Source organism: Noviherbaspirillum massiliense JC206, from assembly GCF_000312045.1.
GTDB lineage: Bacteria > Pseudomonadota > Gammaproteobacteria > Burkholderiales > Burkholderiaceae_D > Noviherbaspirillum > Noviherbaspirillum massiliense.
On the sequence record NZ_HE978634.1, the window covers coordinates 112,772 to 153,465 of the forward strand.

The 40,694-nt window shown below is 58.8% G+C and carries 37 protein-coding genes (1 of these 37 cut by a window edge); 11 read left to right on the forward strand and 26 right to left on the reverse strand.

The annotated features are described in order from the left end of the window. The 3 genes from HGHM_RS00565 to tyrS form a co-directional block, all read right to left on the reverse strand. A protein-coding gene (locus HGHM_RS00565; protein ID WP_026075570.1) for a YbhB/YbcL family Raf kinase inhibitor-like protein crosses the window boundary here: on the reverse strand, positions 1-523 show its 5' portion. It extends 140 nt beyond the left edge of the window; the window shows 523 of its 663 coding nt (coding positions 1-523); the start codon lies at positions 521-523; its stop codon lies beyond the left edge, outside the window. 72 nt (positions 524-595) lie between these two features. Next, positions 596-1,045: a D-aminoacyl-tRNA deacylase gene (dtd, locus tag HGHM_RS00570; protein WP_019139555.1), complete on the reverse strand. Its 450-nt coding sequence runs from the start codon at positions 1,043-1,045 to the stop codon at positions 596-598. Continuing rightward, positions 1,045-2,316 (reverse strand): tyrosine--tRNA ligase, encoded by a 1,272-nt coding sequence (gene tyrS, locus HGHM_RS00575; protein WP_026075571.1) that lies wholly within the window; start codon positions 2,314-2,316, stop codon positions 1,045-1,047. The genes dtd and tyrS overlap by 1 nt, the downstream gene beginning before the upstream one ends. A 290-nt stretch (positions 2,317-2,606) precedes the next feature. Here tyrS and HGHM_RS00580 point away from each other — a divergent pair, with 290 nt between their 5' ends. Together HGHM_RS00580 and HGHM_RS00585 are read left to right on the forward strand one after the other, a co-directional pair. Further along, the gene (locus HGHM_RS00580) at positions 2,607-3,965 is read left to right on the forward strand and encodes a M23 family metallopeptidase (protein ID WP_019139557.1); all 1,359 of its coding nucleotides are present in this window, start codon (positions 2,607-2,609) and stop codon (positions 3,963-3,965) included. A gap of 65 nt (positions 3,966-4,030) precedes the next feature. Next, positions 4,031-5,167: an anhydro-N-acetylmuramic acid kinase gene (locus tag HGHM_RS00585; protein ID WP_019139558.1), complete on the forward strand. Its 1,137-nt coding sequence runs from the start codon at positions 4,031-4,033 to the stop codon at positions 5,165-5,167. 72 nt (positions 5,168-5,239) lie between these two features. Here HGHM_RS00585 and erpA read toward each other — a convergent pair whose 3' ends face one another. The 6 genes from erpA to rplM form a co-directional block, all read right to left on the reverse strand. Continuing rightward, the gene (gene erpA / locus HGHM_RS00590; protein WP_019139559.1) at positions 5,240-5,590 is read right to left on the reverse strand and encodes an iron-sulfur cluster insertion protein ErpA; all 351 of its coding nucleotides are present in this window, start codon (positions 5,588-5,590) and stop codon (positions 5,240-5,242) included. A gap of 54 nt (positions 5,591-5,644) precedes the next feature. Next, the gene (locus HGHM_RS00595; protein ID WP_019139560.1) at positions 5,645-6,034 is read right to left on the reverse strand and encodes a bactofilin family protein; all 390 of its coding nucleotides are present in this window, start codon (positions 6,032-6,034) and stop codon (positions 5,645-5,647) included. A 12-nt stretch (positions 6,035-6,046) separates the two neighbouring features. Continuing rightward, positions 6,047-6,790: a DUF6776 family protein gene (locus tag HGHM_RS00600; protein WP_407635401.1), complete on the reverse strand. Its 744-nt coding sequence runs from the start codon at positions 6,788-6,790 to the stop codon at positions 6,047-6,049. Positions 6,791-6,836: 46 nt separating this feature from the next. After that, positions 6,837-7,880, reverse strand: coding sequence for an N-acetyl-gamma-glutamyl-phosphate reductase (gene argC, locus HGHM_RS00605; RefSeq protein ID WP_019139562.1), 1,044 nt, complete (start codon positions 7,878-7,880; stop codon positions 6,837-6,839). A gap of 175 nt (positions 7,881-8,055) precedes the next feature. After that, the gene (rpsI, locus tag HGHM_RS00610) at positions 8,056-8,448 is read right to left on the reverse strand and encodes a 30S ribosomal protein S9 (RefSeq protein ID WP_019139563.1); all 393 of its coding nucleotides are present in this window, start codon (positions 8,446-8,448) and stop codon (positions 8,056-8,058) included. Positions 8,449-8,457: 9 nt separating this feature from the next. Continuing rightward, positions 8,458-8,886 carry a 50S ribosomal protein L13 gene (gene rplM / locus HGHM_RS00615; RefSeq protein WP_019139564.1) on the reverse strand — a complete coding sequence of 143 codons (429 nt, stop codon included), beginning with the start codon at positions 8,884-8,886 and terminating at the stop codon, positions 8,458-8,460. 529 nt (positions 8,887-9,415) lie between these two features. Here rplM and HGHM_RS00620 point away from each other — a divergent pair. Next, positions 9,416-9,859, forward strand: a complete 444-nt coding sequence (locus HGHM_RS00620; protein WP_019139565.1) for an OsmC family protein — start codon at positions 9,416-9,418, stop codon at positions 9,857-9,859. A 189-nt stretch (positions 9,860-10,048) separates the two neighbouring features. On the opposite strand, the gene coq7 is transcribed toward HGHM_RS00620, so the two are convergent. Further along, entirely contained in the window at positions 10,049-10,672 is a 624-nt protein-coding gene (gene coq7 / locus HGHM_RS00625) for a 2-polyprenyl-3-methyl-6-methoxy-1,4-benzoquinone monooxygenase (protein WP_019139566.1), read from the reverse strand. A 371-nt stretch (positions 10,673-11,043) separates the two neighbouring features. Here coq7 and HGHM_RS20310 point away from each other — a divergent pair, with 371 nt between their 5' ends. The 3 genes from HGHM_RS20310 to HGHM_RS00640 all read left to right on the forward strand — a co-directional run bounded on the left by HGHM_RS20310 (position 11,044) and on the right by HGHM_RS00640 (position 14,909). After that, the gene (locus tag HGHM_RS20310; RefSeq protein ID WP_019139567.1) at positions 11,044-12,183 is read left to right on the forward strand and encodes a porin; all 1,140 of its coding nucleotides are present in this window, start codon (positions 11,044-11,046) and stop codon (positions 12,181-12,183) included. Positions 12,184-12,585: 402 nt separating this feature from the next. Further along, on the forward strand, positions 12,586-13,716 hold the full coding sequence (locus HGHM_RS00635) for a porin (protein ID WP_019139568.1): 1,131 nt from the start codon (positions 12,586-12,588) through the stop codon (positions 13,714-13,716). Between the two features lie 182 nt (positions 13,717-13,898). Then, positions 13,899-14,909 (forward strand): porin, encoded by a 1,011-nt coding sequence (locus tag HGHM_RS00640; RefSeq protein WP_019139569.1) that lies wholly within the window; start codon positions 13,899-13,901, stop codon positions 14,907-14,909. A 110-nt stretch (positions 14,910-15,019) separates the two neighbouring features. Here HGHM_RS00640 and HGHM_RS00645 read toward each other — a convergent pair whose 3' ends face one another. From HGHM_RS00645 to HGHM_RS00685, 9 genes are all read right to left on the reverse strand, one after another. Continuing rightward, positions 15,020-15,826 (reverse strand): DUF3025 domain-containing protein, encoded by an 807-nt coding sequence (locus tag HGHM_RS00645; protein ID WP_026075573.1) that lies wholly within the window; start codon positions 15,824-15,826, stop codon positions 15,020-15,022. Between the two features lie 59 nt (positions 15,827-15,885). Further along, entirely contained in the window at positions 15,886-16,944 is a 1,059-nt protein-coding gene (gene pyrC / locus HGHM_RS00650) for a dihydroorotase (RefSeq protein WP_019139571.1), read from the reverse strand. A gap of 132 nt (positions 16,945-17,076) precedes the next feature. Then, complete coding sequence (locus HGHM_RS00655; protein ID WP_019139572.1) at positions 17,077-17,802, reverse strand: amino acid ABC transporter ATP-binding protein; 726 nt, start codon at positions 17,800-17,802, stop codon at positions 17,077-17,079. Between the two features lie 10 nt (positions 17,803-17,812). Then, complete coding sequence (locus HGHM_RS00660; protein WP_020693793.1) at positions 17,813-18,502, reverse strand: amino acid ABC transporter permease; 690 nt, start codon at positions 18,500-18,502, stop codon at positions 17,813-17,815. Then, positions 18,499-19,224 carry an amino acid ABC transporter permease gene (locus HGHM_RS00665; RefSeq protein ID WP_019139574.1) on the reverse strand — a complete coding sequence of 242 codons (726 nt, stop codon included), beginning with the start codon at positions 19,222-19,224 and terminating at the stop codon, positions 18,499-18,501. Before HGHM_RS00665 ends, HGHM_RS00660 begins: the two co-directional genes overlap by 4 nt. Positions 19,225-19,453: 229 nt before the next feature. After that, positions 19,454-20,347 (reverse strand): transporter substrate-binding domain-containing protein, encoded by an 894-nt coding sequence (locus HGHM_RS00670; RefSeq protein ID WP_034348345.1) that lies wholly within the window; start codon positions 20,345-20,347, stop codon positions 19,454-19,456. A 175-nt stretch (positions 20,348-20,522) separates the two neighbouring features. Next, positions 20,523-21,809: a Glu/Leu/Phe/Val family dehydrogenase gene (locus HGHM_RS00675; RefSeq protein ID WP_019139576.1), complete on the reverse strand. Its 1,287-nt coding sequence runs from the start codon at positions 21,807-21,809 to the stop codon at positions 20,523-20,525. 144 nt (positions 21,810-21,953) lie between these two features. Next, positions 21,954-22,931: a LysR family transcriptional regulator gene (locus HGHM_RS00680; protein WP_019139577.1), complete on the reverse strand. Its 978-nt coding sequence runs from the start codon at positions 22,929-22,931 to the stop codon at positions 21,954-21,956. Positions 22,932-22,937: 6 nt separating this feature from the next. Continuing rightward, positions 22,938-24,788 carry an ABCB family ABC transporter ATP-binding protein/permease gene (locus tag HGHM_RS00685; protein ID WP_019139578.1) on the reverse strand — a complete coding sequence of 617 codons (1,851 nt, stop codon included), beginning with the start codon at positions 24,786-24,788 and terminating at the stop codon, positions 22,938-22,940. Positions 24,789-24,914: 126 nt separating this feature from the next. On the opposite strand from HGHM_RS00685, the gene HGHM_RS00690 reads away from it, so the two are divergent. Together HGHM_RS00690 and HGHM_RS00695 are read left to right on the forward strand one after the other, a co-directional pair. After that, complete coding sequence (locus HGHM_RS00690) at positions 24,915-25,349, forward strand: acyl-CoA thioesterase (RefSeq protein WP_019139580.1); 435 nt, start codon at positions 24,915-24,917, stop codon at positions 25,347-25,349. A gap of 133 nt (positions 25,350-25,482) precedes the next feature. Next, positions 25,483-27,069 carry an alkaline phosphatase D family protein gene (locus tag HGHM_RS00695; protein WP_019139581.1) on the forward strand — a complete coding sequence of 529 codons (1,587 nt, stop codon included), beginning with the start codon at positions 25,483-25,485 and terminating at the stop codon, positions 27,067-27,069. Between the two features lie 89 nt (positions 27,070-27,158). Here HGHM_RS00695 and HGHM_RS00700 read toward each other — a convergent pair whose 3' ends face one another. The 3 genes from HGHM_RS00700 to HGHM_RS00710 all read right to left on the reverse strand — a co-directional run bounded on the left by HGHM_RS00700 (position 27,159) and on the right by HGHM_RS00710 (position 32,490). Then, positions 27,159-28,853 carry a long-chain fatty acid--CoA ligase gene (locus tag HGHM_RS00700; protein ID WP_019139582.1) on the reverse strand — a complete coding sequence of 565 codons (1,695 nt, stop codon included), beginning with the start codon at positions 28,851-28,853 and terminating at the stop codon, positions 27,159-27,161. 376 nt (positions 28,854-29,229) lie between these two features. Then, a complete protein-coding gene (locus HGHM_RS00705; RefSeq protein WP_148415284.1) occupies positions 29,230-30,321 on the reverse strand; it encodes an aminopeptidase in 1,092 nt (363 codons plus the stop codon). 90 nt (positions 30,322-30,411) lie between these two features. Next, positions 30,412-32,490 carry a molybdopterin-containing oxidoreductase family protein gene (locus HGHM_RS00710; protein ID WP_026075574.1) on the reverse strand — a complete coding sequence of 693 codons (2,079 nt, stop codon included), beginning with the start codon at positions 32,488-32,490 and terminating at the stop codon, positions 30,412-30,414. A gap of 360 nt (positions 32,491-32,850) precedes the next feature. Here HGHM_RS00710 and HGHM_RS00715 point away from each other — a divergent pair, with 360 nt between their 5' ends. After that, on the forward strand, positions 32,851-34,044 hold the full coding sequence (locus HGHM_RS00715) for a M20 aminoacylase family protein (RefSeq protein ID WP_026075575.1): 1,194 nt from the start codon (positions 32,851-32,853) through the stop codon (positions 34,042-34,044). On the opposite strand, the gene HGHM_RS00720 is transcribed toward HGHM_RS00715, so the two are convergent. The 4 genes from HGHM_RS00720 to HGHM_RS00735 form a co-directional block, all read right to left on the reverse strand. Continuing rightward, positions 34,002-34,862 (reverse strand): DUF3047 domain-containing protein, encoded by an 861-nt coding sequence (locus tag HGHM_RS00720; protein WP_019139586.1) that lies wholly within the window; start codon positions 34,860-34,862, stop codon positions 34,002-34,004. The two genes, HGHM_RS00715 and HGHM_RS00720, sit on opposite strands and share 43 nt — an antisense overlap. A gap of 109 nt (positions 34,863-34,971) precedes the next feature. Beyond that, positions 34,972-36,744 carry an ABC transporter ATP-binding protein/permease gene (locus HGHM_RS00725; RefSeq protein ID WP_019139587.1) on the reverse strand — a complete coding sequence of 591 codons (1,773 nt, stop codon included), beginning with the start codon at positions 36,742-36,744 and terminating at the stop codon, positions 34,972-34,974. A 132-nt stretch (positions 36,745-36,876) separates the two neighbouring features. Continuing rightward, positions 36,877-37,869 (reverse strand): tripartite tricarboxylate transporter substrate binding protein, encoded by a 993-nt coding sequence (locus HGHM_RS00730; RefSeq protein WP_019139588.1) that lies wholly within the window; start codon positions 37,867-37,869, stop codon positions 36,877-36,879. Between the two features lie 24 nt (positions 37,870-37,893). Beyond that, positions 37,894-38,805: an NAD(P)-dependent oxidoreductase gene (locus tag HGHM_RS00735; protein WP_075111674.1), complete on the reverse strand. Its 912-nt coding sequence runs from the start codon at positions 38,803-38,805 to the stop codon at positions 37,894-37,896. Positions 38,806-38,871: 66 nt separating this feature from the next. On the opposite strand from HGHM_RS00735, the gene HGHM_RS00740 reads away from it, so the two are divergent. Beyond that, a complete protein-coding gene (locus tag HGHM_RS00740) occupies positions 38,872-39,762 on the forward strand; it encodes an SMP-30/gluconolactonase/LRE family protein (RefSeq protein WP_019139590.1) in 891 nt (296 codons plus the stop codon). A 238-nt stretch (positions 39,763-40,000) separates the two neighbouring features. After that, positions 40,001-40,552: an acyloxyacyl hydrolase gene (locus tag HGHM_RS00745; RefSeq protein ID WP_034348346.1), complete on the forward strand. Its 552-nt coding sequence runs from the start codon at positions 40,001-40,003 to the stop codon at positions 40,550-40,552. The last annotated feature ends 142 nt before the right edge of the window (positions 40,553-40,694 follow it).

Here is a 40,694-nt window from a genome sequence, read left to right on the forward strand (position 1 = left end):
GCATGCGCTCGATATCCAGCGCATACAGCGTGAATACATAGTGGTGAACGATGGAATCGTTCCACGGCGGGCACGGGCCGTCATAGCCGAAATAGTCGCCCGCCATGTCCTTGTCGCCGGCGAACCAGCCAGTGTAGTCATTCAAGCCATGGCGCTCGCCGCTGCCGCTGCTGATGTCCGGCCCCGGCTTGCCGCGCGGCGTGACTTGGTTGCTGTACTGGCCGGCGGCGATTTCGGACACGCTGGGCTTTAGGTCCACCAGTACCCAGTGGAAGAAATCCACGCGCGGCAGGTCGGCCGGCACTTCGCGGCCTTCCTTGTTCACGTCGTCGCCGCGCGAAGGCACGTCATAGTCGTGACAGATCAAGGCCAACGACTTGGTGCCGGCAGGAAGCCCGCTCCAGGCCAGGTGCGGATTCTTGTTGGCGGACAGTGCGACATGCGAAGCCGGATCGCTTACGCAAAACGCGAATTCACCGGGAATGGTCTCGCCATCCTTGAATGAGTTGCTACGAAGCTCCATCATCATCTCCTTGGTATTGATGTTCGCAGATTGTGATGTCAAAAAAACAGTGATGTTCAGACAAATCGCAAGTCAGTCCCGGGGCCGCATCTGCAGCCAGAACGTGACCGGCCCATCATTGGTCAGCCAGACTTTCATGTCTGCACCGAACTCGCCGGTCTGAACGATGGAATGCCGCTCTTGCGCCCTAGATACGAAATAGTCGAACAGCCTGCGACCGTCTTCGGGCGCGGCCGCCGGGGTAAACGATGGGCGCGTGCCGGATTGGGTATCAGCCGCCAGCGTGAATTGCGGCACCAGCAGCAATCCGCCAGCCACGTCCGTCAGGCTGCGGTTCATCTTGCCGGCCTCATCGGAAAACACGCGGTAGGCAAGCAGCTTGCTCAGCAGCGCATCCGCTTCCTTCTCCGTATCCTTGCGTTCGGCACAGAGCAGGACCAGCAGGCCGGCACCGATGGCGCCGACGGTCCTGCCCTCGACCGCGACGTTCGCCTGCGTCACCCGCTGCAAGAGGGCAATCATTACAGGAGCGTGACGCGCGCAAACTTGCGCTTGCCGACCTGCAGGACGAAGGTGCCGGCATTGACCTTCAGGCCCTTGTCGCTCACCGGCGCGCCATCGATGCGCACGCCGCCCTGCTCCACCATGCGCAGCGCTTCCGACGTCGACGGGCACAGGTTCGCCTGCTTGAGCAATTGGCCGATGCCGAGCGGCGCGCCTGACAAGGTGACTTCCGGAATATCGTCCGGAATGCCGCCGCGCGCGCGATTGTTGAAGTCCGCCAGCGCTTCTTCCGCCGCCTGTGCCGTATGGAAGCGCGCGACGATCTCCTGCGCCAGCAGAACCTTGATGTCGCGCGGATTGCGTCCGGCGTCGACTTCTTTTCTCAATTGTGTAATTTCTGCCAATGAGCGGAACGAGAGAAGATCGTAATAGCGCCACATCATCTCGTCGGAAATGCTCATCAGCTTGCCGAACATGGTGTTGGGCGGCTCGGTGATGCCGACGTAATTGCCCTTGGACTTCGACATCTTTTCGACGCCGTCCAGACCCTCGAGCAGAGGCATGGTCAGGATGCATTGCGGCTCCTGCCCGTAATCCTTCTGCAGTTCGCGCCCCACCAGCAGGTTGAATTTCTGATCGGTGCCGCCGAGCTCCAGGTCCGACTGCAGGGCCACCGAATCGTAACCCTGCATCAGCGGGTACAGCAGCTCGTGCACTGAAATCGGCGTGCCTGCCTTGAAGCGCTTCGTGAAGTCTTCCCGTTCCAGGATGCGCGCCACCGTGTACTTCGCCGCCAGCTGGATCATGCCGCGTGCGCCGAGCGGATCGCACCATTCGGAGTTGTAGCGGATTTCCGTCTTGGATGGGTCGAGCACCAGGCTCGCCTGCGTGAAGTAGGTCTTCGCGTTTTCCTCGATCTGTTCGCGCGTCAGCGGCGGGCGCGTGACATTGCGGCCGGAAGGATCGCCAATCATGGAAGTGAAGTCGCCGATCAGGAAAATCACTTGATGGCCCAGATTTTGCAGTTGGCGCATTTTGTTGAGCACCACTGTATGTCCGAGGTGCAGATCGGGCGCGGTCGGATCCAGGCCGAGCTTGATCCGCAAGGGCTTGCCGGTCTTTTCGGAACGCGCCAGCTTTTGTGCGAATTCGGATTCGATGAGCAATTCATCGATGCCGCGCTTGGCAATGGTCAGCGCTTCCTGGACGGCATCGGACAAGGGAAGAAGGGAGGTTGACGTAGCAGATTGAGTGGCATTGCCATTTTGCAATTGCTGGGAAGTGTCCATTTGATGACGAAAATTAAGAGACGGCTGTAAAAGGTGAATAGGATGTGTTGGTATAATCGCTGCTCATTTTTTTCTTGCGATGCTGCAACAGATTGCAACAGTGGCAGCAAAGGAGAAATTTCAGGGGCTATGATGACACCGCGCGGCACCTTGTCCAGGCGCATTCCGCTGATGGCGCAGCAGGTGGTGCATTGAGCCCGCCTTGCGCGCATGCCGGACCAGCTGCTTGATGTCGCGTATCGAATTCCGTCATCGGCCCTTCGACGAAACAGCAAATTTTAACTGATTGCATGCTCTCCAAAGATAAAATCCTTAACGCAGGCTCCAGTGTCCGGCTACTGTTCGGAGCATCGCGCAAGGCGCGGATCATCTCCGCGTCCGCATTGTTCCTTGCCGCCTGCGCTTTCGGTGCTGCCGGCGTCGCGCCGATGCCGCCCGACCCGTCCGACCTGCCGGTAAAGTCCATCACGGAAGAAATCGCCCTCCCCAGCCTGTCAGAACAGATCGCAAGCCTGCAGACGAAAGAGCAATTGTACTTGCGGGAAGAAACCGTCCGCGCCGGCGATACGCTGGGCACCCTGCTCAACCGTCTCGGCGTGGACGATCCTGCCGCTGCCGCCTTCATCAAGTCTGACCGCACTGCCTACGCCATCCTGCAACTCAGGACCGGCAAGCGGGTGCAGGCACAGATCGACGGCGACGGCCGGCTGAAGCGCCTGACTGCGACCGTTGGCGACGGCGGCAACGCCCTCAAAAACCTGGTGATCTCCCGCCAAGGCGAGCGCTTCACCGCGAGCGAAGCGACTGCGACCATCGAGCGGCGCATCGAAATGCATTCCGGCGAAATCAGGTCTTCCCTGTTTGCCGCCACCGATGCGGCCCAGATCCCGGACAATGTCGCCAGCCAGATCGTCGACATGTTCTCGACCAATATCGACTTCGCCTCCGACCTGCGCCGCGGCGACCGCTTCAACGTCGTGTACGAGACCTTTTGGCAAAACGGCAATTTCATCCGTGCCGGCCGCGTGCTGGCGGGCGAATTCATCAATGCCGGCCGCACCTACCAGTCGGTATGGTTCGAGGAAGCCGGCAAGCAAGGCGGCTATTACACTTTCGACGGCAAATCCCTGAAGAAAGCCTTCCTGAAATCCCCCCTCGAATTTTCCCGGATTTCCTCCGGCTTTTCGATGCGCGTGCATCCGATTTCCGGCCAGTGGAAGCGTCACAAGGGCATTGATTTCGCAGCACCGACCGGCACCGCGATCCGCGCAGCCGGCGAAGGCACGGTCGATTTCGTCGGCCGGCAGAACGGCTATGGCAATGTGGTGATCATCAAGCACTGGAATAACTATTCGACCACCTACGCGCACATGAGCCGCTTCGCTAAGGGCATAAGAAAGGGCATGAAAGTCGCACAGGGCGATGTGATCGGTTATGTCGGCGCGACAGGCTGGGCTACCGGCCCACATCTGCACTATGAATTCCGCGTCAACAACGAGCCGCGCGATCCGATGTCGATCCAGGTTCCGAACGTCCAGCCGCTTGCAGGCGCGGAACTCCAGCGCTTTCACAACGTGGCAGCCGATATCAAGCATCGTTTCGCGTTGCTGAATGCGCGGGACGAGGGCACTAAGCTGGCTTCCAAGTAGTAGCCGCAAAACCTGCCGGAGCCGTTCAGGAGCTGTAAAATCAGCCTCTCCTGAACGGTTTTTTTATGCCCGATACCCAATCCCTTCTTTTCATCGGCCTCATGTCCGGAACCAGCCTTGATGGCGTCGATGGCGTGCTTGCTTCCTTTCCCATGGACGGCAGTGCCGATGCCATTTCGACCTTGTCGGCTGCATATGTGCCCTTTCCTGCCGCACTGCGTAGCGACCTGATGGCCCTGCAGGCGGCTGGCGAGAATGAAATCCACCGCGAAGCATTGGCTGCCAATGCGCTGGTGCGACACTATGCCGATTGCGTGCGGCATTTGCTGGAGCAAGCGAAGCTCGGCCCGGAAGCGGTATGCGCGATCGGCGCGCATGGCCAGACGATTCGCCACCGTCCCGAACTCGGTTATACCAGGCAAACCAATAATCCGGCGCTGCTGGCCGAACTGATCGGCATCGATGTGGTGGCCGATTTGCGCAGTCGCGATATTGCCGCCCAAGGCCAAGGCGCGCCTCTGGTCCCGGCTTTCCATCACGCGATTTTCGGCAAGCCCGGCGAAACGCGCGTCGTGGCAAATATCGGAGGCATCGGCAATATCAGCGTATTGCATGCGGACGGGTCGGTGATCGGCTTCGATACCGGCCCGGGCAATGTGTTGATGGATGCCTGGATCCTGCAGCAGCAAGGCAAGGCTTATGATGAAAACGGCGCGTGGGCGGCAAGCGGCAAGCCTTTTGTGCCGCTTCTGGACGCCTTGCGAGATGAACACTTCTTCGCGCTCCCGGCACCGAAAAGCACTGGCCGAGACTTGTTCCGTCCGGCATGGCTGGCGGAGAAGCTTGCATCGTTTCCAGATCTTGCAGCCGCGGATGTGCAGGCGAGCCTGGCCGCATTGACTGCCTCGACTCTCGCTGATGCCATTACCAACTATGCGCCAGAGGCAAAGGCTGTCTATGTCTGCGGCGGCGGTGCCTACAATGCCTGCCTGATGCGGATGATCGGGCAAGAACTTCACGCGCGCGGCCATGGTGCAGGCGTGGAAACGACGGCCAGCCTTGGCGTGCCGCCCAATCATGTGGAAGCCCTGGCCTTTGCCTGGCTCGCATACCGCTTCACGTGCCGCCAGCCTGGCAATCTGCCAGCGGTCACAGGCGCCAAGGGCCTGCGGATTCTTGGCGCGCTTTATCCGGCAAACTGAGTGATGCACAAAAATGACGCACAAAAACAAAAAGGACGCCGCAGCGTCCTTCTTGTTTAAGCCTGATCCGGATCAAACCGAGAATGAGGAACCGCAGCCGCAAGTTGTCGTTGCGTTCGGATTCTTGATGACGAACTGCGCACCTTCCAGGTCATCCTTGTAATCGATCTCCGCGCCGACCAGATATTGGTAGCTCATTGAGTCGATCAGCAACTGCACGCCGTTCTTGGTCATCGTCGTATCGTCTTCATTGGCGATTTCATCGAAAGTGAAGCCGTACTGGAAACCGGAGCAACCGCCGCCCTGCACGAACACGCGCAGTTTCAGGTCGGGATTGCCTTCCTCCTCGATCAGCTGGGCAACCTTGGCTGCTGCGCTATCGGTAAAAACGATCGGATCAGGCATTTCGGTGACGGCATTCATTTCAAACTCCTGTGGGCAAACATCGATACCCGGATTATAGACTCTTGAGGATTTTCACGTATTGGACATGGCCAGCTTCAGCATTGGCTCGCCGACTTGTTCATGCGTCAATTTTCCGCAAACCAAGGCACCGCCATGCATTTCGAGTGCCTTGTAATGCACATCTCCAGTTATGCGGGCTTTCGGCTGCAATTCAAGCAGTTCGGACGAAAAAACCGGCCCAACGATCTCGCCGTTGACGACCAGATGCGCCACGCGCACTTCGCCTTCGACCTTTGCCTGCTCTGAAATCACCAGCATGCTGTCCTGATCGCTTTCCGCGATGACGTTCCCCTTGACATGCCCGTCTATGCGCAGGCCGCCCTTGAAATTCAAATTGCCTTCGATCGTGGTCGATATGCCGATCAGACTATCGATGGTGCTTTTTGCTTTGCGGCCTAACATGATGCCTCCCCTTTACAAATTGGCAGATTGCTGCGCCCGTATTTGACCTTTTTCAATTACGCGCGCCTGGACTGTCTTGATCGACGCGCCTTCCGGTAGATTTAACACACCTTCGACGCGTTGGTAATGTTTAAAAGCAAGCTTGAACTTATCTGAGTCCGTGGAGTTTCCTTCCGGAAAAGTCATCATGGTAGTCTTGCCGCCTTGCTCAGTCGACATGGCAAGTTGCAGATTTCCGACAAACTCTGGCTTGTTTCTGCCTCCCTGCATGATCAGCAGGCGATAGCGCAACTGGCCTGGCGCGATGAGATCGACCTTCAGGCGGCGGATTGCAACGCCTTGCACGCCTGTTGCATTCGGCAGCAGGCTTTCGAAGAAGGCCAAGTCTTCTTTCAGTCTGGCATTTTCGCTTTCCAGCGACCTAACCTGGTTGGCCAGTTGCTGTTTGGTCGAGCGCTCGATATTCAGCTGGCTTTCAGCCGCATTCACCGTCGTGGAATACTGATCACGCTCGGCGCTGAGCTTTTCGATCCGCTCCTGATATTCAACGAGGCGCTCCTTGATACCCGCAGAGGTCACGCCCGCCAAGCCGCGGCCCAGATCGTAGGTCCACATCGCGATGGCGCCGGCCAGGCCAAGCACGACAGCGAGATACAGAATGCGCAAGGGCCAAGGCAGTTGCGTTTTTATGGTCATCCTTGGCGAAGAAATCGAAAGGTGTCGCAACCATAATTTAAGCTTCAAAGAATTCAACACTGCCTGCCCTCGAACATTCTGCTTCTTTTACCGTCGATGCCTAGCCTTACGGCAGGACCGGGACCTGCTTCAATCCTGCCGTTTCATCCAGCCCGAACATGATGTTCATGCACTGCACCCCTTGGCCGGCAGCGCCCTTGACCAGATTGTCTTCCACCACCAGGATCACCAGCAGGTCGCCGCCTTCCGGGCGGTGTACTGCGATACGCAGCTTGTTGGATGCGCGCACCGAACGGGTTTCCGGATGGCTGCCGGGAGGCATGACATCGACGAAGGGTTCATTCCGGAAATGCTGTTCATACAATGCCTGGAAGTCGGTGTTGCGCGCTTCCGGCAAAATCGTCGCATAGAGTGTGGAATGGATGCCGCGAATCATGGGCACGAGATGCGGTACGAAAGTCAGGCCGATCTTGCGGCCCGCGATCGCCTGCAATCCCTGGGTCGTTTCCGGCAGATGCCGATGCCCCTTCACGCCATAGGCCTTGAAGTTGTCGGAGGCTTCTGCCAGAAGAGTGTGCACTTCTGCTTTGCGCCCTGCGCCGGAAACGCCGGACTTGCAATCCGCGATCAGGGCAGACTCGTTGACCAGAGCCTTGCCTTGCGCAAGCAATGGGGCAAAACCCAGTTGCATCGACGTCGGATAACATCCGGGCAAACCGATCAGGCGCGCATTCCGAATAGCTTCGCGGTTGACTTCCGGCAGTCCATACACCGCCTCGTCCAGCAAATCGGGGCAGGAATGCGGCATGCCATACCATTTTTCAAATACCGCAGTGTCCTTGATGCGAAAGTCGGCAGCCAGGTCGATCACCTTCACACCTGCCGCCAGCAATTCGCGGGCCTGCGCCATCGCCACGCCATGGGGCGTCGCAAAAAAGACGACGTCGCACTCTGTCAACTTTGCCTTTTCCGGAGTAGAAAACGCAAGCGACACATAGCCGCGCAGCGACGGGAACATATCCGCGACCGGCATGCCGTCTTCCTTGCGCGATGTAATCGCTGTCAATTGCACTTGCGGATGTGCGGCGAGCAGGCGCAGCAATTCCACACCTGTATATCCCGTGCCACCAACGATACCAACCTTGATCATTTCTATTCCTTGCTGAAAGCGCCGCCAGCGAATTTTTATTGTAACAGCGGGTGTTTGAATCGCCGCCACTTCCCAATCGGCAAACAACGGCGCAAATGAAAGAAAATGTAATTCGCCAAAAGCAAAAAGCCGCCAGGCACGAACCTGACGGCTTTCGCGGAACCCCGGAAGCGGATTAACGCTTGGAGAACTGCTTGGCGCGGCGTGCCTTGCGCAGGCCGACCTTCTTACGCTCGACTTCACGTGCATCGCGAGTCACGAAGCCGGCTTTTGCCAGTTCCGATTTCAGCGTTGCATCATAATCGATCAATGCACGGGTGATGCCATGGCGTACTGCGCCTGCCTGGCCGGATTCACCGCCGCCATGCACGTTCACCATGATGTCGAAGCGATCGACGTTGTTGGTCAGCTCCAGCGGCTGACGGATTACCATCAGGCCGGTTTCACGCGAAAAATACTCGCCGGCCGGCTTGCCGTTGACCACGATCTGGCCGGTGCCGGATTTGATGAATACGCGAGCCACTGCACTCTTGCGACGGCCGGTTCCGTAATTGTAGTTACCGATCATGTCAATTCCTTAGATGTCGAGCGGCTTGGGTTGCTGAGCAGCGTGCGGATGGGTACCTTCCGCATACACCTTCAGTTTCTTGATCATCGCATAGCCGAGAGGACCTTTGGGCAGCATGCCCTTGACCGCCTTCTCGAGCGCACGACCCGGAAAACGCTGCTGCATTTTCTCGAAATTCGTTTCGTAGATACCGCCTGGGTAACCGGAGTGACGGTAGTACTTCTTGTTCAAGTTCTTGGTGCCGGTCACGCGCAGCTTGCCTGCGTTGATGACGACAATGAAATCGCCCGTGTCGACGTGCGGAGTAAATTCCGGTTTGTGCTTGCCGCGCAGTCGGAGTGCCACTTCGCTGGCGACACGCCCGAGGACCTTGTCCGTCGCGTCAATCACGAACCAGTCACGCTTGACCTCATGGGCTTTCGCGGAAAAGGTTTTCATGATGACTTCCTGAATAAAAAATGACTCGCTCAAACTGGCGGTTCCGCCGCCTCTTCGCCGAGGGCGCCGCGCGCGGACTCATCCTTGTTATCTTTTCCTGAGCGAACGGAAAGCCTGAAATTATAGTCTTTTCAAAGACTTGGCGTCAAACTCTTATGCACCAAAAGGGCAAAAAAAACCCGAAGTGCGTAAACTTCGGGTCAAAATCCACACCATTGGAGGGTGGAGGAGACAATGGTTCGACTGAAACTTTCCAAACTTGCTTTAACAGTCGGCAATAAAGTCTAGGCCGATTTATTGTGCGGCGCAAGAAATCATGTCTCCTTTTTCCTACAATTCTCGCAATTTTTGTCGATCAAAGGGTCTTTAGATTCAAAGGCATAGGCAGGTTTTTTCATCCTTTTTCCCGCCGGGACGGCCTGGCATTTGCCACTGCGCTGGCGCCCCAGATATTCCGCCACTTAGCAGCCTCCTGGCCTCGGAGCAGCTAAAATCATCTCTATTTTTAATTCAAGACACGAGAGATACAATGGAATGCACAGTGCGCTGGACCGGCTTATCCGGCATGACTTTTTTGGCTGAAACTGGCTCCGGACATTTGGTCGCCATGGATGGCGCCCCAGAAGGCGGCGGACGCAACCTTGCGCCGCGCCCTATGGAAGTGGTGCTTGCTGGCACAGGAGGCTGCACCGCCTATGACGTGGTACTTATCCTGCGCAAAAGCGGGCAGGATATCCGTGGCTGTGAAGTCTCACTCAAATCAGAGCGAGCGGAAAAAGATCCCAAGGTGTTCACCAAGATCCACTTCCACTTCACTGTACGGGGCCGCAATCTGAAACCGAATTTGGTTGAACGTGCAATCAAGCTGTCGCATGAAAAATATTGCTCCGCCTCGATCATGCTCGAAAAAACCGCTGAATTGACGCATTCCTTTGAAATCGTCGATGACCTAGCGGAAACCACGAGCACCTAGCCGACCTGATCGCAGTTCGCGCCGCCGTCAGGAAGAAAGGCATAGCAGGTCCAGCACAGACAGCATCTTTGGCCGCGGGACTGCAATTGATTACAGCGGGCCTGCGCCCCCCACGGAAAGCGATTCCTCGCACAGGAGGATCAACCGGTTCGCGCCTTCTCGGGCAGAACGAGCCGGGGAACGCTTCTTTTACAAGTAATACGCGGTGGTCGTCATCACTTTTGCCATGGCCTGCATTGCCTTGCGCGCTAGGAACGGCACTTCAACTGCCCCCTTGGATTTCGCAGCCGCCCCGTGGGCAATTTCGTCCGCACGCATCTGCTCGACAATAGCCCGCGATTTTCCATCCTGAAGAGGCAATTTCTTCAGATGACTGTTGAGATGCGCCTCAACCTGGCGCTCCGTCTCGACCACAAACCCCAGGCTCCGGGGATCGCCCAGACGTGCAGCAACCGCACCCAAGGCATAGGCTCCGGCATACCAAAATGGATTCAGGATGCTTGGCCGCGAACCGAGCTCACGCAAACGTTCCGCCGTCCAGGCCAGATGGTCCTCCTCCTCCCGCCCGGCCTGCGCAAACTGCTGCTTCAGCGCATCGTTTTGCGTAAATCGTCCCTGTGAATCATACAAAGCCTGCGCACAAACCTCCCCTACATGATTTACCCGCATCAGACCGGCGCTATGGCGACGCTCCGCCTCGCTGAGCCCCTCATCCAGAGCCTTTGCCCCCGGATTCGAACGGCCCGCCGAAACAACGCCGCCAATCACACGCAGCACCTTGTCAAAGCCAATAATGAAATCATCCGCTCTCATAGATCTCGCCAAAACCAAAAAATTTCCTAACGACAAACAATATAAAAGTCAACAGTATTGATGTGCATTTCCTTCCACGCCTTTGAAGCAGCAGCATTTTGGGTTTTATATTGCGGCACTGCTTTTCACAAAATAAAACAGCAAAGTCCCTTCGCACGCTCGTTCATTTTTCTGTTGCTCGACCACCACATAAACAATGATACAGCCCAGCAAAACCGAAATTCCCTTTGCTCAACATACCGATATTTGTTGAAATTACCATCAGCTTTTAGGTTCCGGCCGAGAAGTCGCAGCACGGCGGCTCGTTACGGGCATCCCTGCTGGCAACAATAAGTAGCAAGAAAAGCACCATAACCCTTGGAGATATCTTAATGAAAAAAACGCTTCTCGCCCTGGCAGTCATGGGCGCATTCGCAGGCACCGCACAGGCACAGCAGACCGATGGCGTCACGATTTATGGCTCGATCGACGGCGGCGTACGTTACAAGAGCAACGTTAACGCAGCCGGCGACAAACTGTGGAGCGAAGGCGACGTAAGCAGTGGAGTCAAGCTGGGCACCTATAACACCAACCGTCTCGGCTTCAAGGGCGTGGAAGATCTCGGCGGCGGCATGAATGCGCATTTCGTGCTGGAAAATGGCTTCGATGCTGGCACCGGTACGCTCGACAATGGTTCGAATCGCCTCTTCAACCGTACCGCTCTCGTGGGTATCACCACGCCGGTCGGTAACTTCGATTTGGGTCGCCAGTACTCCGTTTCGTTCAAGATGATCGGTCAGTACGATCCGTTCAACTACCACTACATCACTATCATCCCGCTGGCGAGCGCCGCCGCTGGTAGCCCCGGAAGCATTTCTGCCACCGCTCCTACCGGTACTCAGGGTGGCACTCGCTTCAACAACGACCTCCAGTACACCGCCAAGTTCGGCCCGGCATTGGTGATGGCAGAGTACGCCTTTGGCGAAACGGCTGGAGAAACCAGCGGCAACTCGGCTTTTGCAGTTGGTGGCGCGTACACCGCCGGCCCGATTACGGTTGGTGGCGCATATACCCGCAAGAAGCCTAGCGTTCCAGTAGCTGGTGGCGCCACTTCGTTCGAAGACAATAATCAGTGGACTGTTGGTGGCTCGTTCAAGACCGAGGCTTTCCGCGTAGCAGTAGGTTACATTGACGACAAGCAAGAGCGCGGTCTGCCAGGATTTGATGACAACAGAGTCCGGAATGCATGGGCTGGCGTTAGCGTTAACATTACCCCGGCGTTCGAATTGACTGGCGCCTTCTATCAGACAAGAGTGAATTTGGATCAGACGCCCACGGTCTCTGCTGATGGCAAGAGGAACCTGTTCATCGTCGGCGGCACCTATGCGCTGTCGAAACGCACAGTCCTCTATACTGAAGTTGATTATGCAAAACTTCACGGCATTGCACGAGTCAACCCGACGGGTGCAGGCGGTCTGGCGCCCCTCGACAACCAAAAAGGCGTGTCCATCGGTATCAACCACTTGTTCTAAGCAAGCAGTATTTGCTGAAAACGAGCTAAGCGCCCGGGAAAACAAGGCAATTTAGTTACTTTCGGGTGCAAACCGCTAAAACCAGGCTTGCTCATGCAAGCCTGGTTTTTTTATTGGCGACAAGCGCTCTTCCAAATTTCTCCTTGCCAGTTCATTGCCTTGCTTTTGCACAATGCAAAAAGCCAATACCGGGATGGCAATCCTTTCGTTGTACCCCCGCCACAAAATTGCTGATATCAGCAGCAAAAGCCAAATTCCCTTTGTCCTCGCACTCGATATTTGTTGAAATACTTAGTAGCTTCTTAAACAAATCTTCAGGAAGCACTATTCGGCAGCGACGTGTCCACTAGTGGCGTTGCCGAGTCTAATAACTCTTAGTTAACAACCTTTGGGGATTATTCGATGAAAAAATCGCTTCTCGCACTCGCCGTACTGGGTGCTTTCGCAGGCGTTGCTCATGCCCAAACCAACGTGACGGTCTATGGTGTCGTCGACGCGGGCATCAACTATGACGACGGCAAGCAATCTGACAAAGTTTGGGCTTTGCAAAGCGGTCAGCAGAGCGGCAGCCGCATCGGCTTCCGCGGCACCGAAGATCTCGGCGGCGGTCTGTCTGCAGTCTTCACCCTGGAAAACGGCTTCAGCACCGATGATGGCACGCTGGGCAATGGCGGCCGTCTGTTCGGTCGTCAGGCATGGGTTGGCCTGAACGGCGGCTTCGGTTCCGTCAAGCTGGGCCGTCAATACAACGCCATTTATAACGCACTGAACGCAATCGACCCGTTCGGCATCAATCAGGCTGGCGACATGCAGCGCGTGTATGGCTATGGCCTGGGCAAGGTTGATCCGATCTCCCGTTCGGACAACACCATCACCTACACCTCCCCGAACATCGCTGGCTTCACCGGCCAGGTTGGCTACAAGTTCGGCGAGAACGCTGGTGCGTTCAACACCGGCAGCAGCAAATTCGTTGGTCTGGCCTATGTTGCCGGTCCCGTCAATGTGCAAGCCGCTTACTCGAACACCAACGCCCTGTCTCTTGGAACTGCTGCTTCCACGTCGGCAACTGCAACGCTTAACCCCATTGCAGCACAAGCCCTCGCAGCTGGCCTGGCTGGAACTGCTGCCACCGCAGGCGGTGTTACCACCACCACCGTTCGCGCCGATGTGAAAAACGCGCTCATTGGTGCCACCTATGACTTTGGCGTAGTGAAGGCCCACGCCTTGTTCGGTGATTCGAAAGTGGAAAACGCTGGCGCTGACATCAAGATCCGCAACTACATGCTGGGCGTAAGTGCTCCGGTCGGCGCAGTGGGTAGCGTCTATGCTTCCTGGAACCGCAACGACTTCCGCGACTTCGACGACGCGAAATCCAACCAGTATGCGATCGGCTACTCGCACTCCCTGTCCAAGCGCACCAACCTGTACACCTCGTTCGGCTATACCAAGAACGACGACGGCGTGCGTCTGAATGCCTTCGCCGCTGGCGAGTCCGACAAGGAATTCCAGCTTGGCGTTCGCCACACGTTCTAATTCCCTGCAGGCCTAGGTTTGCAGTATTAGAAAGCAGTAGAAAAAGGCACCTTCGGGTGCCTTTTTTGCAGTATGCAGTCCCGTGCGAAGGCGCGATGCTGAAAGATCCTGCGGAGCTTTCATCGGTGGTTCTGCCTGAAGCACTCAATAATCTTTAACAAGAAACCTTAGGGGAATGTCCAATGAAAAAATCGCTTCTCGCATTGGCAGTATTCGGCGCCTTTGCTGGCGCAGCTTCTGCGCAAACCAATGTCACCATTTATGGTCTTGTGGACGCAGGCATCCGGCGCACCGATTCGGATATCAACGGTAAAGCCTGGGAACTGGCGAGCGGCATGCAATCCGGCAGCCGCCTCGGCTTCAAGGGCACGGAAGACCTCGGCGGCGGCTTGTCCGCGATCTTCGCCCTGGAAAACGGTTTTACGGTCGATAACGGCGGCCTGGATCAGGGAGGCCGTCTCTTTGGTCGTCAGGCATGGGTCGGCCTGAACGGGGGCTTCGGCACCGTCAAGCTGGGCCGTCAGTACACGCCAATCTTTACCGTTCTCGATTCGCTCGATCCGTTCAGCACCGGCATTATCGGCGGCGACGCGGGCGCTCTGGCCGTGTTTGAAACCTACGGCATCCGCATGGACAACACGATCAATTATTCGATGCCAAACGTTGGCGGTTTCTCCGGCCAGGTTGCATACGGATTCGGTGAAGTTGCCGGCCGTTTCTCTGATGCCCGCAACATGGGAGCATCCGTAGGTTATGCAAACGGTCCGCTCAATGTAGCTGCTGCTTATCACCGGCAAGACCGTCTCGCCACCTCTTCCGACCCCACGACGGAAGGCAAAACCTGGCTGGTTGGCGCCACCTACGATCTCGGCGTAGTCAAAGGCCACGTTGCCTACGCAGACAACAGGGGTGAAGCCGCTACATCGACCCGCAGCCGTGACGGCATGATTGGTGTCAGCGTCCCGGTTGGCGGCGTCGGTACCGTCCTGGCATCCTATACTCGTCATGACGACAGGGAAGGTTCCGCTGATGCCAGCTTCTGGGGCGTCGGTTACACCCACAGCCTGTCCAAGCGCACCAACCTGTACACTTCGTACTCGCGCGTGAACAACGATGCTGGATCCAACCGCGGCTTCGTTACTGCCGGGGACGACGTGAACTGGTTCAACGTGGGCATCCGCCACATCTTCTGATGATTTGCAGGTTTAAGCCTGCATTGATTTGGAAGCATGAAAGGCACCTTCCGGTGCCTTTTTTCATTTGGCCCGCCTGAACCTGCCCCCCCATGCTAGCCTACCGTTGCTCAAGCCATTCTTTTCGGCCGGAATACGGCTACGTCCTGATAAAACGCTTCGTCCTGAGCATTCCACCATCCCGGTACGCCGAGCACCGGCAAGGGTGTGAAATCGGACGTCGACAAGCCGCCCGACAACTGCCGGGTGACCTCGGAATCCAGCCAGCAACGCTTTTCCTCCACGGACATGGCAAAGAATGCATGGTCCGCCTTGACCTGCCATGCATGGGCCGTGATGGATTTGTAGGGCGTGACCAGTTTTTCCATCAGCGCATGGCCGAACAGCCATACCTCGCACGTGTTGTCGAAGGCAGGGCGCCGCTCCACGAATGCCTCATGCCAGCGGTGCGCACGCAAAGCGTCGAGCAGTTCCGCATCCCGGCAAACCAGCAGGGCGGCGTTCTCGTCGAAAATGGTGGCCGCGTCGCGCAGACGGCCGCGATGCGCAGTGGCGTCGGCATTCGCGCCGCTTGATGCCGCCTTGGCGAGCTGCGCAGCCTGCAGCGCATTGAGTTGTCGCTTGATGTTCGGGAAGGTCAGCCACACCAGCGCATTGAAGAAATCATGCAGGTTTTCCCGGGTCGGCACGCCTCCGGTAGCGCTGATAAAGGCTTCGTAAGCAGTTCCGGCAGGCAGGTCGGATTGCGGCACGAAGCGGAGTGGCAGATCGCGGTGATTGCGCAAGCCGGAGGCAGCAGCCGCTGCATTGATCTCCTGGCGCCAGTCACTCGCCTGCAAGATGCCAGAAGCCGCGGGCAGCAAGTGCCGTAGCCATGGGCGCTGCCAATCGACGCTGTCGAAGAAGCGAGTACTCATTACGGCCTTGTGTCAGCCCGCCCGTCCAACTGCGCATTCAGCTGAACAGTACTGGCGTCTCAAACCAGTTTCCACCCGATGGTTTCGCCGGCGTTCAAAGGTGCGATCACGGTTTCGCCAAACGGCAGTTCCTGAGGCAATGCCCAGCTTTCCCGCACCAGGGTCACCGTACCGGTATTACGCGGCAAATCATAGAAGGCGGGGCCGTTGAAGCTGGCAAAGGCTTCGAGCTTGTCCAGCGCACCTGCCGCATCAAAGGCTTGCGCATAGAGTTCCATGGCGTGCAGCGCGGTGTAGCAGCCGGCGCAGCCGCAGGCATGTTCTTTCAATCCTTTCGCGTGCGGAGCGGAATCGGTACCGAGGAAGAATTTCGGATTTCCGGAAGTCGCGGCACGCACCAGTGCCTGGCGATGCTCTTCGCGCTTCAGGACGGGCAGGCAGTAGTAATGCGGGCGGATGCCGCCCTTGAAAATCTCGTTGCGGTTATACAGCAGGTGGTGCGCGGTAATCGTCGCGGCGGTAGCGCTGCCCGCTTCCGCCACATATTGCGCGGCTTCCCTAGTGGTGATGTGTTCGAACACCACTTTCAATTCCGGCATGTCGCGACGCAGCGGCTGCATTACACGTTCGATGAATACCGCCTCGCGGTCGAAGATGTCGACGGCCGGATCGGTGACCTCGCCATGCACCAAAAATGGCATGCCGAGTTCTTGCATGGTTTCGAGCGTCCTGTAGCACTTTGCCAATGCGGTGACACCGGCATCCGAATTGGTGGTGGCTCCGGCCGGATACAGCTTCACCGCATGCACCAGGCCGCTCTCCTTGGCTCGCCGAATTTCCTCTGACGGTGTATTGTCGGTCAGGTACAGCACCATCAGTGGCTCGAACTGCACCCCGGACGGCAAGGCGGCGAGGATGCGCTCGCGATAGGCAAGCGCCTGCGCGGTCGTCGTCACGGGCGGCTTGAGGTTCGGCATCACGATGGCGCGGGCGAACTGCCGCGCACTGTGGGGCAAGACGCTGGCCATTGCCGCGCCGTCGCGCAAATGCAGGTGCCAGTCGTCGGGACGGGTGATGGTGAGGCTTTGCTGGGGATGGGAAGCAGAAGGGTTTTGCATAGCGGTTTTTCCTGAAACTGCCGCTATTTTACCCGCTTGCCCCGCCCTCCCGGGACAGGCGCTAATATTTCCGCGCACAAAAAAGCCGCCTCCGCACAGGCGGAAACGGCTCTTGCTCCGGCAAACCGGCGATCAGTGAATGATCTTGGCCAGGAAATCGCGAGCGCGATCCGATACCGAGCCGCCAAAGAATTCCTCTTTCGAGCGGTCGTCGACGATATATCCCTTGTCCATGAAAATGACGCGGTCCGCCACTTTCTTGGCGAAGCCCATTTCATGAGTGACCACCATCATCGTCATGCCTTCCTGCGCGAGGCCAACCATCACGTCCAGCACCTCGTTGATCATTTCCGGATCGAGCGCCGAGGTCGGCTCGTCAAACAGCATGGCGATCGGGTCCATCGACAATGCGCGCGCGATCGCCACCCGCTGCTGCTGGCCACCCGACAGCTGGCCGGGGTACTTGTCCTTCTGCGACAGCAGGCCGACCCGATCGAGGTACTTGAGGCCTTTTTCGGTGGCTTCCTCTTCGCTGCGTCCGAGCACCTTGGTCTGGCCGATGGTCAGGTTCTGACGAATCGACAGGTGCGGGAACAGCTCGAAATTCTGGAACACCATGCCGATGCGTGCCCGCAGCTTCGACAGATTGGTTTTCGGATCGCCCACCGAGGTATTGTCGACCAGGATCTCGCCCTGCTGGAAAGGCTCCAGGCCATTCACGGTCTTGATCAGAGTCGACTTGCCGGAGCCGGACGGACCGCAGACGACGACCACGTCGCCCTTGGCAACACTGGTAGTACAGTCGGTCAAGACCTGGAAGTCACCATACCACTTGCTCACGTTTTTCAATTCAATCATGGCGATATCCTTAGCGAATGATGGCAATGCGCTTCTGCAAGCGCTTCACCAGGAATGAGAGTGTGTAGCTCAGCGCGAAATAAACGATCGCAACGAACAGGTACAGCTCGACGATGCGGCTGTCGCGCTGCGCGATCTTGACTGCGGCGCCGACGAAGTCCGTCACGTTCAGCAGCGACACCAGGGACACGTCCTGGAACAGGACGATGGTCTGGGTCAGCAGGATGGGCAGCATGTTGCGGAAGGCCTGCGGCAGGATCACCAGTCGCATCGATTGCCAGTAGGTGAAGCCGAGCGCGTAGCCGGCGTTCACCTGGCCGCGGGTGATGCTCTGGATACCGGCGCGCATGATCTCGCAGAAGTACGCCGCCTCGAACATGATGAAGGTGATGTAGGCCGAACGGTCGGCACCGATCTGGATCGGATATTCCGACTTCGTGATCGACTGGATGATCACCGGCACCAGGAAATAGAACCAGAAGATCACCAGCAGCAGCGGGACGGAACGCATCAGGTTCACATAGCCGGCAGCAAAAAGCGCCAGCGGCTTGAACGACGACAGACGCGCCATTGCAAGCAAGGTGCCGAAAAAGGTGCCGCCGATCGCGGCGATCACCGTCAGCTGCACCGTGTACTGCAAGCCCGTCAGCAGGTACGGCCAGGTGCGGCTGATGACGTTGAAATCAAGATCAAACATCATTTGCCCCCTACGATATAGCCGGGGACGGCAACCCGGCGCTCGATGAAGGCCATGATGCGGTTGGCCAGCATTGCAATCACCACATAGATGACGGTGGCCGCGCCGAATGCTTCAAAGTAGCGGAAGGTCATTTCACCCATTTCGCGAGTGCGGAAGAACAGTTCGACCAGGCCGATCGAGTAGGCGACTGCGGTGTTCTTGATAAGGTTCATCACCTCCGAGGTAAGCGGCGGAATGATGATCCGGTAGGCCATCGGCAGCAGCACGTAACGGTAAGTCTGGATCTGGGTCAGCCCGAGTGCATAGCCGGCATTGCGCTGGCCGCGTGGCAGGGCCTGAATGCCGGAGCGTACCTGTTCGGCAATCCGCGCGGAAGTGAAAAAGCCGAGGCAGACGACGGCCGTAAAGAACTGATGCCGGGTCGGGTCCAGAGTCGTCACCCAGGCCTTGACCGCCGGAATCAGCCCCGGCACAACGAAATACCAGACGAAGAACTGGACGAGCAACGGGATGTTGCGAAACAGTTCGACATAGGCATTGCCAAATCGGACCATCACGGGCCGGTCGGTGGTGCGGATCACGCCGATGATCGATCCCAGCACGAATGCCATGATCCAGGCGAAGAACGCGGTTGCCAGCGTCCAGCCCAAACCCGACAAGAGCATGTCGCCCCAGGTTTCATCGAAATCGGGCACCTGCTCGAAAAATATCCCCAGATTCATTCCTTGACTCCCTCCAGCCTGGTCAGCCGGCCATTCCGACTGCACCACGACTGATCAAACACGGGCCACAAGCCGGTTTTCGGTGCGGCCTGCCCCGCAGTTGCGCCCCGGCGGTAACCGGAACGCTTGCGCATGCGGACGATATATCATTTGCCTGCGCTGCTCAAGCCCAAAAAAAAGGGCCGGCTCGGCGCGTGCGCCTTCCGGCCCTTCGTCTACTGCGAACCGCTTACACGCCCTTGTCGTTGGGGTTCTTGAAGTCTTCGCGAAGAACCGGCTTGATCGGGAAGTTCAAGTTGATGCCCTTGGGCGGAATCGGGCTCATGAACCACTTGTTGTAGATCTTGTCGATCTCGCCCGACTTCATGATGCCGCCGATGGTCTTGTCGACCAGCGCCTTGAACTGCGGATCATCCTTGCGCAGCATCATGCTGTACGGCTCCTGGCGCAGGGAACCCGGCAGGATCTTGAACTCCGAAGGATTCCTGGAATTTGCGATCTGTCCAGCCAGCAGGATGTCGTCCATCACGAACGCGGTAGCCCGGTCGTCAGCCATCAGCAGGAAGGATTCGGCATGGTCCTTGCCGTAGATTTCCTTGACCTGGGCGTTCTTGGTCTTTTCGTAAGCCTTGAGCAGCGGAACGGAAGTCGTGCCGGAGGTGGTGGAAATCGTCTTGCCGTTCAGGTCTTCCAGGGAATTGATGTTGGAGTTCTTCTTGACGGCGGCCGTGACGTCGATCACGAAGTAGGTCGGTCCGAACGAAACCTGCTGCTGACGGGTGACGGAGTTCGTGGTGGAACCGCATTCGAGGTCGATGGTACCGTTCTGCAGCAGCGGGATCCGGTTGCTGGAAGTGACCGGTTGCAGGTTGACCTTGAGGTTGGGGATCTTGAGCTCGGTCTTGACCGCGTCGACGATTCTCATGCAGAGATCCATCGCATAACCGATGGGCTGCTGCTTGTCGTCGAGGTAAGAGAACGGAATCGAGGATTCGCGGTAACCGACCGTGATTGCGCCAGTGTCCTTGACTTTCTTCAGGGTGCCACTCAGATCCTGAGCCTGCGCCATGCCCGCAATCGCCCCGGCGCCGATAACAATACCGATCAACTTCGTTAGTTTCATGATGTCTCCTAAAAAGTGAAGCGTTGCTAGTGTATCAAAACCCCCGATTTAAGACAGACGGAAATTGACAGGGCTTCTTGATTCCCCCTTCCCTGTCAGAGGCAGTTTCCGCTTGCCGCCAGCCCGCGGATTTTCCGGGCTCGATACGCAATGCTCATAAGCAAGATCCGAGCCATCACGGATAGAGGCCGCGCATTTCCCTGGCTCGCAGCACGCGGGTGCACGCGACAATGAATGCCGCTGTCCGCAACGATACCTGTTTTTCTTCCGCCAGTTGCCAGATTGCGGCAAAGGCTTCGCGCATGATGCGGGTCAGTCGCAGATTGATTTCTTCCTCGGTCCAGAAGAAGCTGGAGAAATCCTGCACCCATTCGAAGTAGCTGACGGTCACGCCGCCTGCATTGGCAATGACATCGGGTACGATCAGTACGCCCTTATCATGCAGGATGTCGTCGGCTGCCGGCGTGGTCGGGCCATTGGCCCCTTCGAGGATGATGCTGGCGCGAATCCGGTTTGCATTGTCCGCCGTGATCTGCTGTTCAAGGGCTGCCGGCACCATGATGTCGCAATCGACTTCCCAGAACTGGCTGCGCTCCTTCAGCGCATCTGCCCCGCTGAATCCCTCGATGCTGCCATGCGCGGACGAATGGGCCTGCAGTGCCGGGATGTCGATGCCGCCCTCGCGCACCAATGTGGCCACATGGTCCTGCACCGCGACGATGCGTGCACCGGCTTCTGCGAACAATCGGGCAGCAATGCCGCCGACGTTACCGAATCCCTGGACCGCGACACGTGCCCCCCGAATGTCGAGTCCGCGCTTGGCGGCGGCTTCGCAACCCACCACGAACACGCCGCGCCCGGTGGCTTCATGCCGCCCAAGGCTGCCACCCAGCGAAATCGGCTTGCCGGTGACGACGCCGGAGGCGGTGCTGCCCTGGTTCATGGAATAGGTATCCATCATCCAAGCCATGACCTTTTCATTGGTGTTGACATCCGGCGCCGGGATGTCCTTGGTCGGCCCGATGATGATGTTGATCTCGCTGGTATAGCGGCGCGTCATGCGCATCAGCTCGCCTTCCGACAGCAGCTTCGGATTGACCCGGATGCCGCCCTTGGCGCCGCCATAGGGCACATTCACCGCCGCATTCTTGATCGTCATCCAGGCCGCCAGTGCCATCACTTCGGAAAGTGTCACGTCCTGATGGAAGCGCACCCCGCCCTTGCCGGGGCCGCGCGAGGTATTGTGCTGTACCCGGTAGCCTTCGAAGTGGGCAATGGTGCCGTCGTCGCGTTCGATCGGTACGTCGACGACCAGAATGCGCTTGGGTCGCTTCAGGGTTTCCACCCAGCGAGCCAGAGAGCCGAGGTGCGGTGTGACGCGGTCGATCTGTTCCAGATAGACGCCCCAGGGACCGATCTCATGGGGAGTCAGATAAGAGGGAATTTCATGCTGGGTAGACATATTCTGGTCGCTCCTTCGTATTGTCGGCTGCACTGATACCAATGTAGTAACAAATACGATGCTAGGCCAGCATGTCTGCGCAAATCCAATGCTTTGTGCGCATGCAACTATGCATTCGCTGCATGGCTTTCCTGCGGGAAGAATTCAAGCAGACGTTTGTTTCTTCTCTGGCGCCATTGCTGCGCCGGCATGGGAACGCCCTGCTTCTTGTGCCGAGAGGTAATCCCAGAGCCGGGTGACAACAGGCTTGCCTGCGCGCTGCGCAGTTGGCCGCTCGCGATAGAGGCGGATTTCCATGCGCACCTCCCATTCCGCCTGGCCACCGTCAGCCCGCGCCAGCAACTTCTGGCCCAGTTCGCGCGTGACTGCCGATTCCGGCAGGAAGGCAATGCCATGTCCTTCCAGCGCCATCATCTTCAAGCCTTCCGCCATGTCGGTCTCATAGCGCTTGTCCAGATACAGCGGCTTCTTTGTATCGGCCAGGATCAGCTCCACCATGCGCCCGAGGTAGGCATTGCTGGTATAGGACAGGAAAGGCAGCGGCTCGCGGGCACTGCCCGGCAACATCAGGTCGGGCACGCCGGCCGCGTTGCAGCGCACATAGGGACGCAGGGCTTCGGTCCCGAGCGTGAGCATGTCGTACCGACCGGCGTCGAGCTGCACCGGTTGGCGCGGATGGTGATAGCACAGCAGCAGGTCGCAACCGCCTTCCACCATCGTCATGACCGCGTCATGCACGTTCAGTGCCATCAGGCGGGTGTGCAGCGCACCGAAACCGGCTTCCAGCCGGCTCAGCCATTTCGGCATGTAGGTCAATGACAGCGTGTGCGGCACCGCGAAATCGATGGTACCGCTGCCGGCGGGACGCTTCCCGCGCAGCAGCGCGCGGGCATTGTTGATCTGGCCGAGCATCTCGAGCGCCTGCTCGTAAAACACTTCGCCAGCCGGCGTCAGGCGCGTGGGATACGACGTGCGATCAATCAGGTCGGCGCCGAGCCAGGCTTCCAGCGCCTGAATGCGCCGGGAAAATGCGGGCTGAGTCACATGGCGCAGTTCGGCCGAGCGGCTGAAACTGCGGGTTTCCGCCAGCGAGATGAAGTCTTCCAGCCACTTGGTTTCCATGGCCGCCTACCCCACCATGCTCTCTTCGCCCTGCCCGCCAGATGCGGAAACCTCGTCCGGTCGCGCCTGCTGGCGTGCCCACATTTGCGCATACATGCCGTTCTCGGCCAGCAGCTGGACATGGGTGCCGCGCTCGACGATGCGGCCATGGTCGAGCACCAGGATCTGCGCCGCATCGGCAATCGTCGACAGGCGGTGTGCAATCACGAGCGTGGTCCGGTTCTTCGCGATCTCCTTCAGTTGCGCCTGGATGGCCTGCTCCGATTTCGAGTCGAGCGCCGAGGTAGCTTCGTCGAAGATCAGGATCGCCGGATTCTTCAGCAGGGTGCGCGCAATCGCTACCCGCTGCTTTTCCCCGCCGGACAGTTTCAGCCCGCGCTCGCCGACTTTCGTCGCATACCCGTCGGGCAGGCTCTCGATGAAGTCATGGATATACGCGGCCTTGGCGGCCGCGATGATCTCTTCCTTCCCTGCGCCGGGCCGGCCATAGGCAATGTTGTATTCGATCGTGTCGTTGAACAGCACCGTATCCTGCGGCACGATGCCGATCGCCTTGCGCAATGAAGTTTGGGTGACATTGCGCAAGTCCTGGCCATCGATGGTGATGCTGCCGGCATCGATGTCGTAGAAGCGGAACAGCAATCGCGACAGGGTCGACTTGCCCGAACCGCTGTGGCCGACTACCGCCGTCGTGGTGCCGGCAGGAATGGTGAAATCGACGCCGAACAGGATCTGGCGGTTCGACTCGTAGCTGAAATCCACTTTCGAAAACTTCACTTCAGCGCCAGCGACCGTCAGAGGCTTCGCATGCGGCGCGTCGGCGATTTCGCGATGCTGCTCCAGCAAGGCGAACAGGCGCTCCATGTCGGCCATGCTCTGCTTGATTTCACGGTAAATCACGCCGAGGAAATTCAGCGGAATGTACAACTGGATCATGAAGGCATTGACCAGCACCAGATCGCCCAGCGTCATCCTGCCGCTCATCACGCCCAGGGTGGCGCGCCACAGGATCAGGGTGACCGCGGTAGCGATGATGGCTGCCTGGCCGGCATTCAGGAACGACAGCGAAGTCTGGGATTTCACCGCGGCGGTCTCCCACTTTTGCAGGCTGCGGTCGTAATTCTGCGCTTCGTAATCTTCGTTGCCGAAGTACTTCACCGTTTCGTAATTGATGAGCGAATCGATCGCCTTGGTATTCGCGGTGGAATCCAGGTCGTTCATGGTGCGGCGAAAATGCGTGCGCCACTCGGTCACGACGATGGTGTACAGGATATAGACGACCAGCGCCGTAAGGGCAATCACCGCAAACCATACATCGTAGTGCAGCATCAGATAGCCGATCACGAGCGTAATTTCGACCAGGGTCGGCAGGATGCTGTAGAGCGTGTACGACACCAGCGAGGAAATGCCGCGCGTGCCACGTTCGATATCGCGCGTCATGCCGCCGGTCTGCCGGTTCAGGTGAAAGCGCAGCGACAAGGCATGCAGGTGGCGGAATACTTTCAACGCAATCGTGCGTACCGCACTTTGCGTGACTTTGGCGAACACGAATTCGCGCAATTCGGTGAATACCGTAGTCGACAGGCGCAACAAGCCATAGGCAATCAGCAAACCTGCGGGCAAGACGATCAAGGCGAGCGGATTGTTCGGACCGACCGTCATGTGATCGATCAGCTTTTTCAGTACGAGCGGTACGCCGACATTCGCGACCTTGGCACCGACCAGGAACACCAGCGCCAGCAGCACGCGCCATTTGTACGCCCAAAGATAAGGGAACAAGGTCTTGATCGTTGCCCAGTCGTTGCGGGTACCCTGGTTGGCGGCAGGTTCAGGAGAAGAGATGGAATGACGACGCATGACGTGGGGCAAGAATGAATCAGAATGGTTTATGCTTCGGGGTTTGATTGTAGCCCAGCCCCTGATTGCTCATCGGGCAGGCTTCAGAACTGCCGCCAATGCGGCACAGCAACTGAGGAATACGAAATGACGAACATCTATCATCCGGGCCTGCCCGAAGGAAAATTTCCAGAATTGCGCGTGATGCCCATGCCTTCCGATGCCAATGTCTATGGAGATGTGTTCGGCGGCTGGATCATGGCGCAGGTCGACATCGCCGGCTCCCTGCCTGCGGTGCGCCGGGCCAATGGCCGGGTCGCAACCATTGCCGTGAATTCATTCCTGTTCAAGCATCCGGTCTTCGTCGGCGACCTACTGTCCTTTTACGCGGACATCGTGCGAGTGGGCAGGACCTCCATCACGGTCAACGTGGAAGTGTATGCCGAGCGCAATCGCCTGCAGGCCGAAACCGTCAAGGTCACGGAAGCAACGCTCACTTACGTCGCTACCGGAACGGACCGCAAGCCGCGCATCATTCCGCCCCTGCCTTCCTCATCCGACGCAACCTCTACCGAAGGCTGACGGAAAAGCGGCTGCCGATGCAGCGGCCTTTATGCACAGCCGCGCGAACGCTTCTGCGCCTCGTCATCGCGACTTCGGCTGCCGGCGGAGACAATATGCGAGATTGGCAGTGTCGCCACAAAGAGGTGTTTTGATGCAATATGACCGCAGGTCTTTCCTGGCTCATGCGGCCCGACTCGCATCGCTTGCCGCGTTCGCAGCGGCCGCCCCGGTAAAGACGATTGCGCGCAGCACGTCCTATCCATTCAGCCTGGGCGTGGCGTCCGGCTCGCCCCGTTCAACGAGCGTCGTGCTCTGGACCCGCATCCTGCCGGACCCGTTGGATGCGCAATCGATCGCCCCCGAACCTGTGGGCGTACGCTGGGAAATCGCCGAGGATGATCGCTTCAAGCGTATTGCCGCGCAGGGAACGGCCACTGCGCTTGCCGAACTCGCGCACAGCGTGCACGTCGACGTGACCGGACTGCAGCCGGAGCGCTGGTACTGGTACCGCTTCATGCTGGGCGACGCGGTAAGCCCGGTGGGACGCACCCGCACTGCGCCACGTGCCGACGCGATGCCCTCGTCCCTGCGCTTCGCCTTCGCATCTTGCCAGCACTGGGAGTTCGGCGAATACGTTGCGCACCGGCATATCGCCAATGCAGCACCGGACCTGATCGCCTTCCTCGGCGACTACATCTACGAGTGGGGCCCGTATGAACTGTCCCATCCGATGTCCCCGCGCCGGCGCAGCCACGAAAGCTTCACGCTGGCCGACTATCGTGCCCGCTATGCCCAGTACAAATCCGACCCGCAATTGCAGGCGGCGCACCTCGCCGCCCCCTGGATCGTGACCTGGGATGATCATGAAGTGGCAAACGACTATGGCGCGGACCGGGACGAGCGCCTGGATCCGGATTTCATCGCACGCCGCGCCGCGGCTTATCAAGCCTTCTACGAGCACATGCCGGTACGCCTGCCGGGCTTGCCGGATGGTCCGAATCGCTTTACCCATTTTCGCCTTTACGGCCGCTACGACTGGGGACGGCTCGCCCGATTCCATGTGCTCGATGATCGCCAGTACCGGTCTTACCAGGCCTGCCAGCCGCGTGGCTGTGGTGGCTCCAGCTCGGTGTCGTCAAGCTGTGCGGAAAGGATGGCAGCGTCGCGCACCCTGCTCGGCCAGGGACAGGAAGCCTGGCTGGACGGAGGCCTTGCCTCTTCCCGCGCGAAGTGGAATTTCATTGCGCAGCAAACCCTGATGGCGCAGTCCAGTCAGGTGCCGATCGCGCAACCAGGCGAAGGCCGCTTCTGGACCGATGCATGGGATGGCTATCCGGCGGCGCGCAGCCGCTTGTTCGACAGCATGCTCCGCCATCGCCCCGCCAATCCGGTCGTGATTTCCGGCGACGTGCACTCCTTCTTCGCCTCCGATCTGAAACCGGATTTCGACCGGCCCGCGTCGCCGGACAATCCGGTGCTTGCCGCCGAATTCTGTGGCACTTCCGTCACCTCCAACTCGCGCCCGCAAGCGCGCACCGACCAGTACGTCGCGCAGAATCCGCACATCCGCTATGGCCGCAGCGACCGTCGCGGCTTCGTGCTGATGGATGTGACGCCGTCGCGCAGCATCGCGCGCTTCCAGGCACTGGAAGACGTGTACCGGGCCGACTCCGGCATCGAAACCCTCGCAAGCTTCGTGGTCGAGGATGGACGTGCCGGCATTGTGCGTGCAAGCTGAACTCCTTGCGAAGCCCGCTCGTCCCCTTGCGACGGGCAAAAAAAACCGCCTGACTGGCAGGCGGTTGAGGAAGAACCCTTCAGCGAATCTCAGGCTGTTGCCGAAGCCGACTTTTTCTCGTCGCGCAATTCGCGGCGCAGGATCTTGCCCACGTTCGTCTTCGGCAGATCGTTGCGGAACTCGACGTATTTCGGCCGCTTGTAGCCGGTCAGGCGGTCCCGGCAGAAGTCGATGACTTGCTGTGCCGTCAGGTTCGGGTCCTTGCGTACCACGTAGACCTTCACCGCTTCACCGGAATTGCTGTCCGTCACACCGACACATGCGCATTCCAGCACGCCGGGGTGAGACGCTACCACGTCTTCCACTTCGTTCGGATAGACGTTGAAGCCCGACACCAGGATCATGTCCTTCTTGCGGTCGACGATCTTCACATAGCCGCGCTCATCCATGACGCCAACGTCACCCGACTTGAAGAAGCCATCCGGAGTCATCACTTTCGCCGTCTCTTCCGGACGGTTCCAGTAGCCGGCCATTACCTGGGGACCGCGGATGGCGATCTCTCCCGGCTGTCCCAGCGGCACCGGATTGCCATTGTCGTCCAGGATCGCAATCTCGGTCGAAGGAATCGGCAACCCGATCGTGCCGGAGAATTCGGTCGCGTCGCCCGGGTTGCAGGTAGCCACCGGAGAAGTCTCGGACAAGCCATAGCCTTCGATGATCGGGCAGCCGGTAACCTTGAGCCACTTGTCGTTGACGGCTTTCTGCACCGCCATGCCGCCGCCGTTGCAGGTCCTGAGCTTGGAAAAGTCCAGCTTGGCAAATTCAGGGTTGTTCACCAGACCGTTGTACAGCGTGTTCACAGCCGGGAACATCGTCACCTGATGCTTCGACAGCTCCTTGATGAGACCCGGGATGTCGCGCGGGTTGGGAATCAGGAGGTTCATCGCGCCCAGGCGGGTGCCGAGCAGGCAGCATGCGGTCAGCGAGAAGATGTGATACAGGGGCAAGGCGCAGACGATCGTGATGTCCTCGACCTTCGGCTCCTTGTTCAGGGACGGCTGCGCCCATGCCTCGTTCTGCAGCACGTTCGCGATGACGTTGCGATGCTTCAGCACGGCCCCCTTGGATACGCCGGTGGTACCGCCGGTGTACTGCAGGAAGGCGACATCTTCCTGGGTGCACTGGTCCGGCTTGAGCGTCATGCTGGCGCCTTCCGCCAATGCCTTCTTGAAGGGCACGGCTTTCGGCAATGAAAATGCCGGCACCATTTTCTTCACTTTGCGCACCACGAAGTTGACGATCATGCCTTTCACGCCGCCGAGCATTTCACCCATGCTGGCAACCACCACATGCTTGACCTTGGTCTTGCCGATGACTTGTTCCAGAGTGGTGGCGAAATTCTCGAGGATGATGATGGCTTCGGCGCCAGAGTCGTTGAGCTGGTGCTCCAGTTCGCGCGGGGTGTACAGCGGGTTGACGTTGACCACGGTATAACCGGCACGCAGGACGCCGGCGATGGCAACCGGATACTGCAGCACGTTGGGCATCATGATTGCCACGCGGGCGCCTTTTTGCAAGCCCTTGCTCTGCAGCCACGCACCCAGTTTCCTGGACAGATCGTCGACCTCTCCATAGGTCAGATACTTGTCCATGCACACATAGGCATTGCGTGTGGCGTATTTCTTGAAAGCGTCTTCCAGCAGATGCACCAGTGACCGGTACTGGGTGTAATCGATCTCTGCCGGCACGCCTTTCGGATAAGACTTCAGCCAAATTTTTTCCATTGCCCGCCTCAATTCCCTAGTTAGTTTTAAATAGACGAATGGTGACTACCCACAAAAAGAACGAGCAGTCTTTTTTTTAGGCTAGATCGTATCGGGCAGTGCGCCTGCACGCAAGTATTTTGAGCAATGTCGAGGAAATTGTGCTGTTTAACCGAATATTCTTGTCGGTTTGCCGCAGTTGAAGACCAGAAGCCTTACACCTGCAGCAGGCGATGAAAATGCATGCGGGCTTTTGCGGCAACGCAGCATGAAGGCATGTCGAGCGCTCGCCACTGCTGGGTCAACAAGGGACTGGAAAGAATCGGGAAGGAGTGGCAGCGAACATGAGCAGCCGGTGGCATCCTCGACGTGGGCTGCCGCCGGCAATGCAGTGAAATCAATGCACTGCAGAAGCCACCGAATTGTCGGTGGCTTGCAGCGGCACGTGTCCAAGTTCGGCCAGCTGCTGGCGGCGCACGGACTTGTCGAGCTTGGCCATCTTGCGGGCGGTATCGTAAAACTCGTCCAGGTTCTTGCTTTGAGCAAGCAGCGCACGAAAACCCGGCACGAAATCATGATAGGTGGCGATGATCGACAGGTGTGCATTCGAAAGCGGCTCCGCAAACCAGCGGTCATAGCCGCCGTAGCCGCCCCATGAGACTTTCAGCGTCTGATAGTCATCCTTCATCGCCTGGAACAGTTCGGCCTTTTTCCCGCGCTTTTCATCATCGCTGGCGTCGCTCTTGTAGTTGTCATCCAAGGCCTTGCGGTATTTCATCAGCAGCGCCAGGAAATCGCGTTTGCGCTTGCTGTAATCGTCATACGCCTTGCGCATCTTGTCATCGCCATACTTGTCGAGCCAGCGGGCGACGCCGACCTCTTCCACCGCCACGGCAAACGCCTCGTTGAATTTCGAATCGCCTGCGGCATACACCACCTGGTGCGCCAGTTCATGAAACACCAGGCGCGCCAGTTCGGCATCCGGATACTGGATGAAGGTAGACAGCACTGGGTCCTTGAACCAGCCCAGGGTCGAATAAGCAGGAACGCCGGAGACATCGACATCGTAATGTTCCTTGCGCAATTCGGCGGCATAGGCTTGCGCCTCCTCCTTGCTGTAGTAGCCGCGGTAATTCACGCAGCCCGCAACCGGGAAGCACCACTGCTTCGGCTTCAGCGAGAGCTCCGGCGTGGCTACCACATTCCACAGCACGTACGGCCGCTTCAGGTCGGCGTAGGTGGTGTAGCTGGCGTTGTCCGGCAAGCCGAGTTCGCGCGCGGCAAACGCGCGGATCTCTTTCACCTTGGTGAGCTTGGTCTTGAGCTTGTCGGCAGTGTCCGGACTGGACAGCCAGTCGTCGATCGGCTTGGCTTCCGACAGCAGGCTGATTTGCCCATGGGCCGCCTGCACGAAATAACCGATTTGAGAACAACCCGCGGACAATGCCGCCACTCCACACACCCACCATGCCCGCAACTTCATTGCCATTTCTTCCTTACATATTTCGTTATGAGCGTTGCGCACAATTCACACAACTCAACTGCGGCCGCATATTCATCGGCATTCCGCCAAGCGCTCTTATGCTTTTTCCACCTGCACCAGCACATCGTAAAAGGTCGGCCCCCTGCCCATGTCGGTCAGGCGCTGGCTGGTAACTTCATTCGCATTCTTTCCATCGGATGCCAGCTTCTTCCACCAAATGGACAGGCCGACAACTAGACCCGGCCGCGCCTTGTCGGTCACCCGCGCCTTCATGACGAAGGAGCCGCGTTCGTTATGAATCCGCACACGGTCGCCGTCATGGATGCCACGCACGGCCGCATCGGCAGGATGGATATCGAGATGCGGCTCGCCTTCCGTATCGCGCAGGCTCTTCACATTGACGAAGGTGCTGTTGAGAAAGTTCCGTGCCGGTGGGGAAATCATCGCGAGCGGATAAGGTTTTCCCAACTCCGGACTGCTCGCCACCGATTCATGCGGCGGGATATAGCTTGGCAAGGGGTCGAAGCCATCCGCCTTCATGCGTTCGCTGTAGAACTCGCACTTGCCAGACGGTGTGGGAAAGCCGCCGTCGGCAAACGGCGCTTCCGGCATATTGAGTTTTTGCCAGCCTTTCTGCTTCAGCGCGTCCCAGTCGAAGTGGATGGCGCGGACATTGCGGCTGTCGAATGCCTGGGCCGCGATGGCATCGTCGCTCTCGGCAAAGCAGGGCTCATCGAAGCCCATGCGGGCGGCCAGCAAGCGGAAGATTTCGGTATTCGGCCTGGCTTCGCCAAGCGGCGCAATCGCTGCATTATTGGCCATCATGTAATGATGGCCATACGCCGCATGCACATCCACATGCTCAAGTTGCGTCGTGGCGGGCAGCAGGATATCCGCAAAGTCGGCGGTGTCGGTTTGAAAATGCTCGAGCACGACGGTGAACAAATCCTCGCGCGCAAAACCCTGTGCAACCTTCGGTGATTCAGGCGCGACCGCCAGCGGATTGGCGTTGTAGACAACGAGGGCTTCGATCTTCGGGCCGAATTCCGGCGATGCCTCGCGCAGCAGGTCATTGCCTATCGTGCTCATGTTGATGGTGCGCGGCGCACGGCCAGCTGGCATCAGATCCGGCCGCTGCAATGCCTGACTGTTTTTCGGAAAGCTGTCGGAAACGGAAAGCTGCACGCCGCCGGCGGCATGACGCCATGCGCCGACAAGCGCCGGCAGGCAGGCGATGTTGCGCACCGCCATGCCGCCGCCATGCACGCGCTGCAAGCCATAGTTGAGACGGATGACAGCGCCCTCGCCGCGTCTGGCGGTTGCGCCATATTCGCGTGCCAGTTGCTCGATCTCCTGCGTCGTGATGCCGCAAACCTGCGCCACCCGCTCCGGTGGCCATTCCTGCACTCTTTCCTTCAAGGCTTCGAAGCCGAGCGTATGGCGGGCGATGTAGTCATAGTCGATCAAGTCTTCCCTGATCAGCACATGCATCATCCCCAATGCAAGCGCGGCGTCCGTGCCCGGCATCAGGGCAATGTGCTGGTGGCATTTATCGGCCGTTAGCGAGCGGTAGGGATCGATCGCGATCAGCTTCGCCCCGCGCCGCTTGGCTTCCTGCACGCGCATCCACAAATGCAGGTTGGAAGCGATCGGATTGCCGCCCCAGATCAGGATCAGCCTGGCATTCTGGAATTGCTCGATGTCGGTACCGATGCGCGCGCCGATGGTGTACTTGTAACCCGCGCCACCGGCGGAAGCGCAGATGGTCCTGTCCAGCAAAGAAGCGCCGAGACGATGGAAGAAGCGCGCGGCCATCGACTCGCCTTGCACCAGGCCCATGGTGCCGGCGTAGCTGTAGGGAAGGATGGCGCGCGGATCGCGAACGGCAATTGCCTTCAGCCGCGCAGCAATGGTATCGAGCGCTTCATCCCAGCTGATGCGGACAAATTTCCCCTCTCCCTTTTTGCCGATCCGCTTCATCGGATGCAGCAGGCGATCGGGATGATAGGTGCGTTCGGTGTAACGAGCGACTTTCGTGCACAGCGCGCCTGCTGTCGTGGGATGGTCGGGATCACCGTGCACTTGGGTGGCGACACCATCCTTGACGGTCACGAGAAGAGCGCAGGTGTCAGGGCAATCATGCGGGCAGGCCGCGCGGACAATGGTCGTGTTCATGGTTCCTTCCGGGTTCATCAGCATCCTAGCGCATGGCGGCACAAAAATGGAGAGCGGCGAGCAGGCAATCTGTTGCCAACACTGGCGGCGCGCCGGATGAAGGCTGTCCCTCCACGAAAATGACGGAAGGACATTCTCATGCATGGCCCGTCATTTCCTCCTTGCCGTGTGTCGATCGATGCCTGTTCAGCATTGATTTTAGTTAAACGCGGGCAGCACACGGACAGCGTAAGATATCCACTTGAAATGGGCCGGCGCATGGTCCGCGGATAGCCAATCATGGAAACCGCCATCCTGGCCAGGCATCCGCAGCGAAACGGCGCGCGTTGGTCCGGCAATCCGGCAAATGTGGAGAAAGCAATGAAGCTGATTGATCCGATCGTCGCGTTTCATGCGGAATTACAGGAAATCCGGCGCGATATCCATGCCCATCCCGAACTCTGCTTCGAGGAGCATCGCACTGCCGAGGTGGTCGCGCGCAAGCTGGAAGAATGGGGAATCCCGGTCGTGCGCGGCCTCGGGGGCACCGGGGTGCTGGGCATCATCAGGAATGGCCGCAGCGAGCGCACGATCGGCTTGCGCGCCGACATGGATGCGCTGCCGGTCCAGGAAATCAATACCTTCGCGCATAAATCGAAGCATTCCGGAAAGATGCATGCATGCGGCCATGATGGCCATACCGCCATGCTGCTCGGTGCGGCCCGTTATCTGGCCCAACATCGCAATTTCGACGGCACGGTCTATCTCATCTTCCAGCCGGCCGAGGAAGGCGGCGGCGGTGCAAAGCGGATGATGGACGAAGGCCTGTTCGAAAAATACCCGATGCAGGCGGTGTTCGGCATGCACAACTGGCCCGGCGCGCCGGTCGGCAGCTTCGGCGTGACAGCCGGACCGATGATGGCTTCATCCAATGAATTCGAACTCACGATCCGCGGCAAGGGCTCGCATGCTGCGCAGCCATACAAAGGCATCGATCCGATCATGACAGCAGTGCAGATTGCGCAAGGCTGGCAAACCATTGTCTCGCGCAACTGCAATCCCGTCGATGCGGCAGTGCTGTCCATCACGCAGATCCACGCCGGCAGCGCTACCAACATTATTCCGGATGAAGCCCGCATGATCGGAACGGTGCGCACCTTCAGCACCGAGGTGCTGGACCTGATCGAGCAGCGCATGCGGGATATTGCCAGCCATACCGCGGCCGCCTTCGATGCGCAGGTCGAATTCCAGTTCCATCGCAACTATCCGCCACTGATCAACCATCCCGAGCAAACCGCGTTTGCAGTCGAAGTCATGGCGTCGGTGGTCGGTGCGGAAAACGTCGATGCGCATGTCGAGCCAACCATGGGCGCGGAAGACTTCGCCTTCATGCTGCAGGAAAAGCCGGGCTGCTATGTGTTCATCGGCAACGGGGATGGTGCGCACCGGGATGGCGGCCATGGCGCCGGACCATGCAACCTGCACAACCCGAGCTACGATTTCAACGATGCGCTGCTGCCGATCGGCGCCACCTACTGGGTACGTCTGGCCGAGGCGTGGCTGCGGGTTTCCTGATCTTCCAGACCGACAGGCAACGACGCGCCGGATCGCGTGGCCTGCTCCCTTTCGTCCGGCAGCAGGCGGATGTCGCCATACCAGGCTTCCGCCGTTTCACCGGTATTGTCAGTGTCGGTGAGCACGCCGACGCCGATCAATCGTCCCGGTTTTTCACCGAACGCCTTTTCGTAGTCCTCGACGATATTGCGCTTGAATTCGCGCCACTCCCCACTGCCATCGGGGCCGCTGGCGGCGACGAACATGCGCACTCGGCTGCTGCGGCTGTTGCGGATCACGGTACCGACCGCTTCCCGGTTTTCCCAGATGTACATCAGGGTTGCATAGGGAAAGTCGTGGCCGGTGACGAGCTTTGCCGTCTCGAAAAACATCTGGTCAGCAAATGGCAGTTCTTCCTTGTCACCGTCGAAAGCCAGGACGATGCGCACCGGAGAGTCCTCGGCGGACTGCTGGGTATTGTCGGCGCTGGCAATCAGGCGCTTGATTTTCCAGCTCCAGTGCAGCCATGGCCGGCTGGCCGGGTCGATGTTGACTTCGTGGATCAGACCGGAGGATGCGGCGGCGGCGCGGGCATGCAGCACGACACGGTCCTGTTCGTCGACCAACCGGTAATCGGTCTTCTTCTTGGTGCGCAGCAGGACCAGCGGCTTCCAGCCTCTTGGCAAGCTCCCGGATGCGCCGGCGGAAAACGGCGCCAGCTGCACATTGCCGTCAGAGTCCGTCTGTGCCGGGTCCGAAGAGAGCCCGTCTGCGAGTTTCTGGTGCATGCATCCTGCCAGTGCAAGGCAGGCGCTCATCAGGACTGTCAATTTTTTCATTTAAGTTTCTTGTTATCGTGGAGCGGCGCCTTGGATGCACGCAGGTAGCAACTGCATGACGGAGGCCTTCAGCCGGCGCGGAAGTCGCCGCACCGGCATGCAGTCACTCTCAGGTGGTGGCCAGCCGGGCCTCTTGAATTGTATAGTGCCCACGCTCCTGCGAAGCGGCCTGAGCTTCTTGCCGGCCTTGAGCTGGGACAAACCGCCAGTGGATTGCGTGGAATTTCGCAACCAGGTCGCGATGCGCAATGCTGATAACGGCGGCATCCGGCAATTCCTGCAGGACCAGGCCGTACAAAAGCTCTTCGGTTGCAGGATCGAGCGCGCTGGTTGCCTCGTCCAGGAACAGCACCTGCGGACGCGTCAGCAACACCCGCACGAACGCAAGCCGCTGCTGCTCACCGGGCGACAGGCGCTGGCTCCAGTTGTCCGACTCATCCAGCTTGTCGGCAAGATGGGACAGCCGGCAGAGCTCCAGGTAATGGCGGATTGCAAGGTCGCGGTAGGCATTTGCCGCGGCGGGATAGGCAATCGCTGCGCGCAGTGTGCCTATGGGTAGATAGCTTTTCTGCGGCACGAACAACAGCTTTGCATCGCTCGGGATTTCGATGCTGCCTGTTCCGTACGGCCAGATGCCGGCGATTGCCCGGAACAAGGTCGATTTGCCGCAGCCGGACGGGCCGCTGACCAGGATGCGCTGGCCGGTATGGATGTCTCCGGACAGCGGCCGGGTCAGTGGCACACCATCAGGCAACTGCAGGCTCAGGTCGTCGAGCAGGAGCGCGCCCACATTGTTGCGAGTGACGGCAATGCCCGATTCGTGTTCGCGCGCAGCCTGGACGGCGGCATGAAATCCGGCAAGGCGATTGACACTGGCTTTCCAGTTCGCCAAGGAACTGAAGGCATCGATGAACCACGACAGCGCTTCCTGTACATGCCCGAATGCCGAACTGATCTGCATCAACTCGCCAAGCTTGATGGCGCCCGAAAAATAGCGCGGCGCGCCGACCAGGAAGGGAAAAATGATCGCGAATTGCGCATAGAAGGTCGAAGCGGTGTTCAGCTGCTTGGTCGTGCGCATGATGGCCCACCAGTTGCCCCTGATGCGTTCGAAGCGCCCGGAAAGATGGGAAAGTTCCTGCGGTTCGCCGCGATAGAGCGCAACCGCTTCCGCATTTTCGCGGATGCGGATCAGGCCGAAGCGGAAGTCGGCTTCGAAGCGCTGCTGCTCGAAGTTCAGATGGACCAGCGGCTTGCCTATCCACCAAACCAGCATCGAGCCGAATCCCGCATACAGGATGGCAAACCAGACCATGTATCCCGGAATGGTGAATTCGTGCTGGGCAAGCATGAAGGACAAGGGGCCGCTGACCGCCCACAGGATGCCGATGAAGGAGACCAGGGTCACGACGCTGGACAGAAAGCCGAGCGCCAGAGACAGCGAGCCGGTGGTGAGCAGGTCGAGGTCCACCGCGATCCGCTGGTCCGGGTTATCGGCGGAGCGGGTCTGTTCGATGCGGTAATACGTCTGGTTGGCGAGCCACTCCTCCATGTACTGCCTGGTCATCCAGGTACGCCAGCGCATGCCCAGCCCCTGGGTCAGATAAATCCGGTAAATCGCGACCGCGATGTAGATGAATGCCAGATAGGAAAAGCGCCAGAGCTGCTCTCTGAAGGCCGGAAAATCCTTGGATTCCAGGGCATTGTAGAAATCCCGGTTCCAGGCGTTGAACTGAACATCGAGATAAACCATGCCCAGCGCCAGCGCGATCACTGCCGCCAACAAGCCGCGCGCCTTCCATTTTTCTTCGGATTGCCAGTAAGGAGCAATCAAGCGCCATACGGCGCGCCAGTCGGTGCGTTCTTGATACGTGGAAGACATGGGGGCGGAGCTTGGAAATGAAGGGTTTCGCCTGTCGGCGGATGATGATGCTGGAGGGAATTTTGCAGGAAACGGAGCCCTCCCGCAATCGCGGGAGGGGTTTGTGCTTTGGTTGTCAGTCGAGGATCAGGTTCAATCGACCTTGGCACCGGAATCCTTGACGACTTTCGACCATTTCCTCGTCTCGGCCTGGATGTGTGCGGCGAATTGCGCGGGCGTATTTCCGATCGGCTCAGCCCCCTGTGCCACCAGCTTTTCCTTTACTGCGGGACTGGACAAGGACTTGGCGATTTCCTGCTGCAGCTTGTCGACGATTTCTTTGGGCGTGCCGGCGGGCGCGAGGATGCCGAACCACGAGCTGGCTTCGAAGTTGGCAAGCTCACCACCGCTTTCGGCAATCGTCGGAACATCCGGCAAGGCGGGCGAGCGCTTGCTGCTGGTGACGGCAATGGCCCGCAGTTTTCCGGTCTTAATGAAAGGCAGCGAAGAAGGCAGGTTGTCGAACATCAGGTCCGCCTGACCTCCGATCAGGTCGGTCACGGCCGGCGACGAGCCGCGATAGGGAATATGGACCATGAAGGTTCCAGTCTGCGTCTTGAAGAGTTCGCCAGCCAGGTGGATCGACGTGCCATTGCCGCTGGACGCCATGTTCAGCTTGCCGGGATGGGCCTTGAGGTAGGCGACAAAACTCTTGACGTCGGTGATGTGGTTTTTCTCCGCAAACGCCGTGTTCAGAACGAGTACGTTCGGCACCGCCGCGACCAGACTGACAGGCGCAAAATCCTTGATCGGGTCGAAGGTCAGCTTGGGATACAGCGACTGGTTGATCGCATGGGTGCCGACCGTGCCCATCAGCAGCGTGTAGCCGTCCGGTGCGGACTTGGCCACGATTTCCGTGCCAATATTGCCACCCGCGCCCGGTCGGTTATCGATGATGACTTGCTGGCCCAGGCTCTTGGACAATTCGGCGCCCACTGCACGCGCCAGGATGTCGGTGGTGCCCGCCGCAGTGAAAGGCACCACCAGCCGGATCGGCTTGTCGGGATAAGTCTCCGCATGGATGAAGCTGCTTGCGCAGGCAAGCGCTGCCGCAGCGACTACAGATATCCAGCGCTGGATTTTCATGGTGTCTCCTCCTTTTTTGTTGGCTCAGGGTAGCTTGTCCGGTTCGGTCCCCAGTCGCTTGCCTGGATTCATGCGCTCCAGCGCAAGCAGCGCCGCCGACTGATCGGCATTGGGCACCTCATTCAGGATACTGCGAAAACCGTCCGTGACCAGTTCGGTCAGGGGCAGCCGAAGGCTTGCTGCGGCGGCCGCGCCAAGTACGTTCTCCAGATCCTTGTACTGGCTTTTCACCTGACCGCCCGGCAAGAAATTTCGCTCTAGCATACGCTGTCCATGCACCTCAAGGATTCGACTTTCCGCAAATCCGCCGCGAATAGCCGCGCGTACCGCAGCCGGGTCGGCCCCGCCGGCCCGAGCGAGCAATAGCGCTTCGGCTACGATGGCGAGCGTGCCGCCGACGATCAACTGGTTGCACAACTTGGCAACTTGCCCGCAGCCGGCCGGGCCGACGAGAACCGGGCGCCCCATCGTCTTGAGCACCACTTCGGCGCGCTGGAAGTCAGCGGCCGTCCCGCCAGCCATGATCGCCAAAGTGCCCGCCTCCGCTCCGATCACGCCCCCCGAAACCGGCGCATCAATGAAGGAAATGCCTCGCGCAGCAAGCTTTGCATGGAATTGCTGCGCTTCCGACTGGGCAGTGGAACTCATGTCGATCACCAGCGAACCGGAGCGCAGTGAAGGCAATGCCCGATCGAGCACCTCTCCGACAATAGGTCCGGCTTCGAGCATGGTGATGATGATGTCTGCATCATGAACCGCAGCGGACGGAGTTGCTGCTGTCCGGGCACCAAGGGCCTTGAGTGCTTCGGCCTTGGCCTGGGTGCGGTTCCAGGCAGTCAGCGGATAGCCAGCGTTCAGGAGGCGGGTCGCCATCGGTTTGCCCATCAGACCAGTGCCAAGAAAAGCGATGACGGGAAGGGATGTGGTGAGGCTCAAGTTCGCTCCTTGTCGCGTTCGGTTTTCGGGGATAATGAAATTTCATTCTCCCAAAAAGGCATTACCGTGTCGACCGCACCCATAGAAGTGCTTTACGCCACGCCGATGCAAGTCGGCGAAAGTCCACTCTGGCATCCGAAGGAAGAAGCCCTTTACTGGATCGACATCCCGGCGCGGATGGTGCATTGCCATCATCTGCCGACTGCGGCACACCGGTCGTGGCAAATGCCTGCCGAACCCGGATGCATCGTGCGCTGCGCGACTGGAGGCCTGATCGTGGCAATGCGTTCCGGGATAGCGCATTTCGATACGGCGACCGGCGCGTTGACTGAACTGGCTGCAGCCCCGTACGATACAACGCGCATGCGCTTCAATGACGGCCGCTGCGATGCCGCCGGCCGGCTCTGGGTCGGGACGATATATGAACCGCGCGATCAACCGCTTGGTTCGCTCTATTGCCTGGAACGTGGGTGCTTGATAAACAAGGGCTGCCCGGCCACGGTCTCGAACGGTGTCGCGTTCAGCCCGGATTCGGGCTTGCTATATCACGCCGACACGACTGCACATCGGATTACGGTGTATGAATTTGATTTGGCACAAGGCAGGGTTGGCGAGGGCCACCTGTTCAGGCAATTTTCCAAAGACAAGGCGCATGGCTATGGAGGACGACCGGACGGCGCCGTGGTCGATAGCGAGGGCGCGTATTGGGTTGCCGCCTTTGAAGGTGGGTGCATCCTGCGACTTTCGCCGTCCGGCGATGTGCTTCAGAAAATCGAGCTTCCGGTGCGCTGCCCCACCATGCCCGTCTTCGGCGGCGCAGACCTTCGAACGCTCTTTATTACGACCGCCCGGCATAACCGGAGCGAAGCAGAATTGGCCCAACACCCGCTCTCGGGATCCGTACTTGCGCTGCGCGTCAGTATTGCCGGTCTTGATGAGCCCAGCTATCAGCCTTAAGCGAGCGTTCGCGAATTAGCGATAATTTCACGGTCTACCGGCTCCGACAGCCGGCGATCACGGCTTGGCTCCGCTTTGCAGCAGACCTTCCTCAAGTTAACTCCACTTTTCCCTTGAATCCGCAAGCGCCGGTGAGCCCACTCAATACCTTCCCATAGGCATTGCGTTACAACGTCCTTGTCCGAATGATGCTGTTGGGGACAACAGCGCTCGCGTGCAATTACCGGAGATCGCTTCTATGTTTTCACAACGAATTCGTCCTGGCTTGTCTGCTACCGTATGCTTGCTTCTTTGCTCGCTCCACCTGCCGGCGGGTGCCGTCGACTCGGCGTCGCTAGAATGGGGAACAGGCAACAAGACGCGAATGGCGCGCGTGGGCCTGCAATGGAATTGGAATGCGGAATGGCTGAAAACAGAGCACAGCCGTTTGACCGGTTACTGGGATCTGACATTCTCCAGATGGCAAGGCCGGCGATTCCGTGACGTGCCTGGGGCACGCCAGTACATTACGGATGTAGGCATTACGCCGGTGCTGCGACTAGAAGGCGCCAGCGGTCGGGGCCTATATGGTGAGGTCGGGGTTGGGGCACACTGGCTATCCGAGCTTTACGACAATAATGACCGCCAATTATCGACTCGGTTCGAGTTCGGTGATCATTTGGGAATTGGCTACGCCTTCCAAAATGGTCTGGATATCGCTTTGAAGTACCAGCATTTCTCAAACGGCGGGATCAAAAACCCCAATGACGGAGTAAATTTTGCCGTCGTAAGGATCATGTACCGCTTTTAGCACCCCGCGTTGATTGCCTCAGCGGCGCCGGAAATACATCACGCCGAAAGATCAGACGTACCAGTAGTCGCACAACCCAAAGCCGACACTGCGTCGAGAGCTGCGGCGAATCGCGGCGTCATTTTTCCAAACACAAAAAAAA

What these genes read in the sequence shown, in the direction of transcription:
- dtd (WP_019139555.1), bottom strand. Translation starts at nt 1,045, where the DNA reads ATGATTGCCCTCTTGCAGCGGGTGACGCAGGCGAACGTCGCGGTCGAG.
- tyrS (WP_026075571.1), bottom strand. Translation starts at nt 2,316, where the DNA reads ATGGACACTTCCCAGCAATTGCAAAATGGCAATGCCACTCAATCTGCT.
- HGHM_RS00580 (WP_019139557.1), top strand. Translation starts at nt 2,607, where the DNA reads ATGCTCTCCAAAGATAAAATCCTTAACGCAGGCTCCAGTGTCCGGCTA.
- HGHM_RS00585 (WP_019139558.1), top strand. Translation starts at nt 4,031, where the DNA reads ATGCCCGATACCCAATCCCTTCTTTTCATCGGCCTCATGTCCGGAACC.
- erpA (WP_019139559.1), bottom strand. Translation starts at nt 5,590, where the DNA reads ATGAATGCCGTCACCGAAATGCCTGATCCGATCGTTTTTACCGATAGC.
- HGHM_RS00595 (WP_019139560.1), bottom strand. Translation starts at nt 6,034, where the DNA reads ATGTTAGGCCGCAAAGCAAAAAGCACCATCGATAGTCTGATCGGCATA.
- argC (WP_019139562.1), bottom strand. Translation starts at nt 7,880, where the DNA reads ATGATCAAGGTTGGTATCGTTGGTGGCACGGGATATACAGGTGTGGAA.
- rpsI (WP_019139563.1), bottom strand. Translation starts at nt 8,448, where the DNA reads ATGATCGGTAACTACAATTACGGAACCGGCCGTCGCAAGAGTGCAGTG.
- rplM (WP_019139564.1), bottom strand. Translation starts at nt 8,886, where the DNA reads ATGAAAACCTTTTCCGCGAAAGCCCATGAGGTCAAGCGTGACTGGTTC.
- HGHM_RS00620 (WP_019139565.1), top strand. Translation starts at nt 9,416, where the DNA reads ATGGAATGCACAGTGCGCTGGACCGGCTTATCCGGCATGACTTTTTTG.
- coq7 (WP_019139566.1), bottom strand. Translation starts at nt 10,672, where the DNA reads ATGAGAGCGGATGATTTCATTATTGGCTTTGACAAGGTGCTGCGTGTG.
- HGHM_RS20310 (WP_019139567.1), top strand. Translation starts at nt 11,044, where the DNA reads ATGAAAAAAACGCTTCTCGCCCTGGCAGTCATGGGCGCATTCGCAGGC.
- HGHM_RS00635 (WP_019139568.1), top strand. Translation starts at nt 12,586, where the DNA reads ATGAAAAAATCGCTTCTCGCACTCGCCGTACTGGGTGCTTTCGCAGGC.
- HGHM_RS00640 (WP_019139569.1), top strand. Translation starts at nt 13,899, where the DNA reads ATGAAAAAATCGCTTCTCGCATTGGCAGTATTCGGCGCCTTTGCTGGC.
- HGHM_RS00645 (WP_026075573.1), bottom strand. Translation starts at nt 15,826, where the DNA reads ATGAGTACTCGCTTCTTCGACAGCGTCGATTGGCAGCGCCCATGGCTA.
- pyrC (WP_019139571.1), bottom strand. Translation starts at nt 16,944, where the DNA reads ATGCAAAACCCTTCTGCTTCCCATCCCCAGCAAAGCCTCACCATCACC.
- HGHM_RS00655 (WP_019139572.1), bottom strand. Translation starts at nt 17,802, where the DNA reads ATGATTGAATTGAAAAACGTGAGCAAGTGGTATGGTGACTTCCAGGTC.
- HGHM_RS00660 (WP_020693793.1), bottom strand. Translation starts at nt 18,502, where the DNA reads ATGATGTTTGATCTTGATTTCAACGTCATCAGCCGCACCTGGCCGTAC.
- HGHM_RS00665 (WP_019139574.1), bottom strand. Translation starts at nt 19,224, where the DNA reads ATGAATCTGGGGATATTTTTCGAGCAGGTGCCCGATTTCGATGAAACC.
- HGHM_RS00670 (WP_034348345.1), bottom strand. Translation starts at nt 20,347, where the DNA reads ATGAAACTAACGAAGTTGATCGGTATTGTTATCGGCGCCGGGGCGATT.
- HGHM_RS00675 (WP_019139576.1), bottom strand. Translation starts at nt 21,809, where the DNA reads ATGTCTACCCAGCATGAAATTCCCTCTTATCTGACTCCCCATGAGATC.
- HGHM_RS00680 (WP_019139577.1), bottom strand. Translation starts at nt 22,931, where the DNA reads ATGGAAACCAAGTGGCTGGAAGACTTCATCTCGCTGGCGGAAACCCGC.
- HGHM_RS00685 (WP_019139578.1), bottom strand. Translation starts at nt 24,788, where the DNA reads ATGCGTCGTCATTCCATCTCTTCTCCTGAACCTGCCGCCAACCAGGGT.
- HGHM_RS00690 (WP_019139580.1), top strand. Translation starts at nt 24,915, where the DNA reads ATGACGAACATCTATCATCCGGGCCTGCCCGAAGGAAAATTTCCAGAA.
- HGHM_RS00695 (WP_019139581.1), top strand. Translation starts at nt 25,483, where the DNA reads ATGCAATATGACCGCAGGTCTTTCCTGGCTCATGCGGCCCGACTCGCA.
- HGHM_RS00700 (WP_019139582.1), bottom strand. Translation starts at nt 28,853, where the DNA reads ATGGAAAAAATTTGGCTGAAGTCTTATCCGAAAGGCGTGCCGGCAGAG.
- HGHM_RS00705 (WP_148415284.1), bottom strand. Translation starts at nt 30,321, where the DNA reads ATGGCAATGAAGTTGCGGGCATGGTGGGTGTGTGGAGTGGCGGCATTG.
- HGHM_RS00710 (WP_026075574.1), bottom strand. Translation starts at nt 32,490, where the DNA reads ATGAACACGACCATTGTCCGCGCGGCCTGCCCGCATGATTGCCCTGAC.
- HGHM_RS00715 (WP_026075575.1), top strand. Translation starts at nt 32,851, where the DNA reads ATGAAGCTGATTGATCCGATCGTCGCGTTTCATGCGGAATTACAGGAA.
- HGHM_RS00720 (WP_019139586.1), bottom strand. Translation starts at nt 34,862, where the DNA reads ATGAAAAAATTGACAGTCCTGATGAGCGCCTGCCTTGCACTGGCAGGA.
- HGHM_RS00725 (WP_019139587.1), bottom strand. Translation starts at nt 36,744, where the DNA reads ATGTCTTCCACGTATCAAGAACGCACCGACTGGCGCGCCGTATGGCGC.
- HGHM_RS00730 (WP_019139588.1), bottom strand. Translation starts at nt 37,869, where the DNA reads ATGAAAATCCAGCGCTGGATATCTGTAGTCGCTGCGGCAGCGCTTGCC.
- HGHM_RS00745 (WP_034348346.1), top strand. Translation starts at nt 40,001, where the DNA reads ATGTTTTCACAACGAATTCGTCCTGGCTTGTCTGCTACCGTATGCTTG.